At 72.4% G+C, this 56,031-nt stretch carries 52 protein-coding genes, 2 pseudogenes and 1 riboswitch (2 of these 55 running past the window's edge); of the genes and pseudogenes, 17 read left to right on the top strand and 37 right to left on the bottom strand.

Going from position 1 to position 56,031, the window contains the following annotated elements; genetic code table 11:
- Positions 1-142: the start of a PaaI family thioesterase gene (locus ACLJPY_RS25535; protein ID WP_410592093.1), read on the bottom strand. Its footprint begins 359 nt before the window's first position; only the first 142 of its 501 coding nucleotides appear in the window; it begins with the start codon at positions 140-142; the stop codon falls past the left edge of the window.
- A 118-nt stretch (positions 143-260) separates the two neighbouring features.
- Between ACLJPY_RS25535 and ACLJPY_RS25530 the strand changes: the two are divergent.
- From ACLJPY_RS25530 to ACLJPY_RS25520, 3 genes and pseudogenes are all read left to right on the top strand, one after another.
- Positions 261-593, top strand: a pseudogene (locus ACLJPY_RS25530) (ArsR/SmtB family transcription factor); the annotation flags it as partial.
- A gap of 117 nt (positions 594-710) precedes the next feature.
- Positions 711-1,442: an HAD family hydrolase gene (locus tag ACLJPY_RS25525; protein ID WP_410592091.1), complete on the top strand. Its 732-nt coding sequence runs from the start codon at positions 711-713 to the stop codon at positions 1,440-1,442.
- On the top strand, positions 1,439-3,838 hold the full coding sequence (locus ACLJPY_RS25520) for a glycoside hydrolase family 65 protein (RefSeq protein WP_410592089.1): 2,400 nt from the start codon (positions 1,439-1,441) through the stop codon (positions 3,836-3,838). The genes ACLJPY_RS25525 and ACLJPY_RS25520 overlap by 4 nt, the downstream gene beginning before the upstream one ends.
- On the opposite strand, the gene ACLJPY_RS25515 is transcribed toward ACLJPY_RS25520, so the two are convergent.
- Together ACLJPY_RS25515 and ACLJPY_RS25510 are read right to left on the bottom strand one after the other, a co-directional pair.
- The gene (locus ACLJPY_RS25515) at positions 3,819-4,001 is read right to left on the bottom strand and encodes a hypothetical protein (protein ID WP_410570164.1); all 183 of its coding nucleotides are present in this window, start codon (positions 3,999-4,001) and stop codon (positions 3,819-3,821) included. The two genes, ACLJPY_RS25520 and ACLJPY_RS25515, sit on opposite strands and share 20 nt — an antisense overlap.
- 41 nt (positions 4,002-4,042) lie before the next feature.
- Positions 4,043-4,957 carry a Ppx/GppA phosphatase family protein gene (locus tag ACLJPY_RS25510; protein WP_410592472.1) on the bottom strand — a complete coding sequence of 305 codons (915 nt, stop codon included), beginning with the start codon at positions 4,955-4,957 and terminating at the stop codon, positions 4,043-4,045.
- Positions 4,958-5,219: 262 nt separating this feature from the next.
- Between ACLJPY_RS25510 and ACLJPY_RS25505 the strand changes: the two genes are divergently transcribed.
- Positions 5,220-5,822, top strand: coding sequence for a class F sortase (locus tag ACLJPY_RS25505; RefSeq protein ID WP_410592087.1), 603 nt, complete (start codon positions 5,220-5,222; stop codon positions 5,820-5,822).
- Between the two features lie 238 nt (positions 5,823-6,060).
- On the opposite strand, the gene ACLJPY_RS25500 is transcribed toward ACLJPY_RS25505, so the two are convergent.
- The 3 genes from ACLJPY_RS25500 to ACLJPY_RS25490 all read right to left on the bottom strand — a co-directional run bounded on the left by ACLJPY_RS25500 (position 6,061) and on the right by ACLJPY_RS25490 (position 15,320).
- A complete protein-coding gene (locus tag ACLJPY_RS25500; protein WP_410592086.1) occupies positions 6,061-7,101 on the bottom strand; it encodes an LLM class F420-dependent oxidoreductase in 1,041 nt (346 codons plus the stop codon).
- Positions 7,102-7,196: 95 nt separating this feature from the next.
- Positions 7,197-8,408, bottom strand: a complete 1,212-nt coding sequence (fahA, locus tag ACLJPY_RS25495) for a fumarylacetoacetase (protein ID WP_410592085.1) — start codon at positions 8,406-8,408, stop codon at positions 7,197-7,199.
- Between the two features lie 291 nt (positions 8,409-8,699).
- Positions 8,700-15,320, bottom strand: a complete 6,621-nt coding sequence (locus tag ACLJPY_RS25490; protein ID WP_410592084.1) for a DUF885 domain-containing protein — start codon at positions 15,318-15,320, stop codon at positions 8,700-8,702.
- A 133-nt stretch (positions 15,321-15,453) separates the two neighbouring features.
- Here ACLJPY_RS25490 and ACLJPY_RS25485 point away from each other — a divergent pair, with 133 nt between their 5' ends.
- Positions 15,454-16,524, top strand: a complete 1,071-nt coding sequence (locus ACLJPY_RS25485) for an AsnC family protein (protein WP_410592082.1) — start codon at positions 15,454-15,456, stop codon at positions 16,522-16,524.
- Here the strand turns inward: ACLJPY_RS25485 and ACLJPY_RS25480 are convergent.
- From ACLJPY_RS25480 to ACLJPY_RS25440, 9 genes are all read right to left on the bottom strand, one after another.
- The gene (locus ACLJPY_RS25480; protein WP_410592081.1) at positions 16,521-17,450 is read right to left on the bottom strand and encodes an RluA family pseudouridine synthase; all 930 of its coding nucleotides are present in this window, start codon (positions 17,448-17,450) and stop codon (positions 16,521-16,523) included. The genes ACLJPY_RS25485 and ACLJPY_RS25480 overlap by 4 nt on opposite strands.
- Positions 17,447-18,043, bottom strand: coding sequence for a signal peptidase II (lspA, locus tag ACLJPY_RS25475; RefSeq protein WP_410592470.1), 597 nt, complete (start codon positions 18,041-18,043; stop codon positions 17,447-17,449). Before lspA ends, ACLJPY_RS25480 begins: the two co-directional genes overlap by 4 nt.
- Positions 18,044-18,363: 320 nt before the next feature.
- Entirely contained in the window at positions 18,364-18,960 is a 597-nt protein-coding gene (locus tag ACLJPY_RS25470) for a hypothetical protein (protein ID WP_410592079.1), read from the bottom strand.
- A gap of 16 nt (positions 18,961-18,976) precedes the next feature.
- A complete protein-coding gene (locus tag ACLJPY_RS25465) occupies positions 18,977-20,311 on the bottom strand; it encodes an aminotransferase class V-fold PLP-dependent enzyme (RefSeq protein WP_410592077.1) in 1,335 nt (444 codons plus the stop codon).
- Positions 20,312-20,350: 39 nt separating this feature from the next.
- Positions 20,351-20,465, bottom strand: a riboswitch (SAM riboswitch).
- 78 nt (positions 20,466-20,543) lie between these two features.
- The gene (locus tag ACLJPY_RS25460) at positions 20,544-22,022 is read right to left on the bottom strand and encodes a potassium/proton antiporter (RefSeq protein ID WP_410592075.1); all 1,479 of its coding nucleotides are present in this window, start codon (positions 22,020-22,022) and stop codon (positions 20,544-20,546) included.
- A gap of 97 nt (positions 22,023-22,119) precedes the next feature.
- On the bottom strand, positions 22,120-22,812 hold the full coding sequence (locus tag ACLJPY_RS25455; RefSeq protein ID WP_410592073.1) for an ArsR/SmtB family transcription factor: 693 nt from the start codon (positions 22,810-22,812) through the stop codon (positions 22,120-22,122).
- Positions 22,813-23,131: 319 nt separating this feature from the next.
- A complete protein-coding gene (locus tag ACLJPY_RS25450) occupies positions 23,132-24,757 on the bottom strand; it encodes a penicillin-binding transpeptidase domain-containing protein (protein WP_410592072.1) in 1,626 nt (541 codons plus the stop codon).
- A gap of 83 nt (positions 24,758-24,840) precedes the next feature.
- Complete coding sequence (gene ileS, locus ACLJPY_RS25445; protein WP_410592070.1) at positions 24,841-27,999, bottom strand: isoleucine--tRNA ligase; 3,159 nt, start codon at positions 27,997-27,999, stop codon at positions 24,841-24,843.
- Positions 28,000-28,236: 237 nt separating this feature from the next.
- Positions 28,237-28,485, bottom strand: coding sequence for a hypothetical protein (locus ACLJPY_RS25440; protein WP_410592068.1), 249 nt, complete (start codon positions 28,483-28,485; stop codon positions 28,237-28,239).
- Here ACLJPY_RS25440 and ACLJPY_RS25435 point away from each other — a divergent pair.
- Positions 28,484-28,729 (top strand): hypothetical protein, encoded by a 246-nt coding sequence (locus tag ACLJPY_RS25435; protein WP_410592066.1) that lies wholly within the window; start codon positions 28,484-28,486, stop codon positions 28,727-28,729. The genes ACLJPY_RS25440 and ACLJPY_RS25435 overlap by 2 nt on opposite strands.
- Before the next feature lie 183 nt (positions 28,730-28,912).
- Here the strand turns inward: ACLJPY_RS25435 and ACLJPY_RS25430 are convergent, their stop codons facing one another.
- The 11 genes from ACLJPY_RS25430 to ACLJPY_RS25380 form a co-directional block, all read right to left on the bottom strand.
- On the bottom strand, positions 28,913-29,488 hold the full coding sequence (locus ACLJPY_RS25430; protein WP_410592064.1) for a hypothetical protein: 576 nt from the start codon (positions 29,486-29,488) through the stop codon (positions 28,913-28,915).
- 121 nt (positions 29,489-29,609) lie between these two features.
- The gene (locus ACLJPY_RS25425; protein ID WP_410592062.1) at positions 29,610-30,464 is read right to left on the bottom strand and encodes a DivIVA domain-containing protein; all 855 of its coding nucleotides are present in this window, start codon (positions 30,462-30,464) and stop codon (positions 29,610-29,612) included.
- Between the two features lie 52 nt (positions 30,465-30,516).
- Positions 30,517-30,792, bottom strand: a complete 276-nt coding sequence (locus ACLJPY_RS25420) for a YggT family protein (protein WP_013224824.1) — start codon at positions 30,790-30,792, stop codon at positions 30,517-30,519.
- A gap of 115 nt (positions 30,793-30,907) precedes the next feature.
- Positions 30,908-31,504, bottom strand: a complete 597-nt coding sequence (locus tag ACLJPY_RS25415) for a cell division protein SepF (protein WP_410592060.1) — start codon at positions 31,502-31,504, stop codon at positions 30,908-30,910.
- A gap of 97 nt (positions 31,505-31,601) precedes the next feature.
- Entirely contained in the window at positions 31,602-32,312 is a 711-nt protein-coding gene (locus ACLJPY_RS25410) for a YggS family pyridoxal phosphate-dependent enzyme (RefSeq protein WP_410592059.1), read from the bottom strand.
- A complete protein-coding gene (pgeF, locus tag ACLJPY_RS25405; RefSeq protein ID WP_410592057.1) occupies positions 32,309-33,013 on the bottom strand; it encodes a peptidoglycan editing factor PgeF in 705 nt (234 codons plus the stop codon). The genes ACLJPY_RS25410 and pgeF overlap by 4 nt, the downstream gene beginning before the upstream one ends.
- A 123-nt stretch (positions 33,014-33,136) precedes the next feature.
- Positions 33,137-34,444 (bottom strand): cell division protein FtsZ, encoded by a 1,308-nt coding sequence (ftsZ, locus tag ACLJPY_RS25400; protein WP_410592056.1) that lies wholly within the window; start codon positions 34,442-34,444, stop codon positions 33,137-33,139.
- 243 nt (positions 34,445-34,687) lie between these two features.
- Entirely contained in the window at positions 34,688-35,443 is a 756-nt protein-coding gene (locus ACLJPY_RS25395) for an anti-sigma factor domain-containing protein (RefSeq protein ID WP_410592469.1), read from the bottom strand.
- Positions 35,444-35,454: 11 nt separating this feature from the next.
- Positions 35,455-36,060: an ECF RNA polymerase sigma factor SigK gene (sigK, locus tag ACLJPY_RS25390; RefSeq protein ID WP_410592054.1), complete on the bottom strand. Its 606-nt coding sequence runs from the start codon at positions 36,058-36,060 to the stop codon at positions 35,455-35,457.
- Positions 36,053-36,787, bottom strand: coding sequence for a DUF1365 domain-containing protein (locus ACLJPY_RS25385; RefSeq protein WP_410592467.1), 735 nt, complete (start codon positions 36,785-36,787; stop codon positions 36,053-36,055). The genes sigK and ACLJPY_RS25385 overlap by 8 nt, the downstream gene beginning before the upstream one ends.
- Entirely contained in the window at positions 36,781-38,049 is a 1,269-nt protein-coding gene (locus tag ACLJPY_RS25380; protein ID WP_410592053.1) for an NAD(P)/FAD-dependent oxidoreductase, read from the bottom strand. The genes ACLJPY_RS25385 and ACLJPY_RS25380 overlap by 7 nt, the downstream gene beginning before the upstream one ends.
- A gap of 316 nt (positions 38,050-38,365) precedes the next feature.
- On the opposite strand from ACLJPY_RS25380, the gene ACLJPY_RS25375 reads away from it, so the two are divergent.
- Both ACLJPY_RS25375 and ACLJPY_RS25370 read left to right on the top strand, forming a co-directional pair.
- Positions 38,366-39,628 carry a class I SAM-dependent methyltransferase gene (locus ACLJPY_RS25375; protein WP_410592051.1) on the top strand — a complete coding sequence of 421 codons (1,263 nt, stop codon included), beginning with the start codon at positions 38,366-38,368 and terminating at the stop codon, positions 39,626-39,628.
- Complete coding sequence (locus tag ACLJPY_RS25370; RefSeq protein WP_410592049.1) at positions 39,622-40,392, top strand: DUF1295 domain-containing protein; 771 nt, start codon at positions 39,622-39,624, stop codon at positions 40,390-40,392. Before ACLJPY_RS25375 ends, ACLJPY_RS25370 begins: the two co-directional genes overlap by 7 nt.
- Here the strand turns inward: ACLJPY_RS25370 and ACLJPY_RS25365 are convergent.
- Entirely contained in the window at positions 40,379-40,885 is a 507-nt protein-coding gene (locus tag ACLJPY_RS25365) for a DinB family protein (protein WP_410592048.1), read from the bottom strand. The two genes, ACLJPY_RS25370 and ACLJPY_RS25365, sit on opposite strands and share 14 nt — an antisense overlap.
- Before the next feature lie 124 nt (positions 40,886-41,009).
- Here ACLJPY_RS25365 and ACLJPY_RS25360 point away from each other — a divergent pair, with 124 nt between their 5' ends.
- Together ACLJPY_RS25360 and ACLJPY_RS25355 are read left to right on the top strand one after the other, a co-directional pair.
- Entirely contained in the window at positions 41,010-41,453 is a 444-nt protein-coding gene (locus tag ACLJPY_RS25360) for a MarR family winged helix-turn-helix transcriptional regulator (RefSeq protein ID WP_410592046.1), read from the top strand.
- A gap of 9 nt (positions 41,454-41,462) precedes the next feature.
- Positions 41,463-41,897, top strand: a complete 435-nt coding sequence (locus ACLJPY_RS25355; RefSeq protein ID WP_410592045.1) for an OsmC family peroxiredoxin — start codon at positions 41,463-41,465, stop codon at positions 41,895-41,897.
- Between the two features lie 356 nt (positions 41,898-42,253).
- Here ACLJPY_RS25355 and ACLJPY_RS25350 read toward each other — a convergent pair whose 3' ends face one another.
- On the bottom strand, positions 42,254-43,057 hold the full coding sequence (locus ACLJPY_RS25350; protein WP_410592043.1) for an SDR family NAD(P)-dependent oxidoreductase: 804 nt from the start codon (positions 43,055-43,057) through the stop codon (positions 42,254-42,256).
- Between the two features lie 82 nt (positions 43,058-43,139).
- On the opposite strand from ACLJPY_RS25350, the gene ACLJPY_RS25345 reads away from it, so the two are divergent.
- The 4 genes from ACLJPY_RS25345 (at position 43,140) to ACLJPY_RS25330 (ending at position 49,366) form a co-directional block, all read left to right on the top strand.
- A complete protein-coding gene (locus tag ACLJPY_RS25345; RefSeq protein ID WP_410592042.1) occupies positions 43,140-43,784 on the top strand; it encodes a TetR/AcrR family transcriptional regulator in 645 nt (214 codons plus the stop codon).
- Between the two features lie 186 nt (positions 43,785-43,970).
- Positions 43,971-44,885, top strand: a complete 915-nt coding sequence (locus ACLJPY_RS25340; protein ID WP_410592041.1) for a LacI family DNA-binding transcriptional regulator — start codon at positions 43,971-43,973, stop codon at positions 44,883-44,885.
- Positions 44,886-45,070: 185 nt separating this feature from the next.
- Complete coding sequence (locus ACLJPY_RS25335; protein WP_410592040.1) at positions 45,071-48,361, top strand: S8 family serine peptidase; 3,291 nt, start codon at positions 45,071-45,073, stop codon at positions 48,359-48,361.
- A gap of 171 nt (positions 48,362-48,532) precedes the next feature.
- On the top strand, positions 48,533-49,366 hold the full coding sequence (locus tag ACLJPY_RS25330) for an alpha/beta fold hydrolase (RefSeq protein WP_410592039.1): 834 nt from the start codon (positions 48,533-48,535) through the stop codon (positions 49,364-49,366).
- Between the two features lie 3 nt (positions 49,367-49,369).
- Here the strand turns inward: ACLJPY_RS25330 and ACLJPY_RS25325 are convergent, their stop codons facing one another.
- Positions 49,370-49,726: a VOC family protein gene (locus tag ACLJPY_RS25325; protein ID WP_366198201.1), complete on the bottom strand. Its 357-nt coding sequence runs from the start codon at positions 49,724-49,726 to the stop codon at positions 49,370-49,372.
- A 174-nt stretch (positions 49,727-49,900) separates the two neighbouring features.
- Between ACLJPY_RS25325 and ACLJPY_RS25320 the strand changes: the two are divergent.
- Positions 49,901-50,930 (top strand): annotated as a pseudogene (locus ACLJPY_RS25320) (IS1634 family transposase); the annotation flags it as partial.
- Positions 50,931-50,954: 24 nt separating this feature from the next.
- Here ACLJPY_RS25320 and ACLJPY_RS25315 read toward each other — a convergent pair.
- Genes ACLJPY_RS25315 through ACLJPY_RS25295 form a run of 5 tightly spaced genes read right to left on the bottom strand, consistent with a single transcriptional unit; the run spans position 50,955 to position 53,446 of the window.
- On the bottom strand, positions 50,955-51,512 hold the full coding sequence (locus ACLJPY_RS25315; protein ID WP_410592038.1) for a hypothetical protein: 558 nt from the start codon (positions 51,510-51,512) through the stop codon (positions 50,955-50,957).
- Between the two features lie 18 nt (positions 51,513-51,530).
- Entirely contained in the window at positions 51,531-51,704 is a 174-nt protein-coding gene (locus ACLJPY_RS25310) for a hypothetical protein (RefSeq protein WP_410592037.1), read from the bottom strand.
- Complete coding sequence (locus ACLJPY_RS25305; RefSeq protein ID WP_410592035.1) at positions 51,701-52,267, bottom strand: hypothetical protein; 567 nt, start codon at positions 52,265-52,267, stop codon at positions 51,701-51,703. Before ACLJPY_RS25305 ends, ACLJPY_RS25310 begins: the two co-directional genes overlap by 4 nt.
- Positions 52,233-52,757, bottom strand: coding sequence for a hypothetical protein (locus tag ACLJPY_RS25300; RefSeq protein WP_410592034.1), 525 nt, complete (start codon positions 52,755-52,757; stop codon positions 52,233-52,235). Before ACLJPY_RS25300 ends, ACLJPY_RS25305 begins: the two co-directional genes overlap by 35 nt.
- Positions 52,754-53,446 (bottom strand): hypothetical protein, encoded by a 693-nt coding sequence (locus ACLJPY_RS25295; RefSeq protein WP_410592033.1) that lies wholly within the window; start codon positions 53,444-53,446, stop codon positions 52,754-52,756. The genes ACLJPY_RS25300 and ACLJPY_RS25295 overlap by 4 nt, the downstream gene beginning before the upstream one ends.
- Before the next feature lie 134 nt (positions 53,447-53,580).
- On the opposite strand from ACLJPY_RS25295, the gene ACLJPY_RS25290 reads away from it, so the two are divergent.
- Positions 53,581-54,123: a MauE/DoxX family redox-associated membrane protein gene (locus ACLJPY_RS25290; protein ID WP_410592031.1), complete on the top strand. Its 543-nt coding sequence runs from the start codon at positions 53,581-53,583 to the stop codon at positions 54,121-54,123.
- A 105-nt stretch (positions 54,124-54,228) separates the two neighbouring features.
- On the opposite strand, the gene ACLJPY_RS25285 is transcribed toward ACLJPY_RS25290, so the two are convergent.
- Together ACLJPY_RS25285 and ACLJPY_RS25280 are read right to left on the bottom strand one after the other, a co-directional pair.
- Positions 54,229-54,486, bottom strand: a complete 258-nt coding sequence (locus ACLJPY_RS25285; protein ID WP_410592030.1) for a hypothetical protein — start codon at positions 54,484-54,486, stop codon at positions 54,229-54,231.
- 309 nt (positions 54,487-54,795) lie between these two features.
- Entirely contained in the window at positions 54,796-55,284 is a 489-nt protein-coding gene (locus tag ACLJPY_RS25280) for a MarR family winged helix-turn-helix transcriptional regulator (protein WP_410592029.1), read from the bottom strand.
- A gap of 64 nt (positions 55,285-55,348) precedes the next feature.
- Here ACLJPY_RS25280 and ACLJPY_RS25275 point away from each other — a divergent pair, with 64 nt between their 5' ends.
- On the top strand, positions 55,349-55,780 hold the full coding sequence (locus ACLJPY_RS25275) for a DUF6069 family protein (protein WP_410592028.1): 432 nt from the start codon (positions 55,349-55,351) through the stop codon (positions 55,778-55,780).
- A gap of 181 nt (positions 55,781-55,961) precedes the next feature.
- Here ACLJPY_RS25275 and ACLJPY_RS25270 read toward each other — a convergent pair whose 3' ends face one another.
- A protein-coding gene (locus ACLJPY_RS25270; protein ID WP_410592027.1) for a hypothetical protein crosses the window boundary here: on the bottom strand, positions 55,962-56,031 show its 3' end. It continues 899 nt past the right edge of the window; the window shows 70 of its 969 coding nt (coding positions 900-969); its start codon lies off the right edge, out of view — the gene reads right to left on this strand; it ends in the stop codon at positions 55,962-55,964.

Raw genomic sequence — 56,031 nt, 5'->3', positions numbered from 1 at the left:
CGATCGGCGCCGGCGGCACGCGGCCCTCGGCGATCGCGCGCATGTACTCCAGGCCGGACATCGTGGTGCCGAGCCGCGCCGACTCCAGGGGGTCCTGCCACGTGATGGTCTTCGAACGGACCTGTGCTTCGACGTCGGTCATCCCGGCTCCTCGACTATGACAACTGTCTTAATCGTCGCCCGCGGGACGGCGAGCGTCAAGCACGCCGTGACCCAGACCACCGGTGGTCGGCCCGCGGCCCGGGTGGAATCATCCGGGGGTGAGCACCGACCGCAAGCCGATCGACCCGGAACGCGTCGCGGCCGCGGTCGACGGGCTCGGCGACCGCGCCGTCATCGAAGAGTGGGCCCGGCGCTTCTCCGTGGTCGCCGACCCGTCCCGGCTCGCGCTGCTGGTCTCCATCCACTACGCCCGCGAGATCAGCGTCACCGACCTCGCCGCGGCGACGGGCATGACGGACACCGCGGTGTCGCAGGCCCTGCGCCTGCTGCGCGCACACGGGCTGGTCACGCCGCAGCGCGACGGCCGGGTCGTGCGCTACCGGCTCGCGGACGCGACCGTGCACGAACTGATCCACCGCGTCCGGCCCCACACCGAGACCGCCGAACAACCCGCTGAGACAACCGGGGCTCCGCCCCGGGCCGGGGGCTTCGCCACCCGGACCCCCGAACAACCCGCGAACGACGCCGGGGACCGGTAGCGTGCGGGCATGACGGGATTGCCCCAGACCATCACCGCCTGCCTGTTCGACCTCGACGGAGTGCTGACCGGGACGGCGGTTCTCCACCGTGAAGCCTGGAAACGGACATTCGACGAATTCCTCCGCGCCCGTGACGGCGCCGGGTTCGCCGAGTTCACCGACCACGACTACGCGGCCTATGTGGACGGCCGCCCGCGTGCCGACGGGGTGCGGGAGTTCCTGCGGTCACGGGGGATCACGCTGCCCGAGGGCGAGCCGGACGACCCGGTGGACGCCCCGACCGTCAACGGCGTCGGCAACCGCAAGAACGAACTGGTCCTCAAGATCATCGACGAGCGCGGGGTGAACCCGTACCCCGGTTCGGTGCGCTACCTCGAAGCGGTCAAGGCCGCCGGGCTCCGGATCGCGGTCGTGACGTCGTCGGCCAACGGCGCCAAGGTCCTCGACGGCGCCGACCTGAGCAAGTACGTCGAGGCCCGCATCGACGGCATCGTCATCCGCGAACAGCACCTCAAGGGCAAGCCCGCGCCGGACTCGTTCCTGGCCGGCGCCGCGGCGCTCGGCGTCGAACCGGCGCACGCGGCCGTCTTCGAGGACGCCCAGTCCGGCGTGCAGGCCGGCAAGGCCGGCGGCTTCGGGTACGTCGTGGGCGTCAACCGGGCCGACCAGGCCGCCGAACTGCGCGCCCACGGCGCCGACATCGTCGTCGACGACCTCGCCGACCTCCTGGAGAACCGATGACCGAAGCGCACGGCTACGAATGCTCGCCGTGGGAACTGCGGTGGCGCGGCATGGACGTCGAGGCCCTGCAGCGCACCGAATCGGCGTTCGCGGTGTCCAACGGCCACATCGGGCTGCGCGGCACCCTCGAGGAGGCCGAGCCGCGCGGGCTGCCCGGCACCTACCTCAACGGCTTCTACGAACAGCACGAACTCCCCTACGCCGAGGCCGGCTACGGCTACCCGGAGGAGGGCCAGACCGTCGTCAACGTGACCGACGGCAAGATCATCCGGCTGCTCGTCGAGGACGAGCCGCTCGACATGCGCTACGGCGCCGCCACCGCGCACGACCGCGTCCTGGACTTCCGCACCGGCACGCTGTGCCGGACCACCGAGTGGTCGTCGCCGACCGGACGGCGGGTCCGCGTCCGCACCGAACGGCTCGTGTCGTTCACCCAGCGCGCGATCGCCGCCATCCGGTACGAGGTGGAGCCGCTCGACGAGGACCTGCAGCTGGTCGTCCAGTCCGACCTGCTGGCCAACGAGCCGATCGAGTCCGACACGAGCGACCCGCGGGTGGCCGCGGCACTGGAAGCGCCGCTGCAGAGCGAGTTCCACCGCGCGTCCGACTACAACGCGGTGCTGGTGCACCGGACCCGCCGCTCCGGGCTGCGGATGGCCGCGGCGATGGACCACAAGATCGAGGTGGACGACGGGATCCGCGCCCGCATCCACTCGGAAGAGGATCTGGCGCGGCTGACCGTCGCGGTCGACGTCCCGAAGGGCGGCCGGCTGCGGATCACGAAGTTCCTCGCCTACGGCTGGTCGGCGCAGCGGTCGGTGCCCGCGCTGCGGTCGCAGGTCGAGGCGGCGCTGGCCGGCGCCCGCAAGACCGGCTGGAAGGGCCTGCTCGCCGAGCAGCGCGAATTCCTCGACGACTACTGGCGGACGTCGGACATCGAGATCGAGGGCGATCCCGAACTGCAGCAGGCGGTCCGCTTCGCGCTGTTCCACATCCTGCAGGCCGGGGCCCGCGGCGAGAGCCGCGCGATCGCCGGCAAGGGGCTCACCGGGCCCGGCTACGACGGGCACGCCTTCTGGGACACCGAAACCTTCGTCCTGCCGGTGCTCACCTACACCATCCCGGACGCCGCGCGCGACGCCCTCCGCTGGCGGCACTCCACAATGGACAAAGCGCGGGAACGGGCGCACCAGCTGGGGTTGCGCGGCGCGGCGTTCCCGTGGCGGTCGATCAACGGCGCCGAGTGCTCGGCGTACTGGCCGGCGGGCACGGCGGCGTTCCACGTCAGCGCGGACATCGCCGACGCCGTCGTCCGCTACCTCAACGCGACCGGCGACGAGGAGTTCGAGCGCGAGTACGGCACCGAGCTGCTGCTGGAGACCGCGCGGCTGTGGGCGTCGCTGGGCCACCACGACCGCCACGGCGCCTTCCGCATCGACGGCGTCACCGGGCCCGACGAGTATTCGGCGGTGGCGGACAACAACGTCTACACGAACCTGATGGCGCGGCGGAACCTGCAGGCTGCGGCCGAGTCCTGCGAGCGACACCCGGACGTGGCGGCGCGGTTCGGCGTCGACACCGTCGAGCTGGACTCCTGGCGCGCGGCCGCGGCGGCGATGTACCTGCCCTACGACGCCGAACTCGGCGTGCACCCGCAGTCGGACGGCTTCCTGGACCACGACGAGTGGGACTACGAGGAAACCGAACCGTCGGACTACCCGCTGCTGCTGCACTACCCGTACTTCGACCTGTACCGCAAGCAGGTCGTCAAGCAGGCGGACCTGGTGCTGGCGCTGCACCTGTGCGGCGATTCGTTCAGCGCGGAGGAGAAAGCGCGCGACTTCGCCTACTACGAAGCGAGGACCGTGCGCGACTCCTCGCTGTCGGCGGCGACGCAGGCGGTGGTGGCGGCCGAGGTGGGGCACCTGGAGCTGGCCTACGACTACCTCGCCGAAGCCGCGCTGACCGACCTGCACGACGTGCACAACAACGTGCGCAACGGCCTGCACATGGCGTCGCTGGCCGGGGCGTGGCAGGGCGCGGTGGCCGGGTTCGGCGGCCTGCGCGACCACGGCGGCACGCTGGCGTTCGCCCCGCGGCTGCCGCCGCAGCTGGGGCGGATCACCTTCCGCCTGATGTTCCGCGGCACCCGGATCCAGGTCGAGATCGACCCCGACCAGGCCACCTACCACGTGGTGGCCGGCGAGCCGCTGGAAGTACTGCACCACGGCGAGCGCATCACCGTCACGACGGAGCCGCAACGGTTCGCGATCCCGAAGATCGACGCGGGCCCGACGCCGAAGCAGCCGCCCGGGCGGGCCCCGATGCGGCGGGACTCCGAAGCGGTGCGTCAGTACGCGGAGCCGGCCAACCCGATCACCGAGGAAGGTCGCTAGCGGCCTCGCGTCCGGGTGGGGCCGGGATTTCCTCGGTCCCACCCGGGCTCACGTCCGGATCCGGAGCCGTCGGCACGTCGTGCGTCAGCTTGCCGGGGGTCGGGAGCTTCGGGAGCTCTTCGTCTTCGTCGTCACGGCCGTGGAGGCGCTGCTGCTCGCTCATGCTTTCCGGAATACCCGGTTTTCCCGGTGACGGCCAGGGTTTCAGGCCGCGCGCTCGCCCGCGGCCGCGCGCGCCTTGTCCTGCAGGGTGAGCAGCAGGCCGTCGCGGGTCGACCACGGGCAGATCGTGACCTGGCCGCCGGCCACCGTCAGCAGCGCTTCCGCGACGATCGCGCCGGCCAGGGCCTGGTGGGCCCGGCTGCGGGAGATGCCCGGCAGTTCCGCCCGCTTCGACGGCGGCAGGGCGGCGAGCCGCGGGATCCAGGCCCGCAGGTCGTCGAGCCGCAGTTCCTTGCACTTGCCCGGACGGGCCCCGGCCAGCCGCGCGAGCTGCTGCAGCACCTTCGAGCAGCCGACGACCCGCGGGTCTTCGACGTCGGCGGCGCCCAGCGTGGTGGTCACGACGTCCAGCGCGTGCGCGCGCAGCGCTTTGACCTGCTTGTTCGACACGCGCTCGGACGGCAGCCAGTCCCGCGTCATCGAGCGGGCCCCCAGCGGCAGCGAGCGCGCGAACGTGGCCTTCTCCCCGGAGCCGGCGGCCAGCTCGACGGTGCCACCGCCGATGTCGAGCACCAGCATCGGCCCGGGCTCGGCGTACCAGCGGCGCGCGGCGAGGTAGGTCAGCTCGGCTTCGCACCGGCCGGAGAGGAACCGCAGTTCGACACCGGTCTCGCCGGCGACGTGCCGGACGACGTCCGCCGCGTTGGCCGCGTCACGGATGGAGGAGGTCGCGAGCGGGTAGACGTCGCTGACGCCGTGGCGGTACGCCGTGGTCATGCCGGCCGCGACGGCGGCGGTCACGGCTTCGATGCCGCGGTCGGAAAGGCGGCCGTGAACGTCGAGTTCGCGGTCCAGGCGCAGCCGCGTCTGGTGGTTGACCAGGGGTTCGCGGGGTGAGCCGGTGACCGTGACCACGACGAGCCGAGCGCTGAACGAACCGACGTCCAGCACGCCCACCACGGGCTCTTTCCTCTTTCCCACAGCTCGGCCTACCTCCACTCCCGCCCGTGAATATCCCCAGTTCGACGGTTTCAAACCAGCAATGATGTCCCATCTCACGCCGAAACGCGGGGGTTTTACGGGAATGCGGCCCTCCGGGCGCGCGTTCCTGATGCGAAGGTCACAGTGAGATAACCCGAACGAGTGAACCGCGAGGCAACCGGACACGATTCGGTAACGCCGACGCTCGCACGGCGATTAATCGGACATCGGAACCCACGTGGAGCAGGGGAAAGAGATGCAACGGCCCGAGCGGCGAGCCGAGCTCGTGCGGCCGGCCGTCGTCGTGCTCGCGGTCGTGGCCGGGCTCGGCTGCGTCCTGCTCGGCGTGACGTCGGGCCTCGCCCCGCTGCCCCCGGTCGCCCCGGCCGGCCCGGGTACCGCGGGATCCCCGCCCGCGGCGTTGTCGATCCCGGACCTGGACCTGACGCTGGACCACGTGGTGGCCCTCGGCCACATCGGCGGCCGCCGCGAGCAACCGGGCACGGCCCGGGGCGTGGGCTGGTTCGCCGACGGCCCGGCCCCGGGCGCCCCCGGAGTGGCGGTGCTGTCGGGGCACGCGAGCTTCGGCTACTCCCCCGGCGCATTCGCCCGGCTGGCCAAGCTCGAGCCGGGCGCGACGATCACGGTCCGCGACGCGGTGGGCCGCGAGACCCGCTTCACGGCCCGCCGGACGGCGGTGTTCCCGGCGAGCGAGCCGGACAGCACCCTGGTGGCCCCGGCGGGCCCGGGTCCGCAGCTACGGCTGATCACCAGCGACGGGACTTACGACGGGGACGGTCTCGGCGAGACGCGGGTCGCGGTCTACGCGACGCCGGCTTAGCGGTCGCGGCCTGCCCGCCGACGAACCGGGTGCGCGCTGCTCGCGAAGCCGGGATTGCCGGGAGCTGATGAATCGGGCAGGTAGGCCGCGACCCTGGCCACCGCCCGCTCAGCCCAGCGTCTCGTAGGCCGGAGTCCGACGAACCCGAGCCAGGTCCCGACCCGGTTCGGCAGGCCGCGGCACCGGCTCAGCGGGCCACCTCGAGGACTCCGAATTCCCCGAGGCGGCCACCCGGCGGTCAGCCGATGAGCTCGCGCAGCTGCGACACCGCCGCCACGCGGGCTTCGCGGCCCGGCTGCAGGGGGTTCACCACCAGCGTCGTCGCGCCCGCCTCGGCGAAGGCCGCCACGCGCTCCTTCACGTAGCTCGCCGGGCCGACCAGGGAGATCGCGCGCAGCAGCTCGAGCGGGATCGCGGCCGCCGCCTCCTCCTTCTTGCCGTCCAGGTACAGGTCCTGGATCAGCTTCGCCTCGGCCTCGTAGCCGTAGCGGCGGGCGAGGTCGTTGTAGAAGTTCTTGCCCCGCGCGCCCATTCCGCCGATGTACAGGGCCAGTACCGGCCGCAGGTGGTCGAGCAGCGGCTCGACGTCGTCGCCGATGGCCAGGGCCACCGTCACGAACGTGTCCAGCTCGCCCAGCGCCGCGTCGCGCTTGGCCTTGCCTTCGGCCAGGGACGCGCCCCAGACGTCGGCGGCCTTCTCCGGGTGGAAGAAGATCGGCTGCCAGCCCTCGGCGATCTCGGCCGTCAGCGCGACGTTCTTCGGGCCGATCGAGGCCAGCAGCACCGGGATCCGCTCCCGCACCGGGTGGTTGATGAGCTTGAGCGGCTTGCCCAGCCCGGTGCCCTGCTCGGGCGGCAGCGGGATCGTGTAGTGCTTGCCCTCGTGCACCACGCGCTCGCGGCGCCACACCTGGCGGCAGACCTCGACGATCTCGCGGGTCCGGCCCAGCGGCGCGTCGTACTTCACGCCGTGGAAGCCCTCGATGACCTGCGGGCCGGACGCGCCGAGGCCGAGGATGAACCGCCCGTCGGAGACGAAGTCGAGGCCGGCCGCGGTCATCGCGGTCAGGGTCGGCGTGCGCGTGTAGATCTGGAAGATGCCGGACGCCAGCTGCACGCGCTCGGTCTTCGCGGCCAGGTAGCCGAGCTGGCTGACGGCGTCGAAGGAGTACGCCTCCGGCACGAAGACGACGTCGAGGCCGGCCTTCTCCAGTTCGACGACGTCGGCGACGCTTTCGGCGAAGCCTCCGGAGTAGCTGATCCCGGTCCCGATCTTCATGGACGTCCTCCCGTGGTGAGCAAGCGCTTAGTCGCAGGTCATTATGCGCGCTGCCGGGCGCCTTCCGGTGTGCGCACCGCCACTTCCGCCTCGATTCAGCCCGCCACCACCGTGCCCTTCACCTCGCCGAAGCCGATCCGCTTGCCACCGGGGCCGGGGGCGGTCGCGCTGATCACGACCTCGTCGCCGTCCTCGAGGAAGGTGCGTGTGGTGCCGTCCGGCAGCGTCAGCGGTTCCCGGCCGCCCCAGGACAGCTCCAGGAAGGAGCCCCGCTGGTCGCGTTCCGGGCCGGAGACGGTGCCCGAGGCGTAGAGATCGCCGGTGCGCAGGCTCGCGCCGTTGACCGTCATGTGCGCCAGCTGCTGCGGGGCCGTCCAGTACTGGGTGGCGAACGGCGGGCTCGAGACGAGGTGGCCGTTGAGGCGGACCTCCATGGCCAGGTCCAGGCCCCACTTTTCGGAGGTCCGGAGGTACTCGAACGGTTCGGGGTCCTGCGGCGGGCCGTCGACGCGAGCGTGTTCCAGCGCGGCCAGCGGGACGATCCACGGCGACACCGACGTCGCGAACGACTTGCCGAGGAACGGGCCCAGCGGCTGGTACTCCCAGGCCTGGATGTCGCGCGCGGACCAGTCGTTGACCAGGCAGACGCCGAAGACGTGGTCCGCGAAGTCCGTTGTGGACACCCGGGTGCCGGGCGTGGACGGCGTGCCGACGACGAACCCGACCTCCGCCTCGATGTCCAGCCGCTGCGACGGCCCGAACGAGGGCGCGTCGGCGTTGCGGGGCATGCGCTGCCCGTGCGGCCGGACGACGGGCGTGCCGGACGCGACGACGGTGCCGGCCCGGCCGTGGTAGCCGATCGGCAGGTGCTTCCAGTTCGGCGGGACCTCGGTCGCGTCCGGGCGGAAGATCTTGCCGGCGTTGAGGGCGTGGTGCTCGCTGGAGTAGAAGTCGACGTAGTCGGCGACGGCGAAGGTGAGGTGGGTGGTGACCTCGGCGAGCGGCACGAGGTGCGGCCGGAGCAGGTCGGCGTAGCGGGCCTCGGTCAGCCATCCGATGACGCTCTCCCGGACTTCCCGCCAGGTCCCGGCCCCGGCGGCGAGCAGCGGGTTGAGCACGCCTTCGGTGAGCAGTGGCGCGAAGGAGGCGGCGGTCTCGGCGGCCGCGGCGGTCAGGTCGAGCACGTGCTCCCCGACGGGCACGCCGACCCGCCGCTCGGGCGCCCCGCCGACGGAGAAGATCCCGTAGGGCAGGTTGTCCAGGCCGAAGGGGGTGTCTTCGGCAAGCTCGAGCCAGGTCAAGGTCACTCCTAGTGTCGGGCGGCTCACGCCGCCGAGTGGTCGGCTACGGCGGTCAGGTAGAGCGGTGGCGCGGGCGGGCGGGGTCGGTCGCCGGCGCGCTTCGCCGCGCGCGGCTCGCGGGCCGCCGCCTGCGCCGGTTCGCCCGGCTTGGCCGACTGCCTGCCGCCAACACTCGGTGCCTCTGTAGGCCGCCCGGCTGCCCTCCGCGATCGCTGGGCATCGTCGCCCGGCCGCTCGGTCCCGGCCGCCCTCCGCCGCGCGCCCGGCCGCCCGCTGCGGAACGCCCGGCTCGTGGTGTCACTCGGCCGCACGGGTTGCCACCCAGTCGGCCACCACGTCCGCCAGCACCGGCAGCGGCAGGGTTCCGCTGCCCAGCACCGTGTCGTGGAACTCGCGGATGTCGAACCGGTCGCCCAGCTCGCGCTCGGCCTCCGCGCGCAGCCGCTCGATCTCCAGGCGGCCCACCATGTAGCCGAGTGCCTGGCCCGGGTGGCCCGCGTAGCGGTCGATCTCCGCCTCGATCTCGATCTGGGCCATCGGGGTGTTCTCGACCAGGTAGTCCACCGCCTGCTGCCGGCTCCAGCCCAGTGCGTGCAGGCCCGTGTCCACCACCAGGCGGGCCGCGCGCATCGAATCCTGGGTCAGCAGGCCGAGGCGGGCCGTGCTGTCCGAGTACAGGCCCATTTCGTCCGCCAGGCGCTCGGCGTACAGGCCCCAGCCTTCGCAGAACGCGTTGAAGAGGCCGATGCGGCGCAGCAACGGCACGTCGGTCAGCTGCTGGGCGAGCGTCAGCTGGAAGTGGTGGCCCGGTACCGCCTCGTGGAACGCCACCGACTCGCTCAGCGTGCGCTGCCGCTGGTCCGCCTCGCGCGTGTTGGCGTAGTACGTGCCCGGCCGCGAACCGTCCAGCGACGGCTCGATGTAGTAGGCGATCGAGCCGCTTTCGGCCTCCGCGTCGGGGACCGGGGCGACCTGGCACTGCTGCTCCGGTACGCGGGAGAACCACTGCGGTGCCACGGCTTCCGCCCGCCTGATCGTCGCCCGGGCCGATTCCAGCAGTTCGTCGCCGTCCCGCCAGCGCAGGGCCGGGTCCGTGCGGATCCGCTCGAAGATCTGCGCGAGGTCGGTCGTGCCGAACAGCTCGGCGCCCAGCTCGCGGTACTCCTCCGCCAGCCGCCCGATGATCGCCAGGCCGGTGTCGTGCAGGTCCTGCGGCGTGCGCTCGGTCGTCGTCTCGGCGCGGATCAGGGCCGCGTAGCGCTGGGCGCCGCCCGGCAGGTCGCCGAGGCCCGGCGACGTCTCGGGCCTGCCCACCGGGATCACCTCGTCGGCCAGGAAGTCCCGGTAGCGCCGGTACGCCGGCCGCACGACCTCGGCCAGCAGCCGGTCACGCTCGGCTTCGAGCCCGCGGACCGGCACCTTCAGCGGGTCGTTCTCCGGCGCGGCGAGGTACCGCTCGACGTAGCCGACGCCGATGCGCGCCAGGAACTCCGGCGGGGTCAGGCCCGCCGCGAGCGCCGCCCGCTGCCGCTCGATCAGCTGGTCCAGGTACGTGCCGATCGCGCCGAGCCTGCTCAGGTAGCCACGCGCCTTGACGTCGTCGTCGAGGATCGTCTGCGGCAGCGACATCAGCAGCTCGAGGGCCGGTGCGGCCAGCCCGTCGCTCACCGCGATGTCGGCCCGGCCGGAGTCGAGCACGTCGATCTGGGTGCGCGCCTGCCAGGTCACGACGTCCCGCGTGACGCGGTCGGCCGGCGCCAGTCCGGCGGCGTCGATCGCCTCCGCCCGCGCGACGAGATCGGCCAGCCCGGCGCGGAACCGGGCGGCCGCCTCGGCGGTCTGGTCGGCGAGCTTGTCGTGCGTGCCCGGCAGGCCGTACAGGGACGGGAACAGCGGCTGTGCCTCGAACATCAGCTCCAGGCACTCGTCGGCCAGCTTCGCGGGCGTGTCCCGGCGCTGCGCCACCCAGTCGGCGACGACGCCGGAGAGCACCGGCAGTGGCAGGGTTCCGCTGCCCAGCACGACATCGTGGAACTCGCGGACGTCGAAGGCTTCGCCCAGCGCCCGCTCGGCTTCGTCGCGCAGCCGCTGGATCTCCAGCCGCCCCACCATGTAGCCGAGGGCCTGCCCCGGATTGGCCGCGTACCGGTCGATTTCCGCCTCGATCTCCAGCCGCGCCATCGGCGTGTGCTCGGCGAGGTAGTCGACCGCCTGCTGCCGGCTCCACCCGAGCGCGTGCAGGCCCGTGTCGACGACCAGCCGCCCGGCCCGCATCGAGTCCTGCGTCAGCATGCCCAGCCGCGACACGTCGTCGGAGTACAGGCCCATCTCGTCGGCCAGCCGCTCGGCGTACAGCCCCCAGCCCTCGGCGTACGCGTTCACGTGCGCGATCCGGCGCAGCAGCGGCAGGTCGCCGAGGTCCTGGGCGAGGCACAGCTGGAAGTGGTGCCCCGGCACGGCCTCGTGGAAGGCAACGGCCTCGCTGGTGAACCGCGGCCGCTTCTCCGCCTCGTGGGTGTTCGCGTAGTAGACGCCCGGGCGCGTGCCGTCGAGCGACGGCCGCAGGTAGTACGCGATCGTGCCGCTGGCCGCCTCGGCCGCCGGTACCGGCTTGACCTGGCACTGCTGCTCCGGCACCCGCGAGAACCACTGCCCGGCCACGGCTTCCGCGCGGGTGATGGCGGCCCGGGCGCCGGCCAGCAGCTCTTCGCCGTCCCGCCAGCGCAGCGCCGGGTCGGTCCGGATGCGGTCGAAGATTTCCGCGAGATCCGTGGTGCCGAACAGCTTCCCGCCCAGTTCGCGGTACTCCCCCGCGAGCCGCTCGATCAGCGCCAGCCCGGTTTCGTGGAGGTCCTGCGCGGTGCGCTCGGTCGTCGTCTCGGCGCGGATCAGCGCGGCGTACCGCTCGGCCCCACCCGGCAGCGCACCGATGCCCGGCGACGTCTCCGGCCGGGCCACCGGCGCGACTTCGTCGGCCAGGAACGCGCGATACCGCGCGTACGCGGGCCGGACGACCTCTTCGAGCAAGCGGTCGCGCTCGGCCTCGAAGCCGTCGAGCGCATACGGCGGTGTCACGCGCAGCGGGTCGCTTTCCGGCGCGGCGAGGTAGCGGTCGACGTAGTCGATGCCGATGCGCACCAGGAAACCGGGCGGCACCAGGCCTTCCGCCGCCGCCGCGCGCTGACGGGCGATCAGACTGTCGAGGTAGTCCCCGACGCCGGCCAGCCGGCGCAGGTAGCCGCGGACCTTCGGCTCGTCGTCCAGCACCGTCTGGGGCAGGTAGAGCAGCAGCTGCAACGCGGGCGCGGCGAGCCCGTCGCTGACCGCGAGGTCGGTGCGGCCGGAGTCGATCTCGTCGATCGCCGTCTTCGCCTGGGAAACCACGACGTCCCGGGTGACGCGCTCGGCCGACGGCAGCCCGGCGGGGTCGAGCGCCTCGGCGCGCGCGGCGATCGCCGCGTACCCGGCCCGCAACCGGGCTTCGGCCTCCGCGCTCGGATCGGGCAGCCGGTCGTGCTCCCCGGGCAGTCCGAACACCGACGGGTACATCGGCTGCCGCTCGAAGTTGAGCGCCACGAGCTCGTCGGCGAGCCGGCGGGGGGTGTCGAGCCGGCCGGCCACCCAGTCGGTGACCACCTTCGCCAGGGCGGACAGCGGCAGCATGCCGTGGCCCAGCACGACTTCGTGGAACCCGCGGATGTCGAACGCCTCGCCGAGCGCCTCCTCGGCCTCGGCCCGCAACCGCTGGATCTCCAAGCGGCCCACCATGTAGCCGAGCGCCTGCCCTGGCCAGCTGATGTACCGGTCGATTTCGGCTTCGATCTCCAGCCGCGCCATCGGCGTGTTCTCGACCAGGAAGTCGACCGCCTGCTGCCGGCTCCACCCGAGCGCGTGCAGCCCGGTGTCGACCACCAGCCGGCCCGCCCGCATCGAGTCCTGCGTCAGCATGCCCAGCCGCGACACGTCGTCGGAGTACAGACCCATCTCGTCCGCGAGCCGCTCGGCGTAGAGGCCCCAGCCTTCGGCGTAGGCGTTGAACATGCCGATCCGCCGCAGCAGCGGCAGGTCCCGCAGTTCCTGGGCCAGGCTGAGCTGGAAGTGGTGCCCCGGCACGGCTTCGTGGAAGGCGATCGCCTCACTGGTGAACCGCGGCCGCTTGTCGGCTTCGTGGGTGTTCGCGTAGTACGTGCCCGGACGCGTGCCGTCCAGCGACGGCTGGAGGTAGTACGCGATCGTGCCGCTGGCCGCGTCGGCCTCCGGCACCGGCGCGACCTCGCACTTCTCCGCCGGGATGCGCGAGAACCATTGCGGGGCAACGGCTTCCGCGCGGGCGATGGCTTCCCGCGCCGCGGAGAGCAGCTCCTCGCCGTCCCGCCAGCGCAACGCCGGATCGGTGCGCAGGCGCTCGAAGATCTCGGGGAGTTCCGTGGTGCCGAACACCTTCGCGCCCAGCTCGCGGTACTCCCCCGCGAGCTGCTCGATCAGCGCCAGCCCGGTCTCGTGCAGCTCCTGCGCCGTGCGCTCGGTGGTCGTCTCCGCGCGGATCAGGGCGGCGTACCGCTCGGCCCCGCCCGGCACGTGGGAGATGCCCGGTGCCGTGTCGGGCCGCCCGGCCGGCTCCACCTCGGCCCGCAGGAAGTCGCGGTACCGCGCGTACGCCGGGTGGACGACCTCGGCGAGCAGCCTGTCGCGCTCGGCCTCGAAGCCCTCGACGGCCGCGGTCGTGCCCACCTTCAGCGGGTCGGTGTCCGGCGCGGCGAGGTAGCGCTCGATGTACTCGACGCCGACGCGGGCCAGGTACGCCGGCGGCGCCAGCCCTTCGGCCAAGCTCTCGCGCTGCCGCTCGGTCAGCTCGGCGAGGAACGGCTCGATCGCGGCGAGCCGCGCCAGGTAGCCGCGCGCCTTCGTTTCGTCGTCCAGCTGGTAGTACGGCAGGTACATCAGCAGCCCGAGCGCGGGCGCGGTCAGCCCGTCGCTGACCGCGAGGTCGGCGCTGCGCGCGCCCAGCCTGTCGGCCTCGACCTCGGCGGCGGCGATGACGACCTCGCGCGTCACCGCTTCCTCCGGCGTCAGGCCATCGGTGGCCAGCGCTCGCGCCCGGGCCGCGAGGGCGCGGTACGCGGCCCGGAAACGCTCCTGCGCCGCCCGCGTCTGGTCGGCGAGCCGGTCGTGGTCGCCCGGCAGGCCGAGCACCGACGGGTTCAGCGGCTCCTGGTCGAAGGACAGCTCGACGAGCTCGCCCGCCAAGCCGTCGACCGTGTCGCCGTGCCCGGCCACCCACTCGTCGACGACCGTGGCGAGCACCGACAGCGGCAGCGGCCCGCCGGCCAGCACGAGGTCGTGGAACGCGCGGACGTCGAACCGCGAGCCGAGCCGCTGCTCGGCGCGGGTCCGGGCGCGCTGGATCTCCCGGCGCCCCACCAGGTACCCGAGTGCCTGGCCCGGCCACGCGATGTAGCGGTCGACCTCGGTCTCGGCCTCGGCGCGTGCCTCCGGCGTGTGCTCCAGCAGGTAGTCGATCGCCTGCTGACGGCTCCACCCGAGCGCGTGCAGGCCGGTGTCGACCACCAGCCGGCCCGCCCGCAGCGAGTCGCCGGCCAGCATGCCGAGCCGGGCGACGTCGTCGGAGTAGAGGCCCATTTCGTCGGCGAGGCGCTCGCTGTAGAGCCCCCAGCCTTCGATGTACGCGTTGAACATGCCGATCCGCCGCAGCAGCGGCAGCTCGGTGAGCCCCTGCGCGATGCTGAGCTGGAAGTGGTGCCCCGGCACGGCTTCGTGGAACGCGGTCGTCTCGGCCATGTGCCGCAACCGCTCGGTGGCTTCGTGGGTGTTCGCGAAGTAGATCCCCGGCCGCGAGCCGTCGGCGGCCGGGCGCAGGTAGTACGCCGCGGGCGCGCCGGGCGCGACCTCCGCGGGCACCGCTTCGACCGTGCACTGCTGTTCCGGGATCCGGCCGAACCACTTCGGCGCCTCGGCGGCCGCCCGGGCGACGGCCGTACGGGCGGTCTCCAGCAGTTCCCCGGCACTGCGCCAGCGCAGCTCGGGGTCGGTGCGCAGGCGCGTGAAGATCTCCGCGAGGTCGTCGGTGCCGTACACCTTCCGCCCCAGCTCGCGGTACTCGACGGCGAGCGCCTCGATCGTCTCGAGGCCGATCCGGTGCAGCTCCTCCGGCGTGAGCTCGGTGGTCGTGTGCATCCGCGCCAGGCTCGCGTAGGTCTCGGCGCCGCCCGGCAGCCACGAGAGGCCGGGCCGGTCCGCGGGCCGCCCGTGCGGCTTGACCTCGGTGACGAGGAACTCGCGGTACTCGGCGAAGGCCGGCCGGACGACGTCGGCGAGCAGTTCTTCGCGCCGCCGCCCGAACTCCTCGTCCGGGGCAGGCTGGCGGCGCAGCGGGTCCGCGTCGGCGTCGGCGAGGTAGCGGTCGAGGTGCGCGACCGCGGCGTCGACCAGGTGGGCCACCGGGAGCAGGCCGTCGGCGATGCCTTCGGCGTGCCGGCGCGCCGCCTGGCGCAGGTGCTCCGGGATCGCGGCCAGCCGGCCGAGCTGGGCCTCCGCCGCCTCGCCCGCCGTGACCGTCGTCATCGGCAGCGCCATGAGCAGGCCGGCCGCGACGCCGACGGAGAGGTCGGTGACGGTGAACTCGGCCATCCGGCTGTCGATCGCCGCGATGCGGTTTTCGGCCGTGGTGATCAGGACTTCGCGCGTGACGCGGTCCTCGGCCGAAAGGTCGCCGTCCACCAGCGCGCGGGCCCGCTCGAGGAACCCCGACAGCCGCGCCCGGAACGCGCGCTCGGCCTCGGCGGACAGGTCCGCCAGACCGGGCTCCGCCGTCCGGACGCCCAGCAGCGCCGGCGTCAGCGGATCGGCGGCGAAGAGCGCTTCGACGAACTCGTCGGCGAGTTCGGTGACCGCGGTCATGGCAGGACCCCCAGCTTCGGCTGATGTGCTCACGGCCGACCCTAACGGAGATCACCGACAGAAACGCCGAGCCGTTCGCCGGGGGCGGACGGCATCCGGCAGCGCGGATCGGCGAAGCGGTAGCGTTCGAGGGGTGGCCGTGACCGATCCCGTCGACATCCGCCTGCTCGCCGCGCTCGCCGACTTCGGCAAGGTGGCGGTGCACGAGCTGGCGGCCAAGGTCGGCATGGATCCCCGCGAGGTCGCCTACCGGCTGGTCGCCCTCTCCGGCAGCGGGCTCCCGCTGCTCGTCGGCGTCGAAAGCGACCCGAACGGCCTGCGCGCGGCCATCGCCGGCGCCCCGCCGTCGTGGGCGAACCGGCCGCCGCAGCAGTTCCCGCCGCCGTCGCAGCCGGTGCCGCAGCAGCCCTGCCCGCCCATGCCGCCGCCCGTTCCGGGGACGCCTTCGGGGCCGCACAACGTCCAAGGGGTCCCGTCTGGGCCGCACAACGTCCAGGGCGCACCCTCCGGGCCGTACACCGTGCAAGGCGCAGCCTCGGGGCCGTACACCGTGCAAGGCGCACCCTCGGGGCCCTACAGCGTCCAGGGCCCTCCCTCCGGGCCGCACCACGTCCAGGGGACGCCGTCCGGCCGCTACCCCGGCCCGCCGCAGCAGCCGCCCTTCCCACCCCGGCCCGGCCCGCCGCCGGTGCCGCTCGACCCGGCCGTGAGCACGTGGGGCGTCCCGCAGACGGCGTCGTGGGCCCGCGGCGACGAACCCCGGCCCAGCGGGCCCCCGGGCGGCAAGCAGGGCAGGCTCGGTCAGGTCATGGAGACCCAGGGCCTGGAGGGCGAGCAGCTGTCGGTGCAGCTGCTCGAGGTCCAGGACCCGGCCGACTACCTCTTCAGCGCGGCCGGGTACCGCCTGGAGGACGGCGAACGCGCGGTGGTGGTGCACACCGAGATCACCAACCGCGGGCCGATGCCGTTCGCGTCACTGCCGGACAACTACCTCGAACTGCTCGCCGCCGACGGCCGGGCGATCGCCAAGGCGCCGGTGTCGCTGACGTCCCGGCCGCCGCACAAGATCGGCGTCGCACCGGGCGAGACGCTGGGCGGCCACACGGTCTACGTCCTGCCGGACGCCACGCGCGTGGTCTCGGTGCGCTGGAGCCCGCGGCCGGAGCCCGACGAGCGCACGCTGACCTGGGCGATCGAGGACTAGTAGCTTTCCTCGCGCAGGATTTCGAGGGCCTTCGCCAGGTCTTCCGGGTACTCCGACTCGAACTCGACCCAGCGGCCGTCCGCCGGGTGCGCGAACGCCAGGGTCTTCGCGTGCAGCCACTGCCGGCTGAGCCCGAGGTGGCGGGCCAGCACCGGGTCGGCGCCGTAGGTCAGGTCACCCACACAGGGGTGTCGCAGCGCCGAGAAGTGGACGCGGATCTGGTGCGTGCGCCCGGTTTCGAGCTTGATGTGCGCGAGCGACGCCGCCCGGAACGCCTCGACGACCTCGTAGTGCGTCACGCTCGGGCGGCCGCCCTGGACGACGGCGAACTTGTAGTCGTGGCGCGGGTGGCGGTCGATCGGGGCGTCGATCGTGCCGCGCATCGGGTCCGGGTGGCCCTGCACGATCGCGTGGTAGCCCTTGTCGACCGTGCGCTCCTTGAACGCGCGCTTCAGCACGGTGTAGGCGTGCTCGCTCTTGGCCACCACCATCACGCCGGTGGTGCCCGCGTCGAGCCGGTGGACCACGCCCTGGCGCTCGGCCGCGCCCGAAGTCGCGATGCGCAGGCCGGCCGCGGCGAGGCCGCCGACGACCGTCGGGCCGGTCCAGCCCGGGCTCGGGTGCACCGCGACGCCGACCGGCTTCGAAATCACCACGATGTCGTCGTCGTCGTGCAGGATCTGCATGCCGTCGACCGGCTGCGCGACGACCTCGACCGGGTTCGACGGCTCCGGCAGGGTGATCTCCAGCAGGCCACCGCCGGAGAGGCGGTCGGACTTGCCCGCGGGACGGCCGTCGAGCAGCACGTCGCCGGCTTCGGCGAGTTCGGCGACGACCGTGCGGGACAGCCCGAGCAGCTTGGCGAGGCCGGCGTCGACCCGCATGCCGTCGAGCCCGTCGGGCACCGGGAGCATCCGCGAGTTCACGCCTGCTCCTCCGGCGTCTGCCCGGCCTTCTTCTTGTCCTTGGTCGACGTGCCGTCGTAGTCCTTGCCCAGCAGGGACAGCAGCACGATCAGGGCGCCGCCGACGCAGATGGCGGAGTCGGCGATGTTGAAGATCGCGAAGCCCTTGCCGTTCGGGGCGAAGGCCGAGATGAAGTCGACGACGTGGCCCTGCAGCGCGCCCGGCGGCCGGAAGATGCGGTCGGTCAGGTTGCCGGTGGCGCCGGCGAGCACCAGGCCGAGGCCGATCGCCCAGCCGAGCGAACGCAGCCGCCGCGACAGCCAGATGATCGCGATGACCACGGCCAGCGCGACCAGGGCGAGCACCCACGTCATGCCGGTGGCCATCGAGAACGCGGCGCCGGGGTTGCGGATCACCTGCAAGTAGATCAGGCCGCCGAGGACCTTGACCGGCTCCTTGCCTTCCAGGTTGGCGACGACCAGGTTCTTCGTCACCAGGTCGATCGCCCAGAACACGACGGCGACCGCGAACACCCAGCCGACCCGCCGCTTCGGCAGCAGCGGCTTCGCCGGGACCTCCGGGTTTTCGGGGGCGTCGGCGGCCGGGTCGGGCACCGCGTCGGCGGGGGCGGCGGTGTCGGGTTCGGAGTGGCTGGGCTCGGTGCTCACCGGTCCATTGTCCACGGTGCAGCTCAGGCCGCGGCGGGCCCGTCCGGCCGCGGGCGCGGGAGCACGGCGAAGGCAGCCGCCCGCAGCCGCGAGCGCGCCGGGCACGGGGGGCATAAACACCGTCTTGACCAGCGCGAACACTGAGGCCGCGGGAACCAGCGGCGCAGCTTCAGCCGGTACCGGGCGGCCTCGGCGAGCACCACGCGGTGGACACATCGTCCGGGACCTGTTCGACCGTCACCATCAGCAGCGCCGCGGACTCCCGATCACGGCTGGGTCTCGGGCGGTCGGCGCAACAGGGCGGTGAACGCGGCCGCGAGCAGGAGCATCGCCGAGCCGAGCACGCCCACGACGTCGGCCGAAAGCACCACCGCGACCAGGGCGAAACCGGCCGCCGTCAGCAGGACGAACCGGCTGCGTTCGTACGCGGCGAGCAGCAGCAACCCGAGAGTGGCCAGGAGCGGGCCACGCAGGCCGTCGCCGAGCCGGAACTGCCACGAACCGACCAGGTCGAGCAGCGGGAGGGCGAGCAGCACGCCGATCGTGCCGAGGACGAACCGCCCGGTGCGGACGGGCCGCAGCGCGAACGCGTACCAGACCGCCGTGCCGAGGACGACCACGCCGAGCGCGACCAGCCACGCCGGTCCGGCGGGCAGGTCCGCGCCGCCCGAGTAGAAGTCTTCCTGGGTCAGGAACTGTGCGTAGCCGTAGGTCGGCCCGGCCGGGACCGCCGGGCGGAGGAGGAGGTTCGCGGCCTCGTCCTCGGCCCGGCTGCGGCGGGCCAGCAGCCGCGCCGCGGCCAGGCCGACTTCGGCGAAACCCAGCAACGCCAGCGGAAGCCAGATACGCGGCCCTCTCCCCATCGGCCCAGGCTAGCGCTCAGCAGAAGGGCGGCAGCTCCCGCGGGTCGCCGACCGGCGCCCAGCGGCCGTCCACTTTCGCGTACTCCCAGCGGGCTCCGCGGGCGACGATCTGCCGCAGGGCCAGGAGCACGCGGTCGACGTGCTCCTCGGTGCTGCCGAGGCCGAGGCTGACGCGGACGGCCTGCTGCCCGTCGCCGCCGGTGACGCCGATCAGCCGCTTCGCCGCGATGTGGGCGCAGAAGGCGCCGTCGCGGACGCCGATGCCGTACTCGGCCGACAGCACCGCCGCGAGCCAGCCCGGGTCGAAGCCGTCGACGACGAAGCTGAGGGTGCCCACGCGGTCGACCGGTGCGTCGAACAGCCGCAGTTCGGCGCAGCCCGGGATGCTCTCCAGCCCCTTGCGCAGCCGGGTGAGCAGGGCCTGTTCGTGCGCCACGACCGCGTCCCAGTTGCGGCTCAGCGTTTCGCACGCGACGCCGAGCGCGTACACGCCGACGGTGTTGGGCGAGCCGGCTTCGTGGCGCTCCGGCCCGGTGTTCCAGACGACGGCGTCTTCGGTGACGAGCTTGGTCGCGCCGCCCCCGGCGAGGTACGGGCGGGCCGCGCGCAGCCAGTCGGCGCGGCCGATCAGCGCACCCGCGCCGAAGGGCGCGTACAGCTTGTGGCCGGACAGGGCGACGTAGTCGACGTCCAAGTCCTTGATCGAGATCCGGCGGTGCGGGGCCAGCTGGGCGGCGTCGAGCGCGATACGAGCGCCGTGTTTCCGCGCCACGGCGGCGATTTCGGCCACCGGCAGCAGCTCACCGGTCACATTGGACGCTCCGGTGACCACGACCAGCCGCGGTCCCTGCGGGGCGTCGGCGAGGGCTTCGTCCACCGCGGCCACCGCGGCGAGGCGGGTGCGCGGGGTCGGGATCCGGCGCACGTTCGGGCCCGCCCACGGCAGCAGGGCGGCGTGGTGCTCGGTGTCGAACACGACCACGGTGGTGTGCCGGGGCAGGCTACGCGCGAGGAGGTTGAAGGAGTCGGTGGTGTTGCGGGTGAACACGACCGTGTCGGTCCGCCGCGCACCGACGAACCGGCGCAGCACGTCCCGGGTGCGCTCGTAGAGCTTGGTGGAGACCTGCGAGGCGAACCCCGCCCCGCGGTGGACGCTGGCGTACCAGGGCAGGAACTCGTCGACCTTCGCGCGGACGGCGTCGAGGCAGGGGGCGCTCGCAGCGTGGTCGAGGTTGGCGTACCCGATGTCCCCGCCGGTCACCAGCGGGACGCGCAGCGCGGCACCCGCGACGCCCGGGATTTCCTGCGGTGCAACGGTTTCGGGCTGGGTGCGGTCGATGGCGAGAGTCATCGGGAGCCTCCTCGGCGATCCGGGGGACCCCCGGCGAGGGGCCCGCGCTTGCCCGTCGCACGGCGCGACCGGCCCGGTCTTCACCCGGGGCACCCCACCGCGGTAGGAGGGTTGCCGGCCAGCAAGCCGGGGCTTCGCGCTGGCACTCATGACCTGGTTCGAAAGGTAACCGAACGCGCGCCCGGCCGCCAACCCCCGTCGCACATTCTGAGACGCCGGTCACAGAGGGTGCTCAGAGGCCGGCCTCGCCCCGCCAGCGGGCCAGGCGCCCGGCCCGGTCGACGGCGCGCAACCGGCGCTCGACGGCGTCGCGGACGGCGCTCGTCGTCACGACCAGCAACTGGTCGTTCTCCTGCAGCCGGCTGGTCTTCTGCGGCGTGAAGCCCGCGCCGGCGCGGACCACCAGGCTGATCGTCGCCCCGACCGGCAGCCGCAGCTCGGACAGGTACACGCCGTGCATCTTCGACCCCGGCTGGATCCGGACCTGCAGCAGTTCGGCGCCCAGCTCGTCCAGCGGCGCGGAGTCGACCTCGATCTCGTGCGCCTCGGACTTCTTGGCCAGGCCGAGGCGGCGCGCGAGCGGCCCGAGCGTCGCGCCCTGAACCAGCGTCAGCACGATGACCAGCACGAACACCGCGTCGACCAGCCGCTGCGCCCCCGGCAGGCCGTGCGACAGCGGGATCATCGCGAGCACGATCGGCACGGCGCCGCGCAGCCCGGCCCACGAGAGGAACGCCTGTTCCCGCCACGGCAGCCGGAACGGGAGCATGGACGCCACGACGGAGATCGGCCGCGCCAGCAGCAGCACGACGGCGCCGGCGACCAGGCCCGGCACGATGGCGTCGAGCAGGCGCCCCGGCGAGGCGAACAGCCCGAGCAGCACGAACAGCCCGATCTGCGCCAGCCAGCCCAGGCCCTCTGCGAACGAGAGCGTGTCCGACCGGTGCGGCAGCCGCGAATTGCCGAGCACCAGCGCGGCGACGTAGGTGGCGAGCAGCCCGGACGCGTGCAGCAGCTGCCCGGACGAGTACGCCACGACGCACACCGCGACCGTGGCGAGCGGGTAGAGGCCGGTCGCCGGCAGCGCGGCCCGGCGCAGCGCGAAGCCGCCGAGCCAGCCGAAGGCCAGTCCGATGGCGAGGCCCGCGGTCAGCTCGTAGAGCACCAGCAGCGGCAGCGTCCAGTCCACAGTGGTGCCTTCGGCCAGCACCACGACGGCGATGTAGGCCGGTGCGTCGTTGATGCCCGACTCGAGTTCGAGCGCGCCGGTGAGCCGTTTTCCGATCCCGGCGGTGCGCAGGACGGAGAACACCGCGGCCGCGTCGGTGGAGGCGAGCACCGCGCCCCACAGCAGCGCCAGCCGCCAGTCGAGGCCCAACAGCCAGTGCAGGGCCGCGCCGGTGACCGCGACGCTGACCACGACGGCCACTGTGGACAGTGCGATTCCGGTGCCCAGCGCGGGTTTCACCGCCGACCACCGGGTGGTCAGCCCGCCTTCGGCGAGGATCATGACGAGCGCGGCGAGCCCGAGCGACTGGGTGAGTTCGGGGCTGTCGAACCGGATGCCGAAGCCGGCTTCGCCGAGCAGCACGCCCATCGCGAGGTAGAGCAGCAGCGAGGGGAGGCCGAGCCGGATGGACACGCGCACGGCGAGCACGGAGGCGAGGAGCACGATGCCGCCGACGCCGAGCAGCACGGGGAGCTGGTCCATGCCGCCTCCCTCCCGAGTGCCGTGGGGCACTCAGAATAGTGAAGCGGCCGGGTTAACTCGTTCGTGTACCGCTGCTCGGCTCGGAAGGCCCGGTGTGTTAAGGCGCGGTGGCACCACTGAGCGCGTCGAAATCGACACCGAGGGCCGCGAACGGCTGCTCCGCGGCCGGCAAGACCTTGACCGCGCGGTGCCCGTCCGTGGCCACCCAGCCGGCGTCGACGGCCCGCTCGAGCAGCGCCGCGGGCAGCGCCCCGGCGAGGTGGTCGCGGCGCTCCGTCCAATCCAGACAGTCGCGCAGCAGCGGCCGCCGCCCGGCGGCGACCGGCACGCCGAGGTCCCCCAGCACGTCCCGGCCGCGCGGGGTCAGCGCCAGCCCGTCGGCGGTGCCGACCAGGCCGGCGGCGAGCATGCCGTCGCGGAGGGCGACGCCGAGCTCGCCGGCGAGGTGGTCGTAGCAGGTGCGCGCGAACCCGAGCCGCCGCGCGCGCAGCGACGACTTCAGGCCGGTCACCGGGCGGTGTTCGGCGTGCTGGGCCAGGTGCTCGATCAGCTCGGCGACGCGCGGGTCGGCGATCCGGACGTAACTGGCCCGCCCCTGCTTGACCCGGGCGACGAAGCCGGCACCGGCCAGCCGGGTGACGTGTTCACTGGCCGTCGAGAGGGCGATCCCGGCGGCCTTCGCGAGCTCGCCGACGGTCCAGGCCCGCCCGTCCAGCAGCACGAGGCACATGGTGGCCCGGCTCGGATCGGCGAGCACCGCGGCCACCTCGGCCAGCGCGATGGTCTCCATACCCCCCACGCTACGACCCCGACACTTCGCCCGCGGCCGAACCACCGCGCCCAACCCACGTCCCCGGAGGGTCGCCCTGCGTACCTGGAAGGTCGGCTTGCGTACCTGGAAGGTCGGCTTGCGTACCTGGACGGTCGGCCTGCGTACCCAGACGGTCGGTCTGCGTACCTGGAGGGTCGGCTCACCGGCCACCCTCGGGATACATGAGCCGACCCCCGGGGTACGCAAGCCGACCCTCGGGGTACGCAGGCCGACCCTTGGGGTACGCGAGCCGACCGTTGGGGTACGCGAGCCGACCCTTCGGGTACGAGCCGGAGGGTTAGAGGGACTTGAGGAACTTGGCGGCGACCTGGACCGCGGGGCCCGAGTCGTTCGAGTTCTCCAGGACCACCGCGAAGGCGACGCTGCCGCGGTAGCCGACGAACCAGCCCGTGGCCTGCTTGCCGTCGCCGAACTGGGCCGTGCCCGTCTTGCCGAAGACCTCGCCCGCCGAGGCCGCCGCGTGGCCCGTGCCGCTGGTCACCACCGCGCGCATCAGCTTCCGCACCTGGCCGAGGACCGGCGCCGGCGGCGGGGAGTAGCCCTTGAGCACCGTGGTCTCGAAGTCGTGCCACAGCCTCGGGGTGATCGCCTTGCCGGTGGCGACCGTGGCGGCCATCAGCGTGCCGCCGAGGGCGCTGACCTGGATGCGGCCCTGGCCGAACCCGTCCTCGACCTGCTCGTCCTTGCTCGCCGCGGGCTCGACCTTGCCCAGCTCGGTGCTCAGCCCCGGGATTCCGTAGTCGGCGTTGAGGCCGAGCTCGTCGGCCGCCTTCTTCAGCCCGTCCGCGGGCAGGTCGAGCGCCAGCTTGCCGAACGTCGTGTTGCAGGAGCGCGCGAACGCCGTCTGCAGGTTGGTCGCGCCCAGCTCGAAGCCCTCGTTCCGGACCGTCCGGGTGCCGATCGTCGCGACGCCGGGGCAGTCGACCGGCGAAGCCGCGTTGAGGCCGCTCTGCTGGATCGCCGCCACCGAAGTCGCGATCTTGAACGACGACCCCGGCTCGTACAGGCCGCTGAGCGCCTTCGGCGAGGACCCGGCGGCACTGTTCTGCGCGACGGCCAGGATGTCACCCGACCCCGTGTCCAGCGCGACGAGCATGGCCGATCCCTGGTACCCGTCCACCGCGGCCTGGGCCGCGCTCTGCGCCGCCAGGCTCAGGCCCGTCACCGTCGGCTTGGCCCCGTCGGCGGGTGCCTTCCCGAACATCCGCTCGACGCTCTTGCCGCCGGCGTCCAGCCGCTCGACGGCGAGGCCGCCGCCGGTCGAGGCGGTGACCTGCCCCAGCAACGCCGTGCGCAGCAGGGGCGCCGGGTTGCCGTCCACCAGCCGCGGGCCGGCGGGCCCGCTGAAGACGACCGGCTTGCCGTCGCGGTCGGCGACCGCGACCGTGTCCTGCGGGGCCGTGCTGACCACCAGCCGCTGGCCCGCCTCCAGCTTCGGGTGCAGCAGCGACGGCGCCCAGTGGACCAGCCACGTCCCGTCGCTCTGGGCGAGCTGGAAGGGAACGTCGTAGGTCCAGACCTGACCCGGCTTCAGCGTCCACGACAGGCTGTACGTGCCACTCGTCTGCTTCGCCCCGGCCGGCACCGGCTGCAGGACGGTCAGCTTGGCGGTCACCGACGACGGGTTCAGCGCGTTGCGGGTGCTCCGCAGGGCCACCGCCGCCGCCGCGTTGTCGTCGGTCAGCCGGGCCGCCGCGTCGGGGTTGTTCTCGGAAACGTCCTGCAGGTACTCGGTGATCGCCGAGTTCGGGTCGTGCGCGGCGGGGCGCTCCACGGCGGTCGCGCCGGTGGCGGCCTCCGGTGCCGATCTCCCGCTGTTCAGCAGGAAGAACGCGGCCACCACGGCCACCACGACCAGCAGCGCGCTCCCGATCAGGATGCCGCGTTTCGTGCCAGGGCTCATCTTCGGCGTACCCCTCCCCCAAGGTGCCGCCCCGGCTCCGGGGTGGCCGGTCGAGTCTGCACCCTACCGGCCACCTCCGGCAATCAGGCCTTCGCCACCGCCACCGCGACCTTGGTGCCGTCGCCGACCGCGCCGGCGAAGCCGTCGGTGACCGGGCCGTACGTCACGGACGTCGCCAGGGTCTCCGACGCGAGGAACTCCTCGTGCGTCCGCGCCGCCTCGACGACCTCGGCGGGCGCGTCGACGGTGAGCGCGATCCGGTCGGCGACGTCGAGCCCGGCGTCGCGGCGGGCCTGCTGCACGACCCGGACCAGGTCGCGGACCAGGCCCTCGGCCGCCAGCTCCGGCGTCACCTCGGTGTCGACGAGGACCAGCCCGGACCCGCCGGGCAGTTCCGCCGCCGCACCGCCGCCCTTGGCGACCAGCCGCCGCTCGAACTCGCCCTCCTGCAGGGCGATCCCGGCCGCGACCACGGTGCCGCCCTGGAACGACCAGTCCCCCGCCTTGACGGCCTTGATCACCGTCTGGACGTCCTTGCCCAGGCGCGGCCCGGCGGCACGCGCGTTCACCGCAACCTCGAACCCGCCGTGCGCGGCGACGTCGGTGGTCAGCTCGACCGCCTTGACGTTCACCTCGTCGCGCAGGATGTCGGCGAACGGCGCCAGCGAATCGGCGTCCGCCGCCGCCACGACCAGCGACGGCAGCGGCAGCCGCACGCGCAGCTTGTTCGCCTTCCGCAGCGAGAGCGCCGAGGACGCCACCTGCCGCACCCGGTCCATCGCCGTCACCAGCGCCGCGTCCGCGGGCAGGTCGTTGGCGTTCGGCCAGTCGGTCAGGTGCACCGAGCGGCCGCCGGTGAGGCCACGCCAGACGACCTCGGTGGTCAGCGGCAGCAGCGGCGCCGCGATCCGCGAGGTCACCTCCAGCACGGTGTGCAGCGTGTCGATCGCGTCCTTGTCGCCCGCCCAGAAGCGGTCGCGCGAGCGCCGGACGTACCAGTTCGTCAGGACCTCGAGGAAGTCACGGACGGTCTGGCACGCGCCCGCGACGTCGTAGTTGTCCATCGCGTACTCGACGTCGGTGACGAGCTCGTGCGTCTTCGCCAGGACGTACCGGTCGAGCACGTTCGGCGAATCCGTGCGCCACGTACCTTCCACGCCTTCGGCGTTCGCGTACAGCGCGAGGAAGTAGTACGAGTTCCACAGCGGCAGCACGGCCTGGCGGACGGCGTCGCGGATGCCCTTGTCGGTGACGACGAGGTTGCCGCCGCGCAGGATCGGGCTCGCCATCAGGTACCAGCGCATGGCGTCGGAGCCGTCGCGCTCGAAGACCTCGTTGACGTCCGGGTAGTTGCGCAGCGACTTGGACATCTTCGCGCCGTCCGAGCCCAGCACGATGCCGTGCGAGATGCAGGTGCGGAACGCCGGCCGGTCGAACAGCGCCGTGGCCAGCACATGCAGCAGGTAGAACCAGCCGCGGGTCTGCCCGATGTACTCGACGATGAAGTCGCTCGGGTAGTGGTGCTCGAACCACTCGGCGTTCTCGAACGGGTAGTGCACCTGGGCATACGGCATCGAGCCCGAGTCGAACCAGACGTCGAGGACGTCCGGGACGCGGCGCATCGTGGACTCACCCGTGGGGTCGTCCGGGTTCGGCCGGGTCAGCTCGTCGATGTAGGGCCGGTGCAGGTTGTCCAGCCGCACGCCGAAGTCCGCCTCCAGCTCGTCGAGCGAGCCGTAGACGTCGGTGCGCGGGTACTCCGGGTTGTCCGACTGCCACACCGGGATCGGCGTGCCGAAGTACCGGTTGCGGGAGATCGACCAGTCGATGGCGTTCTCCAGCCACTTCCCGAACTGGCCGTCCTTGACGTTCTCCGGGTACCAGGTGATCTGCTGGTTGAGCTCGACCATCCGGTCCTTGAACTGCGTCACGGCGACGAACCACGACGAAACCGCGCGGTAGATCAGCGGGTTCCGGCAGCGCCAGCAGTGCGGGTAGCTGTGGTCGTAGGTCTCGTGCCGCAGCAGCACGGCACCCTGCTGCGCCGCGGATCCGGTGCCGTTCTTGAGGTCCCGCACGATGTTCGGGTTGGCGTCGAAGACCTGCTGGCCTTCGTAGTCCGGCACGGTGGTGTCGAACTTGCCGTGCGCGTCGACCGGCGTGACCGGCGGGATGCCGGCGGCGTCGGTGACGAGCTTGTCGTCGGCGCCGTAGGCGGGGGCGATGTGGACGATCCCGGTGCCGTCGTCGGTGGTGACGTAGTCGGCGGCCAGCACCTGGTGGGCGTTCTCGGTGCCCACGAAGTACGGGAACGGTGGCGCGTAACGGGTTCCGAGCAGCTGCGTGCCCGTGTAGTGCGCGACGACCGTCGGCTCCTCGCCGAGCTCACGCGCGTACGCGGCAACTCGCGCTTCGGCGAGCAGGAACCGCTTGTCGTCGTGCTCGACGACGACGTAGTCCACCTCGGGGTGCACCGCGGTCGCGAGGTTCGACGGCAGCGTCCACGGCGTTGTCGTCCAGATCAGCAGGTAGGTGCCGTCGAGGTCGTTGTTGTTGCCCTCCAGGCGGAAACCCACCGTGACGGCCGGGTCCTGGCGGTTGCGGTAGACGTCGGAGTCCATGCCCAGCTCGTGGTTGGACAGCGGCGTCGCGTCCCGCCAGCAGTACGGCAGGACGCGGTAGCCCTCGTAGACGAGTCCCTTGTCCCACAGGCGTTTGAACGCCCACAGGACCGACTCCATGTAGGTGACGTCGAGGGTCTTGTAGTCGTTGTCGAAGTCGACCCAGCGCGCCTGGCGGGTGACGTACTCGCGCCACTCGTCGGTGTAGCGGAGGACGGACTCCTGCGAAGCCGCGTTGAACTTCGCGATGCCCATCTCTTCGATCTCGGACGTCTCGGTGATGCCGAGCTGGCGCATCGCCTCGAGTTCGGCGGGCAGGCCGTGGGTGTCCCAGCCGAACCGGCGCTCGACCTTGCGGCCCTTCATCGTCTGGTAGCGCGGCACCAGGTCCTTGACGTACCCGGTGAGCAGGTGGCCGTAGTGCGGCAGGCCGTTGGCGAAGGGCGGGCCGTCGTAGAAGACGTACTCGTTTTCGCCCTTTTCGCCCGCGGGGCGCGCGTCGATCGTCGCCTGGAAGGTCCGGTCCGTCTCCCAGTAGGCGAGGACCTGCTTCTCCAGGTCGGGGAACGACGGCTGCGACGGGACTCCTGCGCCGTCGCCGAGCTGGGCCTGGGGGTACATCCGGGTGCTCCTCGGTTCGTCTCTCGCGTACGGACGACCGGGCTCCCGGTCACCCACACGGGGACGAAACACGCTTCGGCGTTCCGCGGTACCACCCCGCTTGCCCGGCAGGTGCTCCCGGGCCGCTCATTCGACGGCTGTCACGGGCCGCACCCGTCCGGTTCTACTGAGAGCTCGCGCTCGGTTCTTCCGGAGGCTCCCCGGTGATGGCCGGATCGACGCCTGTTGCCTACCAGGTTAACGGGCCCGCGCAACCGGGTTGTCACGAGGGGCACGTACGGTCACGCCGATCGCGACCAGCCACAACGCCGCCGCGATGACGCCCACCGCGGGCAGCCCCGAGCCCGGCAGCGCGCCGAGCACCGCCACCCCGAGCGCGCCGCCGGCCTGGCGGGCCGTGTTGTTGATGCCGCCGGCGATGCCCGCACGTTCGGGCGGGATGCCGCTGACCGCGGCCGTCACCACCGCGGTGGTCAGCAGGCCCATGCCGGTGCCGAGCCCGAGCAGCGTCGGCAAGAGGGCCGGACGGCGTCCGCTGCTGAAGTTCTGCCTCGACTGGAGCGAGCAACGCCACCACCTGGCGGGCGCACTGGGCGCCGCGGTGGCGACGCGGTTCCTCGACGCGGGCTGGGTCACGCCCCGCGCGCAGGCCCACCGCGCGCTGCGGCTGACCGCGTCGGGCGTCCAAGCCCTGGAAACCCACCTCGGCGTCACCGACCTGGCGGCCTGAAACCCGTCTCCCGCCTGATCAGACCCGGAACTCGCGTGATTGAGCCCGGAACTCGCGTAATCAGGGCCGTACCGGCTTCAATCACGCGAGATACGGCGGGGATTACGTGTGTCCCGGCGGGCATCACGTGTGTCTGGAGGGGCATCTTGCGTGATTGGCGGGGCATCACGGGGGATGCGCGGGTCAGCGGTGGGGGGCGACCAGAGTGGCGTCGGGGGTGCAGGTGGCGCAGGGGGTGAAGCCGAGCTGGCGGGCCTCGCCCACGCCGATGGGGATCGTGTCGCGGGCGCCCAGCCAGGAGCACGTGCGGAGGTGGTAGCGGGGGTGCTCGTCGACCACCACGACCTCGTCCTCGAGGTCGGCCAGGACGGCGACGTCCGCCTCCGGGGTTTCTTCCACGCCCGGCTCGGAATCGGCCTTCGTTTCGGTCTCGGCTGAAGCGTCGGCCTCGACGGCCGGCTCGGGCTCGGGCGTATCGGCCGGGTCGCCCAGGTCGCCGGAGGCCGGGATCAGGGTGGTCTGTTCTTCCTCGACCGGCGCCTGGGACCCGGCCGCCTCGGGCTCCGGCGCCGAAGCGGCGGCCGATGCCGGGGGTGTGGCCGCCCGGCGACGGCGGCGCAGCCAGTCGGCGACCAGGATCAGCCCGGCCAGCACGGAAAGCCCGATGGAGACCCACGCCCACAGCGAAGACGCCGTGATCAGCGCGGTGACGAGCAACCCCAGCGCCGCCAGTACCAGGACCAGCACGATGTAAAGCACGCTGAATTACAACACGAACCACCCGGGAGCGGACCACGACCCGCCCACGGCTGGTGCCGGATCGACTCCGAGCCGTGGTCCACCCCGCCGACGTCGCCGGCGGGGTGGACCAGGAGTCAGATCAGCCGGCTTCGGCGCGCGGACCGAAGGAGTAGCCCTGGCCGCCGCTCGTCGAGCCGGACGACTGCCCGGAGTTCGACGAGGCCGACGCGGGGGCCGCGGAACCGCGGTCGTCGAGTTCGCGCAGCTGGGACTCGAGGAACCCGCGCAGCCGGGTGCGGTACTCCCGCTCGATCGTGCGCAGCTCTTCGATCTTCTTGCCCAGGCCGCTCTTCTCGGCGTTCAGGCTGTTCATCGTCTCGGTGTACTTCCGCTGCGACTCGCGCTCCAGCGTCGTCGCCTTGTCGCGCGCCTGGCGCTCCAGGGTCTCGGCACGGGTCCGCGCGTCGTTCAGCATCGTGTCGACGCGGGTGCGGGCCTCGTTGACCATCGAGTCGGACTTCGCCCGGGCGTCCGAGAGCAGCTGCTCGGACTTGGTGCGGGCCTCGGCCAGCATCCCGTCGGACTCGGTCTTCGCCTCGGCGGTGAGCCGGTCGGCCATCTCCTGGGCCAGGCCCAGGACCTTGGCGGCCTGCACGTTCGGCTCGGTGTTGTCGGCCACCATCGAGTGCGCCTGCGTCTGCTCCATGGCGGACTGCGGCGGCGGCACCGGCGCCAGGCGCCGGGACGGCTCTTCGCGCATGGGCGGCGCACCGACGTTCGCCTTGGCGCTTTCCAGCTCGCTGCGAGTCGACTCGAGTTCCGCGTCGAGCTGCTCCATCTGCTGGCGCAGCTCGTTGTTGTCCTCGATCAACCGGGCCAGCTCGGTCTCCACCAGGTCGAGGAACGCGTCCACCTCGTCCTCGTTGTAGCCCCTCTTGCCGATGGGCGGCTTGCTGAACGCGACGTTATGCACGTCAGCGGGGGTCAACGACATCAGATCACCTCACGCACTCCATGGCCTGCAGGGTCCACCCAAGTTTCCCCGATCAACTTGGAGTCGCCAGTTGCATCGCGAAGAACACAACCAACAGCAGCACCATAATCGACAAGTCCAGTCCGACGCCGCCGATCCGGACCATCGGAATGATCCTCCTGAACAACCGGACCGGCGGGTCCGTCACTGTGTAGATGGTCTCGAGCGTGACCGCAACCCCTCCGGCCGGATGCCACTCACGCGCGAAGGTCCGGACGAGTTCGACCACGATCCGCGCCGTCAGCAGCAGCCAGAAGGCGAACAGCACGTACCAGACGACCAGCCACACAGCTTCCACGTACCTACTCTAACCGTGCGCCCTCTCCGAAGACGCAGTTGAGGGGGCCGACCCCGGATCGGGTCGGCAAAGTCACGTCTGCTTGCGCTCAGCGGTTCACGGGACTTCAGCCCCGCAAAAACAATCCGCCCTCGGCAATCCGCCGGCGGTCTTCCGCCGTGACGTCCACATCGGGCGGTGAGAGAAGGAACACCTTGTTGGTGACCTTGTCCATCGACCCCCGGAGCGCGAACGCCAGCCCGGCGGCGAAGTCGACGAGCCGCTTCGCGTCCGCGTTCTCCATCTCGGTGAGGTTCATGATCACCGGGATGCCCTCGCGGTAGTGCTCCCCGATCGCCCGCGCCTCCGCGTAGCTCGTCGGGTGCAGCGTGGTGATGCGGCTCAACGGGTCACGCACCGGCTGGCGGACGACCGGTTCGGTGACCGGTCGCAGGCGCGCCACCGGCTCCGGCTGGCGGTCCATGGCGAGCGCGCCGTGGACGGCCGGCTCGGAGCTGGCCACGGAGCGTGACCGGCTGCGGCTGACGGGCTCGTCGTACGTGTCGTCGACCTCGCGGTACCGTGAACGCGACGACCGCGGGGCCGGCTCCTCGTAGGAGTCGTAGTCGTCGTCGTAACCGCGCCGGTAATCGTCTTCCTCGTAGCCGTCGTCGTCAGCGGGCACCATCCCGAAGTAGGCCTTCAGCTTCTGCAGCGCGCTCATGCCTCTCCCTAGCCCTAGCCGCTCCCGCACTGACTGTTCTCCACGCCGTCAGTGCCCCGCGCGAGCGGCCACGAAACGTGACGACCGCGCGGGCTCCCTACGGCGAGGCTAAACCGCGTCCACCGAGCAACGCGGTTCCGACACGCACACACGTCGAGCCGTGCGTGATCGCCTGTTCGAGATCATGGCTCATCCCGGCGGACACGTCTGCGGCATTCGGGTGATCTTTGCGGAGCTGCTCACCCGCGCGAGCGAGCCGCTCGAAGGCCGCCGCCGGGTCCGCACCCAGCGGCGCGACGGCCATCAGGCCGCGAAGCCGCAGCTCATCCGTCTGCGCGATGCGCTCGGCGAGCGCGTTCAGCTCGGGGAGCGGGCAGCCGCCGCGCTCGGGGTCGTCGTCGAGACTGGCCTGGATCAGCACGTCGAGGGGATGATCACGTTTACCGTTGTAACGCTCGGTGTGCACCGCCTTGGCGAGCGCGTCGGCGAGCCGCGCGGAGTCGACGGACTGCACTTCGTCGGCCCACCCGGCCACGGACCTGGCCTTGTTCCGCTGCAGCCTGCCGACCATGTGCCACCGGAGGCCCGGAACTTCGGCGGCTTTCGGGCCGGCCTCCTGGTCGCGGTTCTCCCCCACGTCGGTGACACCGAGTTCGCCCAGCAGCGCGACGTCGGACGCGGGGAACGTCTTGGTGATCGCGATCAGCTTGACCTCTTCGCGGGCACGCCCGGCCGCCCGGCACGCGGCCGCGATCCGCTCCTCGACCTCACGCAGGTTCTCGGCCAGCTCGGCCTTGCGGTCGGTCATGCCTCGACCCAGGTGATGCCCGCGATCCGCCCGGTGGTCCCGTCGCGGCGGTAGCTGAACAGCGTCTTGTCCTCGTTCGTGCACCGCGGGTCGACGCCGATCTTGCCGACGCCCAGGTCGGCGAGCTGCTGCCAGAGCCCGGCGCGCAGGTCGAGCCCGGGCGTGCCCTTGCGCGTCTTGCAGGCGGAACCCGGAACGTGTTTGTCGACGTCGGCGGCCATTTCGGCGGGAACCTCGTAGCAGTCGCCGCAGATGGCCGGGCCGAGCAGCGCCTCGATCCGCCCCACCTCGGCGCCCGCTTCCTGCATGGCCTTGACCGCCGCCGGGACGACGCCGACCCGGGCGCCCACCCGGCCCGCGTGCACCGCGGAGACCACCCCGGCCTCGGCGTCGGCCAGCAGGATCGGCACGCAGTCGGCGACCAGGACCACGAGCGCGACGCCCGGGGTCGCGGTCACCAGGGCGTCGGTCGCCTCCGCCGCGGCGGTCTCGGTGCCGTCGACGATGGTCGCCGTCCGGCCGTGGACCTGCTCCATCCAGGCCAGCTTGTCCTCGGCCAGGCCCAGCTCCGAGGCCAGCCGCTTCCGGTTGGCGTAGACGTTGCCCTCGTCGTCGCCGACGTGGTCGCCCAGGTTGAAGGTGTCGTAGGGCGGCCGTGACGCGCCGCCCGCCCTGGTCGTGACCACTCGCCGAACCCGCACGAATCCTCCTGAACGTCGCTGCTGTCCCGACCCCGAGCTGCCCGCCAACACGCGCGGCCGGAATCGCCGAAGGCCATCACCCACGACTCTAGTTCGCGGGTGACGGCCTTCAGAGGTGAGTGGCTAGCGCCGCATGAACGGCGGGACGTCGACCTCGTCGTCCGACGGGTCGTCGTGCACCGGCATCGCGCGGCCGGGCAGGCTGCCCTGGGTCGCGTTCGAGCCGAGCGGCGAGTAGCCGCGCGAACCGCCGCCGGGCTGCGGGAGCCCGCCGGACGGCTGGTTGCCGCCCGCCGGCGGCAGCGGCGAGTGCGACCGCGGCGGCGCCACCGGGTAGCCGGAGCTGCCCGCGGACGGCACCGGGGTGGCCCCCGACGGCGGCGTCGGCGGGTTCGACACCTGGCCGGCCGAGGCCGACGCGGTGGTGCCCGACGGCCGCGAGCCGGAGCCGAACGTCGACGGGTCCAGCTTCTTGTGCGTCGGCGCGCCGGCGTCGAACCCGGCGGCGATCACCGTGACGCGGACCTCGTCGCCGAGGGAGTCGTCGATGATCGTGCCGAAGATGATGTTCGCGTCCGGGTGCGCGGACTCCTGGACCAGCGACGCGGCCTCGTTGATCTCGAACAGGCCCAGGTCGGAGCCGCCGGCGATGGACAGCAGCGCGCCGTGGGCGCCGTCCATGGACGCCTCCAGCAGCGGCGAGTTGATCGCCTTCTCCGCGGCCTGGATGGCCCGGCCCTCGCCGCGCGCCGAGCCGATGCCCATCAGCGCGGAGCCCGCGCCGGACATGACGCTCTTGACGTCGGCGAAGTCGAGGTTGATCAGACCCGGCGTGGTGATCAGGTCGGTGATGCCCTGGACACCGGAGAGCAGCACCTCGTCCGCGGAGCGGAACGCGTCCATCAGCGAGACGCCGATGTCGCCGAGCTGCAGCAGCCGGTCGTTCGGGATCACGATGAGCGTGTCGCACTCGTTGCGCAGCGCCTGGATGCCGTCCTCGGCCTGCTTGCCGCGCCGCTTGCCCTCGAAGGTGAAGGGGCGGGTCACGACGCCGATGGTCAGCGCGCCGAGCTTGCGGGCGATCTGCGCGACGACCGGCGCGCCGCCGGTGCCGGTGCCGCCGCCCTCGCCCGCGGTCACGAACACCATGTCGGCGCCCTTGATGACCTCTTCGATCTCTTCGCGGTGGTCTTCGGCGGCCTTCTGGCCGACCTCGGGGGCGGCGCCCGCGCCGAGGCCACGGGTCAGCTCGCGGCCGATGTCCAGCTTGACGTCGGCGTCGGACATGAGCAGTGCTTGTGCGTCGGTGTTCACCGCGATGAACTCGACACCCTTGAGGCCGACCTCGATCATGCGGTTCACGGCGTTCACGCCGCCACCGCCGATGCCGACCACCTTGATCACCGCAAGGTAGTTGTGCGGGGGCGTCATCGAAGTCCGCCTTCCTGATCGTTGTGCCCGTACAGCCCGCCGGCCGAAGATCGAACCCTCGACCTCAACCCCAGATCGAGAGTTATGTCAACCGCCGACGTTAGGCAGGACGGTAGGCACCAGGCAGGCTCTAATCCAGTAGGCACGCCGTGTGTCGCAAAGGTGTTTTGCCACAACACGTTCGAGCGCGCAAGAGCGACGGGCCGCGAGCACCGCCGCCACCCGATCTGGTATGGCCGCCGATCAGGCGGGCGCGGGCATGCTCATGAGGACGTCGGAGGGTGTTCCGGTGGGCGATCCGCCTGCCGGTTCGACGCTCACCGCGACCTTGTCCGCGCTCCCGACGCCGTCCGCCACGACCAGGCCGCCCTGGGCCGCGGCCGCGAGCACGCCCGCCGAGCGCGGCGCGTCCCCGCCGCTGATGAGCCAGGCTTCGTAGACCTTCCCGCCCGGCTGCGACGGCAGGCCCGCGTCCATCACCATCACCCGGTCGAGCGACCGCGACAGCACGACCGTGACGCCGCCGCCGATCGGCGCCTCGCCGTGCGCGGTCCTGGCGTCCGGGGCCGCGAGCAGCGCCGCGACCGGCGCGAACTGCTGTTTCGCCTGGTCGAGACGGCTCTGCGCGGCCTGCAGCTCCTGCTGCTGGGTCAGCGCGATGCCGCCGAACACCCCGCCCGCGGCGAGGCCGATCACCGCCGCCGCGGCCGCCACGACCACCGCCCAGCGCGGGGCCCGGGCCGAGCGGCGGTGCCGCTCGGGCGAACCGGGCCGGGTCAGCGGCGGCAGCGGGCGGGTCGCGTGCATGGCGGTCATGACGCGGTCCTTGAAGCCCGGTGGCGGCTCTTCGGCCATCGCCGCGCCCAGCCGGGCCGCCGTCGCGCGCAGCTCGGCGACCTCCTGCGTGCACGACTCGCACTGCTCGAGGTGGCGGGCGAACTCCGCGCGCTCGACGTCGTTGACGGCGTCGAGCGCGTAGGCGCCGGCCAGGGTGTGCATCTCCGGCGAGCTCACGCGGTCACCCCCAGGCAGTCGCGCAGGCGGATCAGCCCGTCACGCAGCCGCGTCTTGACGGTTCCTTGCGGCGTCGACAGCACTTCGGCCACCTCGCGATACGTATAGCCCTGGTAGTAGGCGAGCAGCACCGACTCGCGCTGCAGATCGGTCAGGAAGGACAGGCACCGGCGCACCTGGGAGCGTTCGAGCCGCGCGGTGACGGACTCGGAAACTTCGTCGAACGGGCGCCCGCGGGCGGCCTCGAAGGTCGCTTTCTGCTCGCGCTCGGTGCTGGCGCGCGCCGAGCGGACGCGGTCGACGGCCCGGCGGTGGGCCAGGGTCATCGCCCAGTTCAGCGCCGAGCCCTTGTCCGGCGCGTACCGGGTCGCGGTGCGCCAGAGCTCGACGAGCACCTCCTGGGCGACCTCTTCGGACTGGGCCGCGTCGCGCACGATCCGCCGCACCAGGCCGTGGATCGGGCCGGCGAGCTGATCGTAGAGGAGCTCGAAGGCGCGCTCGTCGCCCTTGGCGACGCGCACCATGAGCTCTTCGGCCGTCGGACCCGCGGGCACTTCGGCGGGCACCGGCGCCAGCGGGCGCGGGCGGGCCTGCTCATCCATGCAGCTGTCCTCCGGCGGTCTGCGGGGTGCGCGGCACGACCGCGGCCTTGCGCAGCCACAGCGTGACGCCGTGGCGGCGGATCAGCGCGGACACCCGCTGCGGGAGCAGCGGCCGGGCCAGCACGAGCCGGGCCAGCCACCGCGCGTTCACCGGGCGGCGAACTCCCCGCAGCGTAGCGACCAGCGGCGTGGAGTTCCCGCGGCGCAGGGCCACGGTCAGGTCGAGCAGCGCGTCGGGGTGCGGTAGCCGCATCCGGTACTCGCCGTCCACCTCCTGGAACGGCGAGACGTAGAACTCCTTGGCCGCGCGGGCGCGGCCGGCCTCGTCGGGGTGCAGGAGGTAGGCGTGGCGGCCGCCGTAGGTGTTGTGCACCTCGGCGACGACGCACGCGGGCCGGCCGGCGGAGTCGTGGCACCAGTAGACGCTGATCGGGTTGAACACGTACCCGAGCACGCGCGCGGCGGCGAGCATCACGACCTTCCCGCCGCCGAGGTCGACCCCGCGCTCTTCGAGCCACGCGTCCAGTTTTTCCCGGATGCCGCGCGGATCGGCGGCCGCGAAGTGGTCGCGGGCGTCGAACCGGGCGAAGGGCCGCAGCCACCACGGCAGCCGCGGCAGGTCGGCCAGGTCGACCTGCCACAGGTACACGCGGTGGGCGAAGGCGTGCGGCGGGTCGATCCGCCGCACGTGCGCGACCGTGGCGTCGTAGAGCGCGTTCGTCACCAGTCCACCCCGAGGCTTTCCGCGGCGCGGGCGCCGGAGGAGCAGCCGTCCTCGTGGAACCCCCAGCCGTGGTAAGCGCCCGCATACGCGACCACGCCGTCGTTCAGTTCGGGCAGCCGTCGTTGCGCGGCAACGGATTCCGGCGTGTAGACGGGGTGTTCGTACCGCATCCGCGCGACGACGTGCTCCGGGGCGGGGCCGTCGCCGGGGTTGAGCGTGACGACGTAGCCGGTCGGCTCGTCGAGCCGCATCAGGCGGTTCATGTCGTAGCTGACCCGGACCGCGCCGGTGGGCGCACCGCAGGCGGGCGCGCGGTAGTTCCAGCCGGCCCTCGCCCCGGCGAGCGAGGGCAGCACGCTCGTGTCGGTGTGCAGCCAGGCCTCGTTCTCGGAGTAGGGGAACGCGCCGAGCACCTCGCGCTCGGCGGCGGTCGGGTTGGCCAGCAGGGCCAGCGCCTGGTCGGCGTGCGTGGCGACGACGACCTTGTCGACGCGGTGCGGCGTGTCGGCGTCGTCGCGGATCTCGACACCGCCCGCGGTCCGCAGGATCGACCGGACCGGCGTCGACAGGTGCACGGCTGTCAGCTGCTTCGCCGCCAGCTCGACGTACTCGCGGGAGCCGCCCACGACCGTCCGCCAGGACGGCGAGTCCTGCACCGAGAGCATGCCGTGGTTGCGGAGGAACTCGAACAGGTACCGCGCGGGGTACCGCAGCGTGTCGGTGCGGCCTGCCGACCACACCGTGGACACCAGCGGCAGCATGAAGTGGTCGACGAAGTAGCGGGTGTAGCCGCCGATGGCGAGGAAGGCACCGAGCGTGACGTCCCCGGCGTCCGGCGCCGCCAGCAGCCGCTTCGCGTGCCGGTGGAACCGCTTCACCTCGGCCAGCATCCGTAGGTACCGGCCGCGGAAGGCGTTGCCGCGCTGGGCGAACAGCCCGCCGACGCCCTTCGCGCCGGCGTACTGCAGGCCGCAGCCGTCGCAGCGGATGCTCATCGACATCTCGGTGTCGCGCGTGGCCACCCCCAGTTCCCCGAACAGCTTCAGCAGGGTCGGGTAGGTGCGTTCGTTGTGGACGATGAAGCCAGAGTCCACACCGATCGTGCCGCCGTGGGTGCTCGGCACGTCGTGCGTGTGCGCGTGCCCGCCCAGGCGGTCGTCGGCTTCGAACAGCAGTACCTCGTACTTGCGCTGCAGCAGGTAAGCCGCGGTCAGCCCGGCCACCCCGCTGCCGATGACGCCGATGCGTTCTCCCGTGATCTCCACACCGGTCCTTCGGGACCGCGGCCCGCCCGGATTGCCGGGCCGGCCGACCAATCCGCCCCAAGTCTCCCCGCTTCCCCCGCCCCCGCTCCCAGCCGGGAGCCACCTAACCGACCCGTACCCCGGAGGTCGGCCCGCGTACCTGGAGGGTCGGTTCGCGTACCTGGAGGGTCGGACGGTGAGCCGACCCTTCGGGTACGCCGTCCGACTCCCTGGGTACGCGAGCCGACCGGCTGGGTACGCGAGCCGACCGTCGGGGTACGCCCGGCCGCGGGCAAGAGCGACCAATCCACGCGAGGGGGCGGAGCGAATCCCGGACATGCCGCACACCACCGCGCACCGCCTCGCCTCGTTCGCCGAGAAGCTCCTCGGCGGGCCACTGCCCGTCGGCCTCCGGACCTGGGACGGCACCCGCGCCGGCCCGCACGACGCGCCGACGGTCGTGCTCCGCAACCGCCGCGCCCTGCGCCGCCTGCTCTACGCCCCCGGCGAGCTGGGGCTCGCCCGCGCCTACGTCACCGGCGACCTCGACGTCGAAGGCGACCTCGCGGACGGCTTCCGCCGGATCTGGGCCCTCACCCGCACGGGGGAGCTCAACCGGGTCGAGCTGAAGCCGCGCGACTGGGCCGAGGCCGTCCGGCTGGCCGCCCGGCTCGGGGTCGCCGGGCTCCCGCCGAAGCCGCCCGCGGAAGAGGCCCGGCTGTCCGGGAAGCTGCACAGCCTGCTGCGCGACCGCTCGGCCATCGCCCACCACTACGACCTCGGCAACGCCTTCTACCAGCTGCTGCTCGACGAGTCGATGGCCTACTCCAGCGCGTACTTCACGTCCGAGTCGCAGAGCCTGGCGCAGGCGCAGCACGACAAGCTGGAACTGATCTGCCGCAAGCTGGGGCTGCGGCCGGGCATGCGGCTGCTCGACGTCGGCTGCGGCTGGGGCTCGCTGCTCGTGCACGCGGCCAAGCACCACGGCGTCGAGGCCGTCGGCATCACGCTGTCGGCCGAGCAGCTGCAGCACATCCGCGGCCGGCTCGCCCAGCACGACCTCGAAGACCGCGTCGAGGTGCGCCGCCAGGACTACCGGGAGCTGCCGGACGCGCCGTTCGACGCGGTCGCCTCGATCGAGATGGGCGAGCACGTCGGCGAGGTCAACTACCCGGCGTACGCGGCGACGCTGCACCGCATGGTCAAGCCGGGCGGGCGCGTGCTGCTCCAGCAGATGTCCCGCGGGAACGTCGCCCCCGGCGGCGGCGCGTTCATCGAGCGCTACATCGCTCCGGACATGACCATGCGGCCGGTCGGCCGGACGATCGGCCACCTGGAGACGGCCGGGCTCGAGGTGCGGGACGTGCACGCGCTGCGGGAGCACTACGTCTGGACGGTCCGGGCCTGGGCGGCCACGCTGGAGGAGAACTGGGCCGACGTCGTAGCGCTCATCGGCGAGACGGGCGCGCGGGTCTGGCGGCTGTACCTGGTGGGCGGGGCGCTGGCGTTCGAGGAGAACCGGATGGGCGTGGACCAGATCCTGGCCGTGCGGCCGTTCGCGGACGGCACCAGCGGCCTGCCCGCGACGCGGGAGTGGTGACGGTGCCGCAGCTGCTCGTCACGGCCGCCGTCACGCTCGTGGCGGTCACGGTGACCTTCGGGATCGCGCGGGTGCGCCGGCGGTACGACACGATCGACACGTTCTGGGGGCTCGGCTTCGCGCTCGTCGCGCTGGCGGCGTTCCCGTTCGGGGACGGCCCGCTGCCGCTGCGGCTCGTGGTGACGCTCCTGACCGTCGTCTGGGGCGTGCGGCTTTCGGTGCACCTGCACCTGCGCAACCACAAGCTGCCGGAGGACCCGCGGTACGCGCGGATGGGCCACGGCCCGGCGAAGATGTTCCTGCGCGTGTACCTGTTCCAGGCGGTGGTGCTGTACTTCGTCTCGCTGCCGGTGCAGTTCGCCGTGGACGGCACCGGGATCGGCGTGCTCGGCGGCCTGGGGATCGCGGTGTGGCTGCTCGGGTTCCTGTTCGAAACGATCGGCGACGAGCAGCTGCGCCGGTTCAAGGCCGACCCGGCGTCGCGGGGACAGGTGCTGGACACCGGGCTGTGGCGCTACACGCGGCACCCGAACTACTTCGGCGACGCGTGCGTGTGGTGGGGCCTCTACCTGCTGGCCTGTTCGACGTGGCCGGGCGCGGCGACCGTCCTCTCCCCCGTGGCGATGACGTTCACCCTGGCCCGCGGGACGGGAAAACCCATGCTGGAGAAGGGAATGGCCCGCACGCGCCCGGCGTACGCGCACTACGTCGAGCGCACCAGCGGCTTCTTCCCGTTGCCGCCCAGGAAGGTCACTCCCCGGTGAGGCCGTCGGTGAGCTCGCGCAGCACGTCCAGGTGGCCGACGTGCCGCGCGGTCTCCTCGATCATGTGCGTGAGGACCCAGCGGACGTTGAAGGTCTCGTCCTTGTGGGTCACTTCGTCGTCGAAGCCGCGCTTCCCGATGATTTCCCGGCTGCGGGCGCACTGTTTTTCGTAGGCCGCGAGGAGCTCTTCGACGGTGGTCCCGGGCGGGACCCGGAACTCCGCGTCCGGGTCCTGCCCGAGCTTTTCTTCCCAGGTGTCCTCTTCACCGTCGACGACGACGCCGAACCAGAACCACTCGTTGAGGGTGAGGTGGGCGACGAGCCCGGCGACGGTCGTCAGTTCGCTCGGCAGGTGGACCTGCCGGGCCTGGTCCGCGGTGAGGCCGCCGGCCTTCCACGCGACGGTGGCGCGGTGGTAGTCGAGCAGGCCGGTCAGGACTTCACGCTCGTCACCGGTGAGCGGCGCCTGCGGGCGCTCGGGTCGTTCGGTCATGGCCCGGACTCTGCCAGAAGGGTCCGGCACCCCGCAGCGGCGCACGGCGGCGGCCAGGCACCGTCCCGCAGCCGATCTCCCGAATACCTTGCGCACGATGTAATCGTGCACTACGTTTACGGACGTGCCTGATGAGTTCCGCCTTGACGAGCAAGCCTGCTTCGCGCTGTACGCGGCGTCGCGTGCCGTGACGGATGCGTACCGTCCGATGCTCGGCGAGCTGGATCTCACCTACCCGCAGTACCTCGTGCTGCTCGTGCTGTGGGAGTCCGACGCCCGGCCGGTCAAGGAGATCGGCGAGGCGCTGTACCTGGACTACGGCACGCTTTCCCCGCTGCTCAAACGACTCGAGGCCAACGGGCTGGTCACGCGGACCCGGCTGCCCGCGGACGAACGCACCGTGGTCGTCAGCCTGACCGACGAGGGCCGGGCGGTGCGCAGCCGCGCCGCCGGTGTTCCGTCGGCCATCGGCTGCGCCCTCGGCCTCGACGACCGGGAACGGCGGGAACTCATCACCACCCTGCGCCGGCTGACCGCGTCGGCCGCCGCGTACTCATCCGAGCATTGAGGAGGCTTTATGCCCAGCCGTGACGCCACCACCCACTGGGTCGGCGGACTGAACAGCGGGAAGGGCGAGGTCACGCTGGACTCGTCCAACGCAGGCACGTTCCCGGTCTCGTTCCCGACCCGCGCGGGCAACCCGGACGGCCAGACGAGCCCCGAGGAGCTCATCGCGGCGGCGCACTCGTCCTGCCTGGCCACGAACCTCTCCGGGGTGCTGGAGTCCCACCAGCTCACGGCGGACTCGATCGACGTGAGCTCCGAGGTGACGCTCGGCCCGGCCAAGGGCGGCGGCTTCGAGATCAGCGGCATCGCGATCACCCTGCGCGCCTCGATCCCGGGCGTGACGGCGGAGCAGTTCGCCGAGTACGCGGAGACCGCCGAGAAGACGTGCCCGGTGTCGAAGGCCCTCGCGGGCACGACGATCACCATGGACGCGGCGCTCGCCTGAGCCTCGTTTCGCGGCCCCTCGCCTTCCCGGCGAGGGGTCGTTCGCCTGCCCGGAACTCAGGGGCCGCCCAGGATGCGGTTCAGCTCGGGGAGCACGGCGTCCAGGTCCTTCGTCGTCCGGACGATCACCACGGACGTCTCCTCGCCGCCGGGGTGGCCGAACAGTGTCCTCGCCGCCGCCCATCCAGCGGTGCAGGAAGCCGCGGAAAAGGCGCTGGTACTGCTGGGCTCCGGCCACTGCGCGGTCCCGGAGCGCCGCCGCCGCTGCTCGCCCGGATGGTCGACGCCGGCCCGCTCGGGCGCAAGACCGGCCGCGGCTGCTACACCTACGACCGGCCGTGATCCGGCACTGACGCCTCAGCCGAACGCGGCCAGCGCGAGCGGTTCCCACTTGCGCCAGCCGTCCAGCCGCGCCTGGTACTCGGCTTCGACCGCCGCCAGCGACTTGCCGAAAAAAATCCGGTGCGGCGGGTCGTCGGTGTCGGCGAGCTCCAGGATCGGCGCCCGCGTCGCCCGCGGATCGCCGAGGTCCCACTCGATCCGGGTGGCTTCGCGGACCGCGTCGTAATCCGGGTTCGGCGCGCTCTGCCGGATGCTGCCGCCGCCGAAGTCCGTGCGGTACGGGCCGGGCTCCAGGCAGATGACGTCGATCCCGAACGCCGCGACCTCCTGCCGCAAGGAGTCCGAAAGCCCTTCCACCGCCCACTTCGAGGCGTGGTAGGCGCCGATGCCGGGGAACGCGCGGACACCGCCTTCGCTGGTGACCTGGATGATCCGGCCCCGGCCCTGCCGCCGCATGACGGGCAGCGCCGCCTGGGTCAGCCAGAGCGTGCCGAAGAAGTTCGTCTCGAGCTCGGCCCGGACCTCCTCCTCGGTGAGTTCCTCGACCATCCCGAAGTGCCCGTAACCGGCGTTGTTCACCAGCACGTCCAGCGAGCCGAACTCGGCCGCCGCCCGGCCGACCGCGTCGACCGCGGCGGCGCGGTCGGTGACGTCCAGCTGCAGCGGCAGCACGGCGTCGCCGTACCGGTCGGCCAGCGGACGCAGGCTTTCGACGTCCCGTGCGGTGGCCGCGACCCGGTCGCCGCGCGCGAGCGCCGCTTCGGCCCACTCGCGGCCGAAGCCCTTGGAAGTCCCGGTGATGAGCCAGTTCTTCGCCATGACATGTCCTTCCGCTCGTTTCTACCTGACAAGCTAATAGTAGCATGGACTGCATTCATACGTCCGATGGTAAGATCCGGTCATGACCGCGAGTGACGGCCGCCGTGAGCGGAAGAAGGCCCAGACCCGGACCCGCATCCGGGAGGCGGCCCTGGACCTGTTCGCGAGCCAGGGCTACCGCGAAACGACGATCGCGCAGATCGCGGCGGCGGCCGACGTCGCGACCCGCACGGTCACGCTGCACTTCCCGGCCAAGGAAGACCTGCTGTTCGCCGACGACCCGTTCACCGCGGACTCCCTGGCGCACCGGCTGCGCGCCCGGACCGCGGAGAGCACCCTCGACGCCGTCGGCGACTGGATGCACGCGACCATGCGCGACCTCGACGCGCGCGACCACGAGTCCGGGGTGGACCCGGCGCACATCTGGCAGCGCCGGGCCCTGCGCGCGGAACTGCTCATGGCCGACGACGACCTGCGCGGCCGCGCCCGCGCCGGCTACCGCGACCTCGAACTCCTGATCGCCGCGGGCATCGGCGAGGACACCGGCCGCCCGGGCGACGCCCTGCTCCCCCGCCTCGCCGCCGCCACCGTGGTCACCGGCCTGCGGGAGATCTACGTGACCCGCGAAGGACAAGCCCAGGCCAAAGCGGCGACGAGCGACCTGGCCGGCTTGGTCGACCAGGTCCTCGCGTTCGCCCGAGCCGGGCTCGGCGACGCCACCGGGTGACCGGTGTCCGCCGTTCGGGGTAGCATGATCGAATCGGTTCGATCTTCACCTTGTCCGGTGAACGCGTTCCCAACTGCGGGGATCTGCTTGCACGTCCCTGGACGGTGCTCTACTTTCGATGGTCGTCGATGCGGTTCGACGAACGACGACGGGGTCGCCGTCTCCTGGGGGGCAGTCGAAGACGCCATGCACAAGCACGGTCACCACCGGCACGCCGGGGCCGGGGTCGCCACCGGCCACCGGAGCAACGTCCTGGCCCTGGTCGTCCCGCTGCGGGCCGGCCCGCACGACGTCGCCGTGCGGGAGTTCGTGACCGCCGCGATCACCGCGGCCGGCGCCTGTGACCACGCCCTGCTGCTGCTCACCGCCGAAGAAGGCGCCGCCGCGCTGCGCCGCGCGGTGTCCTCGTCCGTGGCCGACGGTGTCGTCGTGATGGACGTCGAAGCCGCCGATCCGCGCGTGCCCGTGCTGCTCGGCCTGCGCAAGCCCGCGGTGCTGATCGGCGTGCCGGACCGGCCGCGCGGGCTCGGCTGCCTCGATCTCGACTTCGCCGCGGCGGGTGCGCTGTGCCTCGGCCACCTCGCCGGCCTCGGGCACGAGCACGTCGCCCTGATCGGCTCGCCGGCCGCCGCCTACCGGCGCGGCAGCAGTGCCGCGACCCGGCTCGCGCGGGGCTTCACCGCGGAAGCGAACCGCCGGGGCATCGGCTCGGTCACGCTGGCCTGGGGCGACACCGGCCGGCGGACGCTGCGCGGGTTGGACGCGCTCTTCGCCCGGCACCCGGACGTCACCGGTCTGGTGGTGCACAACGAATCGGCGCTGCCCGCGGTCTTGGCCGGGCTGCACCGGCGCGGCCTGCGGGTGCCCGAAGACCTCTCCGTCGTCGCGGTCTGCCCGGACAGCCTCACCGCGCCCGGCTTCCTCGAGCTGACCTGCGTGGCGATCCCGGCGCGGGAGATCGGCGCGCTGGCCGTCGAAACGCTCATCGGGCAGCTCGACGGCACCGCCACGCCCGGCACCCGGCTCCTCGCGCCGGCGCTGACCACCCGCGCCAGCACCGCGCCGCCGCGGCTGCCGGTGCAGCCCCCGGCGTCCGGGTGAATTGAGTTCGCCGCTTTTCGGGCACGGCAGGCATTCCGGTGATCAATTGTCTGGCTGTTGGTTCACGGAATCGACGTATTGCCTGATCCTCCCCGGCCGGTGTTAACGTGGCCGCGGCCTTTCCGCAGCAGTTGTGGACGGTGCGAAAAATATGGGGGAAACAAGATCGGCCGGAGGGTCCTGACATGCATCGAAGACAGCTGGCGGTGGCGGCCGTGGTGGTGGCGGGCTTCTCGCTGCCCGTTCCGGCGGCGGCGGAACCGGCGGCATTGCCCGCATTACCCGGCGCGCACGGCGATCCCGGGCAGTCCGTCACGCTCATCACCGGCGACCGCGTGCGGGTGCTGCCGAATCCACGCGGGAAAAGCGCGGTCGTGGTCGAACCGGGTCCCGGCCGTGACCGGATCGGCTTCTTCCGCGAAACGACGACCGGCGCGAAGCCCGGCGATATCACCGTGGTGCCGTCGGACGCGCTGGCGCTGGTGACGTCCGGCAGGCTCGATTCCCGGCTGTTCGACGTTTCCGAACTGCTGCGGCAGCACCTCGCCGACCCGGCAGGCGCTCTGCCCCTGATCATCACCTATTCCGGCGGCGCCCCCGCCACGCCGCCGGCCACCACGGCCGTCCGCGACCTACCGAGCGTGCGAGGCTCGGCGCTGCGCCAGGACCGGCGCCGCGGCACGGAGTTCTGGCGGTGGCTGACCGCCGGGTCCGCGCTGCGGGGCGGCGTCGACCGGGTCTGGCTGGACGGCCTGGCCACCCCGGCCCTCGACGTCAGCGTGCCGCAGATCGGCGGCCCGGCCGCCTGGCAGGCCGGGTACACCGGCCGCGGCGTCACCGTCGGCCTGCTCGACACCGGGGTGAAGGCCGACCACCCGGACCTGGCCGGCAAGGTCGTGGAAGCCCGGGACTTCACCGGGACCCGGCCGGACGGGGGCGACGACCTCGGCCACGGCACGCACGTCGCCGGCATCATCGCCGGCACCGGCGCCGCCTCCGGCGGCCACTACCGCGGGGTCGCGCCCGACGCCCGGCTGATCAGCGGCAAGGTCTGCGTCGCCACCGGCTGCCCGGAATCGGCGGTCATCGCCGGCGTGGAGTGGCTCGCGCCGAAGGTCCGCGTGGTCAACCTGAGCCTCGGCGGCGACGCGACCGACGGCACGGATCCGGTGTCCCAGGCGGTGAACGCGCTGACCGCCCGCTACGGCACCCTGTTCGTCGCCGCCGCCGGCAACGACCGCTCGCTGGACCTGCCCGAACCCCTGCCGGTCGTCGCGCCCGCCGCGGCCGACGCGGCGCTGGCGGTCGGCAGCGTGTCGGCCGAGGACACGACCAGTGCGTTCTCCAACCGGGGCCTGCGCATGGGCGACCACGCGGTCAAGCCCGACATCGCCGCCCCGGGCGAGGGCATCGTCTCGGCCAGGGCCGCGGGCACGCCGGAGGGCGACCTCGCGCCGGTGGACGCGGACTACGCCCGGCTGTCCGGGACGTCGATGGCGGCGCCGCACGTCGCCGGCACGGCGGCGCTGCTGCTCCAGCGGCACCCGGACTGGCTCGCGGACCGGCTCAAGTCGACGTTGACCAGCACCGCGAAGCCCACCGCCGACGTCGTCGAGCAGGGCGCGGGCCGGGTGGACGCCGGGCGTGCGGTCACCCAGCAGGTCACCGCCACCACCGGCAGCCTCGGCTGGGGCTTCGTCGCCTGGCCGCGGACCGCGCCCGTCGCGAAGACCGTGACCTACCACAACGACGGCGACGCGGCCGTCACCCTGGCGCTCGCCACGACCTCGCCGCTGTTCACGCCGTCGGCCGCGTCGGTCGTGGTGCCCGCGCACGGCGACGCCGACGCCGGCGTCACCCTGCGGGCGGGCGGCGACGCGGCCGGGCAGTACGGCGGCAGGCTGACCGCGACGGCGCCCGGGATCACCGTGCAGACCGCTTTGGGCGCGTTCCTGGAACCCGAAAGCTACGACGTGTCCGTGCGGCTGATCGGCCGCGACAGGCGGTTCACCGCGGGCGTCGCCACCCTGGTCGACACCACTACGGGCGCCGCGTTCGGCGTCCGGCCGTTCCGCGCCGATGGCACGGCCGTGGTCCGGGTGCCCAAGGGGCGCTACGACCTCAACGCGTTCGACGTGTCCGGTGATCCGAGCGGCCAGACGCGACCGGCGGCCGTCACCCTGCTGTCGCGGCCCGGGCTGGCGGTGACCGGCGCCGTTTCGGTCACGCTCGACGCCCGCACGGGCAAGCCGCTGCGGGCGGTGGTCGACCGCCCGGACGCGCAGTTGCAGGGCGGCGAACTCGGCCTGGTGTCCGGGAACCCGGGCGGGACGCGCACGAACACGCTCGCCTGGATCATCCAGCCGGGCACCGAGCTGTACGCGGCCGGCTCGGACCGCGAAGTCACCGACCACACCTACGGGCTGTACTTCCGGGCGACGCTGGGCCCGCAGCTGCCCGGCGCGTACGTCTACCAGCTGGCGCTGCTCGAACGCGGCCGCGTGCCGGCCGACCCCGTGTTCCGGGTGCGCGACCGCGATCTCGCGGTGGTCGACGCCCGGTACCACACCCAGGGCAAGCCGGCCGAGAGCCTGCGCCTCGACGACGTCACCTTCGGGTTCCCGGGCGCCGACAGCGGGACGTACGAGGTCGCGGCGCAGCCACTGCCGAGCCGGCGCACGGAGTACTACACGACCGGGGTGAGCTGGCAGCACCTCGTGGCGGTGTACCCCGATCCGCTGACGGACGCGGAAAGCAACTACTCGTACCGCACCTACCGGCCGGGGTTCGAGCACGCGGGCTGGAACCGGGCGCCGCTCGGGCCCGCGTTCGGCGCGCCGCAGGACGGCTGGGGCGTGCTCCGGGCGGGGAACCAGCTGGCGTACGCGATCCCGCTGGTGTCGGGCAGCGACCCGCAGCAGTACACGACGCCCCCGGGCGGCCTGACGGGCACGGCGACGCTCTCGCGCGACGGCGTCACGCTGGCGACCGCGGCCAACCCGGCCATCGGAGCACTGGCCATCCCGGACGGCCCGGGCACGTACACGCTCCGATCGGTCGCGACGCGCAGTGTGCCGTGGTCGGTGGTCGGCACCGCGGCGGACGTGGCCTGGACGTTCCACGACCCGGGCGTGGCGGCCCCGGCGAAACCGTTGCCGCTGCTGGTGGTCCGGGCGGAAGGCGCGGTCGACGACCAGAGCCGGGCCCCGGCGGGCCGTCCGTTCGTGCTGGCGCTGACCGCCCAGCGCCAGCCGGGCTCGGGCGAGTTCCGGCTGGCGGACCTGCGGGTCGAAGCGTCCACTGACGACGGTGCACAGTGGACGGCAGTACCGGCCGCGCGCATCGGCAACGGCGGTCTCGCGGTGGTGCACAACCCGCCGGGAGACGGGTTCGTGTCGCTGCGGATCACGGCCCGGGACACCGAAGGCAACGCGGTCGTCCAGACGGTGATCAGGGCGTACCAGACGGCACCGTGACGGAGAAAGTGGCGGCCCCGGTCGGGAGTTGGGACTCCTGACCGGGGCCGCTTCTGCTGTCTCGACCACTCTTCAGCTGGGACACCGTCCCGTCCGCAAAGCCGTCGGCCGAACCGCGATCAGCCGCTACCGGACACCTGACTTGGCTCAAGATCGCTGATCTTGGGTAGGGTGCTGGCTGTTGAGCTGCGGTTTCGTCGTGTGAACGGCGAAAATCTGCGCAGTAAGCGGCCGGTTCTAGGGGTCTGCCCATCGCTTCCCGGTTTCGGCTTCAGCGACAAGCCGGCCGCGCCGGGGTGGGGGATCGAGCGGATATCCGGCGCGTGGTGCGTGCTGATGGTCCGGCTCGGCTACCGGCGGTTCGGCGCCCAGGGCAGCGACTGGGGCACCAGCATCGCCACGAGCATCGGTCAACGGCAACCCGATCGGGTCGCCGGCATCCATCTCATACCGCCGCTCGCACCGCCCGACCCGGCCACGTTGGACGACCTCACCGGTGCCGAGCGGGCGGTGCTCGCGACACTGCGGGAGGCGGACGAATGGGGCTCCGGATGCTCGGCGCAGCAGTCGACCCGGCCGCAGACGGTCGGCTACGGGCTGGTCGACTCGCCGGCCGCCCTCTGCGCCTGGATCGTCGAGAAGTTCTGGTCGTGGACCGGCTCCGGTGGCGACCTGCATCGGGTTATTGCCCGGGATGAGCTGCTCGACAACCTGATGCTCTACTGGCTGCCCGGCACCGGTGCCTCATCCGCCCGGCTGTACTGGGAAAGCCTCCGGCAGGTCACCGAATGGATCTCCGGGTCGGCCGGCGCGCCGGTGACCGTACCCACCGGCTGTTCGGTCTTCCCGAAGGAGCTGCAGCGCCCGTCTCGGCGGTGGGCGGAGCGCCGGTTCCCGAACATCCGGTACTGGAACGAGCCCGGCAAGGGCGGCCACGTCGCGGCGTTCGAGCAGCCGGCGTTGTTCATCGACGAGGTCCGGTCATTCTTCCGGCTGGTCCGCTGATGGTCACCCGTACTCGGTAAGCGGCTGGCTAAAGATCAACAAGTGCCCATCGGGTGTCCGTACGTTGAAGTCGCGCATCCCGTAGGGCCGGTCAGCCAGTGGCTCGACGATGTCGGCGCCGCGGGCGCGCAGCTCGTCGTGGCAGGAATCGACGTCGTCGACAATAACCGTCACCCTGGCCGGGCCGACGCTGCTTTCGGCGTACAGGTGGAACTCGGCGGTGTCGCGGATGACGGCCGCGTAGCTGGGTGGGGTCTCCCAGGTGAATATGGTGTCGAATCCGAGCGCGTCCGTGAAGTACGACCGCGCTGCCTGCACATCTCGGCACGGCAGCACGGGAACCGCCACCCGCATGACCATTCCGTCACCTTACCCGACTTTGGCTCAAGATCGCTGATCTTGGGTAGGGTGCTGGCTGTTGAGCTGCGGTTTCGTCGTGTGAACGGCGAAAATCTGCGCACTGAGCGGCCGGTTGCAGGCTGTCTCTCGTGGCGTGTGTGCGCACGGTGAAGACGGCGTCGGGGCCAGGGCGGTGCAGATCGTGCACTCCTCGCGTTGCAGGCCGGCAGTGGTGCTGGTGGTGGGCCGCGTGCGACCACGTCGTCGCGGATGGGGTACCTGTGGGACGCGCTCGGCCACGCCTACCAGCTGTTGGGGTTCGAGGAGGCCGCTGGTGGTGACGAGGTGTTCCGATTACTGGTGCTGGCACGGATCGTCGAGCCGACCAGCAAGCTGGACAGTCTGCGGGTGGTCGAGGAGGCAGGTTTCGATTGGCCGCGGCGTGCGCCCGCACCGCTGACCTGGGGCCGGCGTCACTGGTTCTCTACGATGTGTCCACCTTGTACTTCGAGACCGATGCCGGGGACGGGCCGCGGGTTTGTCGTTCATCCTCGGCGCGCGGAACCCGACGTGCCGTACGTGGTCCAGGCGTGGCGCCACGAGCACCCGGATGAGCAGATCCCCGACGGGCACATCTTCACCCAGCCCAGGCCTGCCGGCCCCAAGGACCAGCGCCGCGACCAGATCATCTACTACCAGGACCGGGCTTGGCGCACCCCGCACGGCATCGACGAACAGGTCACCAAGGCCGAGCAGGCCGTCGCCGGCAAGACGGCGGTCAAACGCAACCGGTTCACCCAGCTCACCGGCGCCACCAAGAGTGTCAACCGGACCCTGGAAGCCAAGGCACGCGCCCTTGCCGGCCTCAAAGGCCACGTCACCAACCTCCCGGACGTCACCGCCGAGTTCGTGATCGACGCCTACCACCGACTGTTCCACATCGAGAAGTCGTTCCGAATGTCTAACCACGACCTACGTGCGCGGCCGATCTACCACCACAAGCGAGTCGATCGACGCGCACCTGACGGTCGTGTTCGCCGCCCTGGCCGTCAGCAGGTGAACCGAGCAGACCACCGGCTGGTCGATCAAAAAGTTCGTGCGCACCACCCGCCGCTACCGCACCATCAACATCCAGGCCGGCGAGCACACCCTCACCGCCGTCGCCCCGCTACCCGACGACCTCCGCGATGCCCTCACCCGCATCTTCGACCGCGGTGCGCACTAATTTGAGCCAAGTCAGGAACCGCGATCAGCCGCTACCGGACAACACCGCGACCGCCACCAACGGCACGACAAAGGCAACCCCCGTCAGGATCCTCAACTCCCGGCCGTGAGCCCGCCACTCGCCGTCCCAACCGCTCTCCCCGTCGTACCGCAGGTTCGCCGTCGTCATCAGCGCCCGGCCCAGCCCGAACCCCACGCCCGCGCACAGGGCCGCGGGGAGCGGTGCCGTCAGGGCCACCGCGATCGCGGCGACGTACGGCAGGCCGCTCGGCAGGTACGTGCGGGCGCCCGTGCCCATTTCGAAGCCGAACTGGAGGGGGCCCAGGTGGCGGCCGAGGCGGAACACCGTGTCCGGGACCAGTCTGCGGTTCTCCGGCAGCCGGAACGACCACACGCCGGTTTCCCGCAGCAGCACCGCACCCAGGGCCGCGGCCACCACGGCCCAGCGTGCGGCCACCGGAAGTGGTTCGCGCAGCAGGGAACCGGCCACGATCAGGACCAGGGCGCTCAGCGCGCCGCCGGAAACCAGGCCGGCGCAGAACGCCAGTGTCGGAGTGCCCCGCCAGACCGGCGAGCTCAGCACGAACGCCGAGTTCCGGCTTCAACTGGAGCCGCTGGTGGCGAACCCGGCCGACGCGCACAGGACCAGCCACGCGGCCGGCAGCAGCCGGCCCGGCGCGGCCACCAGCGCGATCGTCACCGCGGCCGCCGCCAGCACGAGGGCGGCGGCGATCGTCAGCGGGTGCCACCGGCGCCGGGATACCCCGGCCGTCACAGGGCGGCGCGGCAGATCGTCAGGTACGTCTGGCCGGTGTACCCGCCGCCCCAGAACGTGGAAAAGCCGTCGGAGCAGCGGTAGACCTTCAGGTCCGGTGTCGTCCACCGCCACGCGTTCTTGCCGACGAACTGGCCGCACGTGTTGGCCACCGGCTGGTGGTCGACCTGGATGCCGCCTTCGTTGTACGTGCCGTACTTGTGCCAGCCCGCTTCGCAGTAGGTGCTCCCGCGCCAGAACCCGCCGAAGCAGGCGGCGTAGGTGTTGACGTACGCGCCGCTGGTGTCGGTCAGCTCGGCGTAGCCGGTCGGGTAGGCGTCACGGCAGTCGTTGCGGTCGAAGCCCGGCATGCCGTACGGGCTGAACTCCGCGTTCGCCTGCCGGACGCGGGACAGGCCCGACCAGTCGAGCGCGGTCGCGCCGATCGTCAGCGCGCCGAGCGCCACCGCGCGCAGGAACGTCCGGCGCGTGCCGCGGGTCTTCAGCTTCCGGCCCGCGCGCGTTTCGCCGGCGGCCGGCCCGGGCCGGTCAAGCTCCGGGATGTGCGACAACTCCAGCGTCACCGGTTCCACCTCCTGACTGCGGGCCGGCCCATTCGGCCAGCGTCGTGTCCACTTCGGCCGCCCGGACCGGCAGCAGGACCCGGCGGACGCGGCCGGTCCCGTCCAGCAGCATCAGCACCGGCGGGGCGAGGTGCGACACCGATCGCCACGCTTCGCCGTCGCTGATCACCGGCAGGCCGTGGGCCAGCTCCGCCCACCTCGCCGGGGATTCGTGGGTCAGCAGGGTCGCGTCCGCGCCGAGCCCGGCCAGCCGCTCGACCACCGTCAGGCACAGCGGGCAGCCCGAATCGACCGCCGCCACGATCCGGCCGCCGTCCCCGGCGAACCGCGGGCCGAGGACGAGATCGGGTGGTGCGGTCGTGAACCCGTCGGCGTTGCGGGTGACCACCCCGCGCAGCAGCCGGACTTCGCGCAGGACGGCCGCCAGGCCGAAGAACAGCAGGAGGATCGCCGCCCAGGTGAGCAGGGTGATCGCGATCGACGGGGTCATCGGCGGTCCCAGGCGATGTCGATGCCGTCGAGCCAGTCGAGGCGTTCCCGCTCGGTCTTGGCGGGGGTGTCCGCGAGGTGGACCTCGGCCACGCCCGCCGGGCAGCCCAGGACGAACGAGCGCGCGGAATCCCCGTCGTACCCGGCCTTCCAGACCTCGCCGTGCCGCGTGCGCGCGCCCGCGTGCCGCGGCAGCAGCGCGGCGGCCTGGCGCGGCGCGGGGATCGACAGCGAACCGTGGTCCTGCACCACGACCACGAAGTGCTCGTTCATCGGGTCCAGCAGCGTTTCCGCGCGCGGGACGACGGTCATGCCGTCGACGTGGTCTTCGATCCGCAGCGCCCCGAACAGGTCGAGCAGGCGGGCGCGGCGGGGCGCCGGCCCGGCGAACACCGTCATCAGCTCGTGGTAGGCGCCGATCAGGGTGGCCACGGACGACTGCCCGTCGCGCGCCTCGGCGACGACCACCTCCCGGCCGTGCACGACCAGGCGTTCGCGGGTTTCCGCCGGAGCGACGTACGTGCACGCGAAGTCGTGGTAGCCGCGCGCGCCGATCTGGAACCCGGTGCCGTACGAGCCGCCGACGAACCGGACGCCGGCCACCACGTGCGAAACCGGGGCGGCCGCGGGCAGGCCCACGGTCACCCGGTCACCGCCCGGTGCCACCAACCGCAGCCGTCGAGTAGCCATGTGCCCTCCGATTCCCGAAATCCGCCCCGTGACGATAACCGACGAATTCGACGGTGGCCACGATCGTTTTCCCGCAACCGGAAAGATTGCTCCGATCGGGGACGGTAGTTTTGTCAGCGAATACAGTGGGTTTCATGCACACCGGGTTCACGCACACGTTCTGGTCCGCGGTAATGACGGCCTCGACGGCGTTCGGGGCGATTCTCCTGACCGCGGCGGGTGCGGCACACGCGGCCCGGCCGCGGGAGCACCGGGCGGTGCTGCGGGCGCACCGCCTGCTGCCGCCCGCCGTGGCCGCGGCGAGCACGGCCGCGGAGCTGCTCGTGGGCGCGGCCGTGCTCGCGTTCCTGCTCGCCGACCCGGCCGCCGCGGCCGGGCCCGCGGCCGCACAAGCCGTCCTGTACTGCGCTTTCGCCGCTTACTCCGCGGTGTTGCGGACGCGCCGGGCGGGTGTGCCGTGCGGGTGTTTCGGCGCGGGAACGGTGTCGTGGGCGGTGGCGGTCCGGGCGGTGGCGCTCGCCGCGGGCAGCGCCGGGTGCGCGGCACTGGGCGCACCCCAGCCGGTCCCGGACCGGTGGTCGTGCGCGGCGGCCGGCGTGGTCCTCGCGATGGCGCACCACCTGGTTCCGGCGTGGCGCGGTTCCGGCGGCCGAAAATCCCGCCGCGGTTTTCGATGATTCTTTCACGACCGTCCGGTCGGTGAATTTCCCGGTGTTCGCCGGAAAATCACCGCCGGTGTTCTGTTGCCGGAAGAATCGGCAGCCGGGGCGCGGCGGTCCGTTTCAAGATCGGCTTTTGTCCCGGGTGCGCGAACCGAGCCGCCGCCGCCAGAGCGCGACCGCCACGGCCGCGAGCAAGACGGCGGGCAGCCCGGTGACGAGCCAGCCCTCGGCCGGCGCCGCGGGCACGACGTCCAGCTGCGCCACCGAACCGGCGACGGCCGCCCCGCCGCCGGGCCCATGCTGGGGCAGCGGGCCGCTTCCGCCGCCGTTCTGCTCGTGGATGTGTGCCAGGACCGCGTATTCGATGGCAGTGGCCATCCCGCATCCCTCCTCGACCGGACGGGAATTCTCGCCGAACCGCAGACCAGTGTGCCGCGACGGGCCGCAGAACTTCATACCGGCCAACGGTTTCCCGGACACCGGAACCGGCCCGCGCCCACTCGGCCGCGCAGGCGCGGCGGCTCCGGCCGGGCCCGACGCCGGTGGTGGTCCGGCGGTCGCGGGTCACGCCGGAGGACGACACCGTCTCCCCCGGCGACAACACGAGCCGTCGGAGGGCGGACCGCCTCGCGGTGGCCACCCTCCGGAGCAGACGTCCGGCCGCCATCGTCCCCGCGGCACCGGGCGCTACGGCGACTTGAGGACCTCCGTGGGCAGCCCGAGGGTTTCGACGATTCGTCCCACGGCGTCGCCGACAGCCAAGAAGTCCTCCCCCAGCGGATCCGTCACCAGACGCCGGACCGTCGCCACGTGCTCGGGTGCGGCGGCCGCCAGGTGCGCGCGGCCCGCGTCGGTCAGGGTGGCCGTCGTGAAGCGGCGGCCCTGGCCCGTGCAGACCTCGCGGGTGACCCACCCGCGGTCCTCCAGACGGGCCACCGCGTGGGAGATCCGAGGCAGCGACCCGTTGGCCATCTCCGCGATCTCGCTCATCCGCAGGCTTTCGCCCGGCACCGCCGAAAGCCGGGCCAAGATCATGTAGCCCAGCAGGGTCAGGTCGGCGTCGCGCAGCAGCTGGCTCTCCAGCGCACCCGGCAGCGTGAGCAGGACCTTCGCCAGGTTGATCCACGCTCGCCGTTCGTCTTCGCCGAGCCAGCGGGCCGGCTGTTCGTCGCTCACAGCTTGACTTTAACACGCAACCCAACCTACCTTTTGGGTTGAACACGCAACCCAAGGAGGAGCGATGTCCACCTCGCCCAAGCCGACCGCGCTCACCGCGCTCCGCCTCGGCTTCGCCCTGCTGGCCGCGGCCGCGGTCAACACCGCCATCGCGCTCGGCGCACTGGCCCTCGACGACGGCGGGATCGCGATGGGCCTGAACCCCGCGTCCTACCTGCCCGCCACCGCGGCCGGGCTGCTGCTGGGCACCATCGGCTGGTTCGTGCTCGCCCGCCGGGCGCCGCACGCCCTGCGCGTGGTCGTTCCCGCGGCGCTCGTCCTGACCTGGGTCCCGGACCTGCTGCTGTTCGGCGCGGGCGCCACCGCGGCCAACGTCTTCGGCCTGATGCTGATGCACCTGGTGGTCACCACGGCGGTGGTCACCGCACTCCGCCCGACGCTGGCTCCGGCCGCCCACCCGCAGCCGGTCGCCACCGCCGACCAGCTCCAGAACTGACCGAGGTCGCCGCCGGTCCGGGCTCCCGATCGAGGAAGACCCACGGCTGAGCGAGCGTGGAGCAGAAGGACTGGTCAGGCGCGCGAACCGACGCCTGGCCGTCCTGCGTCACGCCGAAGGAGTCAGCGGCGACGGCGATCTGCCTGCCGGTATCAGCGGCGAACCCGGCCGCGGACGGGCCTCACCGGAGGGCCGACAGGACCGTGCGCGGGCTCAGGCGGCCCTTCTCCGGTTCCCGCCCGACCTGGCCG

Source organism: Amycolatopsis sp. lyj-23 (genome assembly GCF_046549135.1).
Classification (GTDB): Bacteria; Actinomycetota; Actinomycetes; order Mycobacteriales; family Pseudonocardiaceae; genus Amycolatopsis.
This window is presented reverse-complemented; position numbering and strand designations above follow the sequence as displayed.

Excerpts from the sequence above, each read along its gene's own strand:
- ACLJPY_RS25525 (WP_410592091.1), top strand. The coding sequence starts at position 711 with ATGACGGGATTGCCCCAGACCATCACCGCCTGCCTGTTCGACCTCGAC.
- ACLJPY_RS25520 (WP_410592089.1), top strand. The coding sequence starts at position 1,439 with ATGACCGAAGCGCACGGCTACGAATGCTCGCCGTGGGAACTGCGGTGG.
- ACLJPY_RS25515 (WP_410570164.1), bottom strand. The coding sequence starts at position 4,001 with ATGAGCGAGCAGCAGCGCCTCCACGGCCGTGACGACGAAGACGAAGAG.
- ACLJPY_RS25500 (WP_410592086.1), bottom strand. The coding sequence starts at position 7,101 with ATGAAGATCGGGACCGGGATCAGCTACTCCGGAGGCTTCGCCGAAAGC.
- ACLJPY_RS25490 (WP_410592084.1), bottom strand. The coding sequence starts at position 15,320 with ATGACCGCGGTCACCGAACTCGCCGACGAGTTCGTCGAAGCGCTCTTC.
- ACLJPY_RS25470 (WP_410592079.1), bottom strand. The coding sequence starts at position 18,960 with ATGGGGAGAGGGCCGCGTATCTGGCTTCCGCTGGCGTTGCTGGGTTTC.
- ACLJPY_RS25465 (WP_410592077.1), bottom strand. The coding sequence starts at position 20,311 with ATGACTCTCGCCATCGACCGCACCCAGCCCGAAACCGTTGCACCGCAG.
- ACLJPY_RS25460 (WP_410592075.1), bottom strand. The coding sequence starts at position 22,022 with ATGGACCAGCTCCCCGTGCTGCTCGGCGTCGGCGGCATCGTGCTCCTC.
- ACLJPY_RS25455 (WP_410592073.1), bottom strand. The coding sequence starts at position 22,812 with ATGGAGACCATCGCGCTGGCCGAGGTGGCCGCGGTGCTCGCCGATCCG.
- ACLJPY_RS25450 (WP_410592072.1), bottom strand. The coding sequence starts at position 24,757 with ATGAGCCCTGGCACGAAACGCGGCATCCTGATCGGGAGCGCGCTGCTG.
- ileS (WP_410592070.1), bottom strand. The coding sequence starts at position 27,999 with ATGTACCCCCAGGCCCAGCTCGGCGACGGCGCAGGAGTCCCGTCGCAG.
- ACLJPY_RS25435 (WP_410592066.1), top strand. The coding sequence starts at position 28,484 with ATGCCGGTGCCGAGCCCGAGCAGCGTCGGCAAGAGGGCCGGACGGCGT.
- ACLJPY_RS25440 (WP_410592068.1), bottom strand. The coding sequence starts at position 28,485 with ATGGGCCTGCTGACCACCGCGGTGGTGACGGCCGCGGTCAGCGGCATC.
- ACLJPY_RS25425 (WP_410592062.1), bottom strand. The coding sequence starts at position 30,464 with ATGTCGTTGACCCCCGCTGACGTGCATAACGTCGCGTTCAGCAAGCCG.
- ACLJPY_RS25415 (WP_410592060.1), bottom strand. The coding sequence starts at position 31,504 with ATGAGCGCGCTGCAGAAGCTGAAGGCCTACTTCGGGATGGTGCCCGCT.
- ACLJPY_RS25410 (WP_410592059.1), bottom strand. The coding sequence starts at position 32,312 with ATGACCGACCGCAAGGCCGAGCTGGCCGAGAACCTGCGTGAGGTCGAG.
- ftsZ (WP_410592056.1), bottom strand. The coding sequence starts at position 34,444 with ATGACGCCCCCGCACAACTACCTTGCGGTGATCAAGGTGGTCGGCATC.
- ACLJPY_RS25395 (WP_410592469.1), bottom strand. The coding sequence starts at position 35,443 with ATGCACACCCTGGCCGGCGCCTACGCGCTCGACGCCGTCAACGACGTC.
- sigK (WP_410592054.1), bottom strand. The coding sequence starts at position 36,060 with ATGGATGAGCAGGCCCGCCCGCGCCCGCTGGCGCCGGTGCCCGCCGAA.
- ACLJPY_RS25375 (WP_410592051.1), top strand. The coding sequence starts at position 38,366 with ATGCCGCACACCACCGCGCACCGCCTCGCCTCGTTCGCCGAGAAGCTC.
- ACLJPY_RS25365 (WP_410592048.1), bottom strand. The coding sequence starts at position 40,885 with ATGACCGAACGACCCGAGCGCCCGCAGGCGCCGCTCACCGGTGACGAG.
- ACLJPY_RS25355 (WP_410592045.1), top strand. The coding sequence starts at position 41,463 with ATGCCCAGCCGTGACGCCACCACCCACTGGGTCGGCGGACTGAACAGC.
- ACLJPY_RS25350 (WP_410592043.1), bottom strand. The coding sequence starts at position 43,057 with ATGGCGAAGAACTGGCTCATCACCGGGACTTCCAAGGGCTTCGGCCGC.
- ACLJPY_RS25345 (WP_410592042.1), top strand. The coding sequence starts at position 43,140 with ATGACCGCGAGTGACGGCCGCCGTGAGCGGAAGAAGGCCCAGACCCGG.
- ACLJPY_RS25340 (WP_410592041.1), top strand. The coding sequence starts at position 43,971 with ATGCACAAGCACGGTCACCACCGGCACGCCGGGGCCGGGGTCGCCACC.
- ACLJPY_RS25335 (WP_410592040.1), top strand. The coding sequence starts at position 45,071 with ATGCATCGAAGACAGCTGGCGGTGGCGGCCGTGGTGGTGGCGGGCTTC.
- ACLJPY_RS25325 (WP_366198201.1), bottom strand. The coding sequence starts at position 49,726 with ATGGTCATGCGGGTGGCGGTTCCCGTGCTGCCGTGCCGAGATGTGCAG.
- ACLJPY_RS25300 (WP_410592034.1), bottom strand. The coding sequence starts at position 52,757 with ATGACCCCGTCGATCGCGATCACCCTGCTCACCTGGGCGGCGATCCTC.
- ACLJPY_RS25295 (WP_410592033.1), bottom strand. The coding sequence starts at position 53,446 with ATGGCTACTCGACGGCTGCGGTTGGTGGCACCGGGCGGTGACCGGGTG.
- ACLJPY_RS25290 (WP_410592031.1), top strand. The coding sequence starts at position 53,581 with ATGCACACCGGGTTCACGCACACGTTCTGGTCCGCGGTAATGACGGCC.
- ACLJPY_RS25285 (WP_410592030.1), bottom strand. The coding sequence starts at position 54,486 with ATGGCCACTGCCATCGAATACGCGGTCCTGGCACACATCCACGAGCAG.
- ACLJPY_RS25275 (WP_410592028.1), top strand. The coding sequence starts at position 55,349 with ATGTCCACCTCGCCCAAGCCGACCGCGCTCACCGCGCTCCGCCTCGGC.